Below are 57,671 nucleotides of genomic sequence, written 5' to 3'. Positions count from 1 at the left end.
GGCGGATACATTCGTCTGCCGGCAGCAACGGGTAAAGCGTCACGTTTGTTTTATAATGTCCGGACTGCGCACACCATTTGCAGTCTTCGCTGCAATTGCCGCTTTTGGCATTGATGATGGAGCAAGTGTCGAACTTGTTCCCCATGAAATGGCGGGTGATCTGATGGGCTGCTTCGTACAAGGCTTCTTTATCTGGAGCGGCAGCCAGTTCTCTTGCTTGTTCTTCGTTGATCATGCCACCGGAAAGAACGTGTTGTTTGAGTGTCTCAATCATATAATTTCGTGTTTGTATAAACGAAAATCGCGGAAGGCCTTCAGTTTATAACTGAGACCTTCCGCGATTTCGGAAATGTTATCTTTTACTATATGCGCGTACGATGCCGCAGGCCGGCTTACGGTTCGGACAGGACATACGGTCTGCAGGAACAGGAGGGACAGGAGGCTTCCCGAACTGTCCGGGCAGCATGTGTTTTCCTCTTCTTCGACGTCCCCTTCATCTGTCTTGTCGAAAGCGAGCACGGATGTATGGATGGAACCGTTTTTAGCTTGGAACCGTTCGGATACGTTTGCCGACAACTGTCCGATCGTAACGGCATATTGTACACTGATGAAAGCAGCATACCTTTTCCGGCTCCACCTTCTGAAGCGGAGAGCGACAGGTTTATATGTGTACTGCTTCCTCATGAGCCAAACTTCGGTATCTTGTTATTTCGCTACTTTTTCCAGTTTCTTCATGATGGAGAACATGAACAGGGCGGCAACAAGGCAACATACGATCAGTACGCCCCATACCATCCATAATTGCATGCTTCCCCAGATATTACCGATAACACCTACCAGCTTGTTTCCTAAGGCAGTGGCAACAAACCATCCACCCATCATCAGACCTTTGTATTTAGGAGGTGCGACCTTCGATACGAATGAAATACCCATCGGAGAAAGCAGCAATTCAGCAAATGTCAATACCAGATAAGTAGAGATCAACCAGTTCGGTGAAACAAGCTGGCTGCTTTCGATACCGTTTGCCGCAACTTCGTCCGGTGTCGGCAATCCCATCGAACCGATTGCCAGGATCGTGAAGCCGATGGCTGCGATCAACATTCCCAATCCGATCTTACGAGGGGCGGAAGGTTCTTTGCCTTTCTTTGCCAATGAGCCGAATAGCACCAATGATACCGGAGTCAATGCGACAACGAAGAACGGGTTGAACTGCTGGAAGATCTGCGGCAGGATTGTGATAGACGGGTCTAAAGTCGTATAGTTGATGCCAAGCAATGCCAAAGCTCCGACAAATACGGCTGTTGAGATTGTCTTAGCCTTGCTTGTTACAGACTGGAAGATCGAGAATCCGGAATAAACCATGACAATCAGCAATGTCAGGTTGATGATGCTGAATCCTAAACGATCCAGTCCGGATACGGAGTTGGCTGTATAGTCGCGGGCAAAGAATGTCATTGTCAGACCGTTCTGATGGAAAGCCATCCAGAAGAAAATAACAACGGCGAATACCAGGCACAAGGCGATGATACGCTGTTTGGTTTCTGCCGGAGACAGTTCTTCGACCGGTTGCTGGGCCGTGGCTGAAGTTGCTGCGGCTGCTTGTGCTTGCTTGGTATTCACGTCTGCATGTTTGAATGTAGAACGGAAACCGTAATAAATGGCAATGGAGAGAATCAATGATATACATGCGACACCGAAGCCATAATTATAGGCTTCCGATAATTTATCGATATAAGTTGTAGAGAAAGCAGCCAGGTCACCGCTGAAGTTTTGTGCTACTTTCAGTGATTCGAGCATTTCCGTCCCTTTTTCCGTAATTGTGCCGTTTAGGAATTGGTGAGCCAATGAAGGTATTTGTCCTTCGTAAGTCAGGTTTGACTTGGCCAGCATCCAGTTTGTCATTTCCGTAGCCATTGTCGGGGCGTATAATGCACCGATATTGATGGCCATGTAGAAAATGCTGAAAGCAGAATCTCGTTTGTCTCTGTATTGAGGTGCGTCGTAAAGGTTACCGACCATTACTTGCAGATTCCCTTTAAATAGGCCTGTGCCTAAAGCAATCATGGTTAATGCCCCGAACATCATCCATTTAGCGGATTCGTTGCCTGCGGGAATCGACAACAGCAAGTATCCTAAAAACATGATAAAGATACCGCTTGTTACCATCTTTCCGTACCCGAACTTATCGGCAAGCCAACCACCGATCAGCGGAGTGAAATAGACTCCTGCCAGGAAGGTGGAGAAGATGTCCGAGGTCTCGGATGCGGTAAAACCGAATTTTGCTTGTAAAAATAGTGTAAAGATCGCGAGCATGGTATAATAACCGAAACGCTCGCCGGTATTCGCTAAGGCTAACGCGTATAAACCTTTAGGCTGTCCTTCAAACATAGAATTAAAATTGTTAGATGATTATTGAATGATTTGTTTTATTGCACCTGTTTCCGGATAGAAATAAACTTTTACCGGAGCTTTTTTGTCTTCAAACATGACAGGGGCGAGTCCTTCCCGTGTACCGAACTGGGTAATTTGCGCTTCGCCCTTATAAAGTGTTTTTTTGTTCATGCTAATTTCGATGCTGGCTTTGCCCGGTACATTATATATAATGCCCTTTAGTGATTTCTCTTTCTTTTCAGCCTCTTTCGGATCTAATACCGGAGCGCGGTCTATGGCTTTTAAGTTCATATATACAGGTGCTCCGCCTAAATCGTCGGCATCCACGATACCGAGTTGGGGTGAGAAGCGGAATAATACTTCTTTGTCGAGGTTGTCGAAAGGAATAACCGTCACTTCGTAATCGCTGGTTTCCTTTGTCCGGATGCCTGTGAACAGGTTGGTCAACGCTTTCTCCTGCTCTTCCAATTGTTGGATGACTAGCTTCATTGCTTCGCCATCGGGCGGCAGGTTATCGGCGTCACCCGTAAGGATGTTCATACGGCTTTCGCGGATACGGTAGATTTGTTTGGCTGCCACTTCTGCCTGCTTGGCTGTAGATCCTGCCATGAGCAACTCTTCTGAAAAGACAGAGGCGTCGGTTACTTTTGCCGGAGCCTGGTTTTTCTTTCTTGCCGCTTCCTGTGCGGATTCATCGGGTGTGTATTCGGCATTGATGGAACATAGCAGCCCGTCTTCTGTCAAGTAAGCATATGGAGCAACTGTGCCGGCTTTAAATTCAACGATAAATGTATTGTCCGCGTCGGGCACGCCTTTATTGATCAAGCCGATCTTTCCTAATTCGTAATAGACCTTATCTTCTGTGATAGCGTCTTTTACACCTAAATATTTTTCTGCGTATTTGTAATAGGGGCCTGCTTTGCAGGTTACTTTCGTGACCTCTGCATCTACAACCAGAGATGTTTTTGGAAGTGAATAAGTTATACCGAAATTATTTGCCTTGACGGCATTTTTCTTTACAACTTTCGTCTGAGCCATAATGGGGAAACTAAGGAGCAGACTGGCTATAATGATTAAATTCTTCATATTCTAATCTAAGTTTAATCTCTAATAAATGATTGCACAAAACTATGAAATATTTTGTTAGTAACCAACCGGAAAAGCCTCTTTTCCTCTTTTAGATTAGAGAAGATATAAAGAACGGTCCCAAAGGCGGCGGAAAAGGAGATCGAGATATTAGGCCTGGTTAAATCACCGCCCGGGACTGTTCCTATACATTACATGTAAAGGAGAATTACATGCAACTTGTTATTTTATGGCAAACTCACCAGTTAAATAGCCGAGTTCATGAGTGAATGACAATGTATAATCGCCATTTTCTGTATTCAAGATAACTGATTTGCTTTGCGGAGCAGATACAGATATACATTCTTCATAAACTACTTTTCCTGTTTTGTTGTCCGTAACTTTTACAGTCAGATCAGTAAGCGGATTCACAAAGTTAACTGTCAATACCTTTCCTTCGATGGAGGCTGTAGGGGGTGCAGGGATTATAGAACGAAAGTCTTCTATGCTCCATTCTCCCTTAGTAGGAATCGTATCACACAATGCAATTTGTGTATAGAAAATACCGCACACAATTAAAATTAAAGTCGAAATTAGATGCTTCATAATATTAAAAAGATTTGTTTTACTAATAGTCAAAATTGAGATTTTGGACAAAGGTAAATTTCTCATCATTATGAAGCACGTATTTTTGTTGACAAAAATGTGACAAGTTGTATCTGCTTATAAATCAGAGATAAATTTGTCGAACTTTTCTGTGTTTTGAGGCTCTCCTGTGAACTTTTTATATAATCTTCTGCGACATTGAGACACTCCAGAACTTGTGATATGCATAATGAAGGCTATCTTTTTTATGGATAGTTGCATCTTTACTAAATAACAAATATGTATTTCTTCTATGGATATTTGTGGGTAAAGTTTGATCAGTCGATTGGTGAAATCTGAATATGTTGCATCAATCAATTGATGTAGTTCTTCCCATTCACTTGGACCAAGTTGTATATCATCTTCCCTATGAATTCTGATATATAAAGATGAGCTATGAAAATCTTTCTCTAACAAAAGAAATGTTCCCTGTTTTTCGAAAATCTGCCTATTTTCCATCTCAAGCATTAATTTCCTTGTTTCATATAATTGTCTTTCGACTTTACTCATTTCCTTTTGTTTGGAATGAATCATTTCTGTTAATTGAGAAATTTGTTTATTATTGTCTTCAATGTATTGTTGACTGCGTTTATATTGTTCTTCTTTTAATTCAGTTAATCTTTTCTTTTTATTTCGTTCTCTTTTAATGAGTATTATACTTGTAATTAATATGATAAGCAATATAATAGAAATTTGATATATATAAATCATTCTTAGAGCAGCTTTTCTTTCATATAGATTTTTCTCTTTTGAAATTCGTTGATAATTGAACATACTTTGAGTGACTCTAATACTTTTCATATGAGAATTATTAGTTATAGAGTCACGTAGTTGTTCATATTGTTGTGTATATTTAACATAGTCATGTAGTTTTTCTTCTTTTAGTGAGATTTGAGCTAAACGTTGTAGACATCCTGCTTTTGTATATATGTAAGGACTTTGTAAACATTTGTTTAAATAGAACTTTGCAGAATCTAATTGTTCCGTAAAAAGGAAAAGTTTACCTTTAGACAGATAAATAGGAGCAATTATATTTTTCTTAGTTGCAAGATTTAAAGCTTTTTCTATATATTCTTGTGCTTCCTTGTATTCTCCTTTATCGAAGTGTAAATTGCCCAAACTGAGTGAAATAGATGATATATTGTTCGGTGTAGAATATTTCATTGCTTTTTGAAAATAAAAGATTGCACTGTCCTTTTGTTGTGTTTGAACATATGTTCGTGCAATATTTCTTAGTACGAAGGATATATTAGCAGAATCCAGTTTGGTCTCTTGTTCTAAATAATATAGAGCCTTTTTTTGTATAGGAAGTGCCATATCATATATATCTTGGTAGTTGTATAACGTGCCCAAGTTATTGCAGATTCGAGCGAGTAGATGGTAGTCTTTGGTTTTTTCTCCTACTTCTAATGCTTTTAGATAATACTCTTGTGCTTTTAATGCATCATAAAGATCGGCATTGACACGTCCCATATAATAATATGAAAGACTTGCCTTGTGCATATCTTTGCTCTTTTCAAAATACTTCGCCGCGATTTTGATTAAAGAGTCTGAAGTATGTGTGATATAATTCAGGTCTTGAGCTTGGGTGAGGAGCAGGCAGTAAGTTGCATGATCCTTTTCGGACAGCTGGTTGATGTTTTCGATTTTAGTTAGGATAGCTAAGGCACTGTCCGGCCGTTCTTCGATGATTTTCTCAGCTTCGAGTAGTGTTGGGGCTTGTGGGTGATCACTGCAAGCACACATGAACAGTAATAAGACAGTGGCTACAAGCGATGTCGTATGTATTAAATATTTATTCATTTCTATCTCCTTTAATTATGGACTCGAATATACTTGTTTTCGGGGAAAGAACAATTAATTTACAATAAAATGTTTTAATCATTCTATTAATTTGCTTCGATTTATAAGAAAAGGACCTATCTTTTTGTCGATACAGTAGCAAGTTAGTGGATCACGGACGAAGGAGCTGTCAAAACCCCTTTATCACGATCTTTTAGGCACGGATTTTACGGATAAATTTATTCTCTTTTCGTGTTTTCCGTGAATCCGTGCCTAAATTATGGCTATTAGTGACAGGATTTTGTTTTGACACCTCCTTCGTTATAATGGATGGAGTATTTTATTTTATCTGCTTGAACGCTTTTCCCAGCATATCTGTGATATCACTGGCGATCATGCTCTCTTCGGAGCGATAGACGGCAGCCAGATCACCGGCTGTTCCATGAAGGAAAACACCTGCAACGGAAGCCGTTTCAGGTTCCAATCCTTGTGCGAGCAATGCCAGGATAATACCTGTCAAAACATCGCCACTGCCCGCCGTTGCCATACCCGGGTTCCCGCAATTGTTGAAATAAACATTTCCGGTAGCCGTACAGATTGCCGTATAAGCCCCTTTCAGGACGACACACAGTTGGTGATCGATAGCGAAAGCCTGAGTCTTTTTCAACCGTTCGTATGAACTGATGCTTTCACCCGCTATCCGGTCGAATTCTTTGGGATGTGGCGTAAGGATGCTGCGCGGAGGGATGCGTTTCAATAAATCTTTGTTGGCTGCGATCAGATTCAACGCATCGGCATCGATCACAAGCGGCTTTTCCACTACTTGTAGTAACTGTTCCAATGCTTTGGCGGAATCGGGATGTTTCCCCAAACCAGGCCCGATCGCGATAGAGGAGTAGGCCTTGATACCGGAAACAGAGCTGAAATGATCTTGATGTTGGTCGGGATCAACCATCGCCTCCGGAAAAGCGGTCTGCAAGATCTGCTCGCCACGTCCGGGAATATGAACGGTCAGCAGGCCGGCCCCACTTCTAAGGCAAGCTTTGGCAGACAGGAGGGCGGCCCCCATCTTTCCACGGCTTCCGGCGATCAGAAGCGCATGACCGAATGTTCCTTTATGGGCAAAACGGTTACGGGGCTGGAAGACAGTGGCAATATCTTCTTCCGTCACCAATGTGAATTGTGTCGGAGTGCTGGATATGATTTCCGGGTGCAACAGGATATCCAGCACTTTCCACTCACCGACAAATTCCGCATTTTCAGGAAGCAGGAACGCCAGCTTCGGGAAACCGAATGTCAGCGTCAGATCGGCATGGATGATAGAGTCCGGATCGTTCTTGCGGTTGTCTTCGCCGAACAGGCCGGAAGGAATGTCGATCGCAACGACGGTCGCATCCGACTGGTTGATATATCTTACCATTGCGGCAAATCCTCCGGTTAAGGGGCGATTCAGGCCGGAACCGAACAAGCCGTCTATCACGACATCCCGTTCTTCCAGTTCGGGCGGGACAAAATCGTCCACGACTTCCGTGAATTCGATCTTTTCCATATGGAGTAACCGTTGTTTGTTCTGTTCGCAATCTTCGGAAAGCCGCATGGTCGGGTTGAACAGATACGTTTCGACCCGGTAACCGGCATCCGTCAGCATACGGGCGATTGCCAGTGCGTCGGCTCCGTTGTTGCCTTGTCCGGCAAACACGATAATGCGGGTTTGTTTGGAATAGCGGCGGCAAAATTCACTTGTAAATACGGTTGCCGCGCGTTCTACCAAGTCGATAGAGCTGATCGGTTCGTTTTGAATGGTATATTTATCGAGCTCTCTGACTTTGTCTGTTGAGAATATCTTTATCATAACTATCGGTTGTCTTTGTTTCTTTGTGCATACAAATGTAGGAATATTACTTTTCTCTTGAAAGAAAAGTTTTGCTTACTTTTGAATCGAGCCGAAAGTAACGAAGAACCGGCTGCCTTGTCCGTCTTCGGATAAAACGGACAAGTCTCCTTTGTGCATGTGCATGATCTGTCTGGAAATACTCAGCCCGATGCCGGAACCGGAAGGTTTGGTCGTGAAGAATGGGATAAAGATACGTTCCTGGACTTCAACCGGTATGCCTGTACCGTTGTCGCTCACCCGGATAAAGGTTTTGCCTTCTTCGTTGATGCCGGCAGACAATTCGATCCATGGCCTTGGGCAATGACGGGTTGCATCCAAAGCATTCTTGATCAGGTTGATCAGTACTTGCTCGATCAGTCCTTTGTCGGCAATGACTTGTAGGTGTGCTGCCGCAGGAACGATTTCGATCTTTTCTTCCTGCTCTTTGAACAGGATGCTGATGTCGTTCAGGAAATTGTTGACCGGAATAATCTCCGGAACAGGCATCGGGATGCCCGTAACTTTCCGGTAGCTTTCAACGAAGCGCACCAGGCCGCTGCTCCTGCGGAAAATCGTTTCGACAGCTTGGTTGACCTCTTCCCGGTCTTCCGCATCGGCTCCCGGTTCATTCATGCATTTGTTCCGTAGCAGTTCGGACAGAGAAACGATCGGCGTCATGGAGTTCATGATCTCGTGCGTCAGAACCCGTATCAATTTCTGCCAGGCTTCCGTCTCTTTGTTTTCCAGGACGGAACGGATGTTTTTCATGCTGACGACCGTAAGCGGCTTGCCCAGGACGACGAAAGATATGGCCGAAAGGATCAATTGCGAATATTCATCTTTCCGCCTGACTTGCAGGATGGACAATTCGCCGGGATGCAAAGTGCGCAAGCGGGCGGGAAGTTCCGGATGGTAGGCGGCCAGGTCGTCGATCGTGTCGGCAAAGTTCAGTCCCGTTTGGATCTTGAAAGCCTGGTTCATCCATTCCACCTGTCCGGTGTCGGAGTAGACGAACACGGAAAGGTCGATATGGTTTGCCAAAGCCTGGAAATATTGCAACTGGCTTTCCTTCTCCTGCAAATGTTTTTTGTAATGTTGCAAAGCCTCTTCCATGACCTTCATCAGGTCTTGCGGAATCTTGTCGTTTTGTTCCTGCAAAGGAGTTCCGGAGGCGAGAAAGTCGGAATAGCGCATCGACCAGATAAACTGCTTGAACAAGCGGTCGCTGCGTTCCATCAGACGGAACAGGTAATATCCTTCGAACAGAATCAAGGCCAACGTGACGGTGGCGGAGATATAAAACCGGAAAGCGACAAGTAGCCCGAACACCACACTGGTCGCCAACAGGAGGAAGATCAATCCGGCCGCTTTTTTCGTATAAGGTTTCATAAGCCGTATTTCTCCAATCTCCGATATAAGGATGTACGCGTGATGCCAAGCAGGCCGGCTGCCTGTGTCATGTTCCCGGCGCAATGGCGAAGCACTTCCTGTATCGTGTTTTTCTCCAGTTCTTCCAGATTGAACTTGCCTTCTTTGTCTTGGGAGTTGGAAACAGGGAGGCGGAGCATGAAATCGTCATATTGCAATTGCCGGGTTTCGGAAAGGATTACGGCGCGTTCGATCACATGTTGCAGTTCGCGCACGTTCCCCGGCCAGTTATATTGTTTCAGCAGTTGATGCGCCTCGTTGGAGAAACCGTCTATCTCTTTCTTATACTTCTGGCAATAGCGTTGCAGGAAATGCCGGGCGAGGAGCGTCACATCGTTTTCCCGTTCCCGTAAAGGGGGAAGGGTGATTTCGATTGTATTGATCCGGTATAACAGGTCTTGCCGGAAATGTCCTTCCTGCACGGCTGCGTGCAAATCTGTATTGGTAGCTGAGATCAGGCGGATGTCGATCGGTATCTCCAGTGTGGAGCCTATCCGGTTTATTTTATGTTGCTCGATGACTGTCAGTAGTTTGGACTGGGCCATCAACGGCAGATTCCCGATCTCGTTCAGGAAAAGCGTGCCGCCGGATGCGATCTCGATGCGCCCGGATTTACTCTTGTCCGCATCCGTGAACGCTCCTTTCTCGTGACCGAACAGTTCGCTTTCGAACAGTTCATGTGGGATGCTTCCGAGGTCTATCGGGATGAACGGCTCTTTCCCGCGTCCGGATTGCTTGTGAAGCGTGTAGGCGATCAAATCCTTGCCTGTCCCGTTTTCTCCCTGCAACAGGATATTGGCGTCCGTATCTTTCAGCTTTTCAAGCGTCCGAAACACGTTTTGCATGGCTGCCGATTCGCCGATCACCTCCGTTTCCGGCTCTGTCGTAGCTGTGAGTGTTGACTTTTGCGCCTTGAGCGTCCGCACTTCCGAACGGCTGAAACTAAGTTCGAGGGCGGACGATACGGTCGCCAGCATCTTTTCGTTCTGCCAGGGTTTAGGGATGAAGTCGGTAGCGCCGGCTTTGATGGCACGTACGGCCTTCTCTGTGTCCGAGTAGGCGGTGATCAGGATAACGACTGTCTCAGGCGAGATTTCCAGTATCCGTTCCAGCCAGTAGAATCCTTCTTTGCCGCTGACGGCATCCGCCGTGAAATTCATGTCCAGCAGAATGACGTCGTACCGGTTTCTGGACACCAACCGGTTGATTTCTTTCGGATCGGCACAAGTAGTGATGCTTTCAACGCGTGGGCGTAGTAACATCTTTAGTGTGAATAGGATATCTTCATTGTCGTCTACTATCAGAATTTTTCCCTGCCGTATTGCCATTGTCTGTCTATTGCTTTTAGCCTTCAAACATACGGATAATTTGCGAATCCCCGCTATCTGATCTTGTTTTTCCTGGCGGATAATTGTAAATATCTGGCGAGTAGCCGGCATTTTCTGCCGGAATGGTTGTCTGTCGACAATTGTCGGCAAGCCTGCTCACAACTGTCGGCAAGTCTGCTCACAATTGTCGGCAGGCCTGTTGATGATTGTCGGCAGGCAGATATTTGAAGGGGAATTGTACGCCTTCCTGCAAGTTGTGTTGTTCCCATTCGTCGGTTAGCTCTTTGCGTATTACGATGCTTTTGAGACGCTGGTATCGGACCTGACATTTCAGGCGTTTTTTATGCTTAATAATATTATTATCAAAATCCTTTGCTATTGATAATATTATTGTTATCTTTGTGATGTCTTTAAGACAAGCGTTCTATGCATAGTAACGATGGGTTAAAAGCCCGGATAGAAGAGGCTGAAAAAGACCTGTTATTCTATCTCCGCAAGTATCATGAGCTGACTTCGAGAAGTAAATTCATGAAAGCGGTGGTTGATAAGGAAATCCGACGATTGGAGCGAGAGCTAAAAGAACTCGGAAAATATTATTGACCAGAAAGGTTCTCCCCCTCATGGCCAGAGGGGGAGTTACCTTTTTCGTATAAACTTAAAATTATGGTAAGATGGACAAAGTGAATCGTTTTTTTGAATTGAAGGAACTGTGGAAACAGAGTGCTGAAGCAGATCGTTCCTCCATCGATCGGCAGATAACCGAATTGATGGATAGTATGACTGATCAGGAAGTGGAGCAGCTTGCTGTTGGTGTACAAAATGACTTTGACAATATTCATCAGGAAGTAGCTGAAATCAAAGAGCAATTGACGATCAGGGAACGACTGGACCCAGTATTGCCTTATCTGTCTGTCTCTAAGTTGTCAAAGGATTACTTCAATAAATCTTCCTCTTGGTTCTACCAGCGTTTAAACGGGAATAAAATACACGGGAAAGTTTGTCGATTTACTGATAAGGAGTTGGAAACGCTCGATATGGCTCTGAAAGATATCAGCCGGCGTATCTCATCCTTACAGCTTATATGAAAATTATAGAACAATTTGGTAGGATTTCTTCGTCGACGTGATTCAAACCCTCATGTGTAAAATGAATAGGAGTAAATGAGAATAGATGAAAATAAATTTTCTTGAGAAAGAAAAAACGCTCTCGACTATCAATTTAATTGTTTGATAATCAGAGAGCGTTTTCTTTGGAGCGGTAGGCGAGGCTCGAACTCGTGACCCTCAGCTTGGGAAGCTGATGCTCTACCAACTGAGCTACTACCGCGTTGGATGGTGCAAAAGTATATAAATCTTTTATTTTTTAGTACCTTTGGCTCAAAAATTTTAAAATAATTTATAGGAATGGAAAAGCTTACGCTGATTAAGGTGGGAGGAAAGATTGTGGAAGAAGAAGAAACGCTCCGCAATCTGCTGAATGACTTCTCGCAGGTGGAAGGATATAAAGTGCTGGTTCATGGGGGCGGACGTTCCGCTACGAAACTGGCTGCACAATTGGGTATCGAGAGTAAGATGGTGGGCGGTCGCCGGATTACGGATGTTGACATGTTGAGAGTGGTTACAATGGTTTATGGAGGACTGGTCAATAAGAATATTGTCGCCGGCCTCCAGGCTTTAGGTATAAATGCGTTGGGGTTGACCGGAGCGGATATGAATCTGATGCGGTCGGACAAACGTCCGGTAGGAGAGGTTGACTACGGTTTTGTCGGGGATGTGAAAGAAGTGAATGCGGATCTGCTGGCATCCCTGATTCATCAGGGTATTGTTCCGGTATTGGCTCCCCTTACACATGACAAACAAGGACATATGTTGAATACCAACGCCGATACGATTGCAGGAGAAGCCGCTAAAGCTTTGGCGAAACATTTTGAAGTGACTTTGATGTTCTGTTTTGAAAAGAAAGGGGTTTTGAGGGATGAGAACGATGATGAAAGTGTGATTCCCGAAATAGACCGTACGGCTTTCAAGCAGTATGTGGAAGCAGGTGTGATTCAAGGAGGAATGATCCCTAAGCTCGAAAATTCGTTTCAGGCGATCGATGCCGGGGTTAAGCAGGTGATTATAACGCAGGCTTCGGATATTCATTTGGGAAAAGGTACACGCGTCTTTTAATATGTTACCAAATTTGTTGTAAATATTATGTTTTGCAACAAATTTAAGTCTTTAAATGATAATAAGTGAAATTATTTACTATATTTGTGGAGTAAATAGTTTAAGTGTATTTCTGAAACGAACGTTGGGGTATTGTACAGGTCTGTTTTTGGTAACTAATTTGCGAAGGAATATATAACAATATACCTGTACAAAATAGAAGGGGGAGCTTGGGAGAGTTTCCCCTTTTCTGTTACCTTTGCTTCGTGTAATAAAAAGGCGATGGAAAATAGGAAAATAATGGTGAATATTCGGAACGTCGTGACCCGCTTGCCGGAACTGCGTTTTGAAGAACCTCTTAACTGGATAATAGAAGAGGGACAACAATGGGCTGTCATGGGGCCGAACGGTGCAGGCAAAACGTTGATTGCCGACGTCATGCAGCGTAAATTTGCATTGAAGGAAGGCGAAGTTGCTTTCGGATACGAGGGGAATGTCGGTACCCTGGTGAAAAGTATTGCGTTTAAAGATATTTACTCCTTGGCCGATTGCCGTAATTCTTATTATCAGCAACGTTGGCATTCGACTGAAACGGACGAAGTCCCTACAATAGAAGATATATTAAATGAAGATGCGGGGTCGGAAGATTATCATAAAGTGTTATCTTTGTTCGGCATAGAAGAGTTTTTGCCGAAGAAACTGATCTTCCTTTCCAGTGGCGAATTGAGGAAGTTCTTGATTGTCCGTACGTTGTTGAAGCGTCCCCGTGTCTTGATATTGGATAATCCGTTTATCGGGCTGGATGCTCCTTCGAGAGGGGTCCTGGTGGAGATGTTGCAGCAAATGGCAAAGTTGAAAGGCGTGCAGGTGGTCTTATTGCTTTCCAATCCGGACGATATACCTGAGATGATTACGCATGTCTTGCCGGTCAAGCAGCGCAGATGCCTTCCGGTTTGCAGCCGCAATGAATTTCTGAAGGATACGGGGTTGATAGCCGATTTGTTCCCGTCTGAGGGAAAGGATGATCCCGTTCGGAGCGGATCCTTTTCCCTTCCGGTTGAGGAGCGGAAAGAACCTTCCGCCCATCTTGTTACTTTCAGGATGGAACACGTTTCGATCAAATACGGTAGCCGTACGATCCTGAAGGAGCTGGATTGGGAGGTGAAAAACGGGGAGAAATGGGCGTTGTTCGGTCCGAACGGGGCCGGCAAATCGACTTTGTTGAGTTTGATTTATGCCGATAATCCGCAATCGTATGCCAACACGCTTTATCTTTTTGACCGGAAGCGTGGTTCGGGAGAAAGTATCTGGGATATAAAGAAACGCATCGGATATGTTTCCCCTGAGATGCATCTCTTCTATATGGAGAATGTGCCGGTATTGAATATCGTCGGTTCCGGCTTTTTTGACTCGATCGGGCTGTTTAGGAAATGTACGGAACAGCAGCAACAGGTAGCTTTGGCCTGGATGCGTGTATTCGGTATCGGAGAGTTGAAAGACCGTTCTTTCCTTACGCTTTCTTCCGGCGAACAGCGGTTGGCGCTTTTGGCGCGTGCGTTTGTCAAAGATCCGGATCTGATTATCCTGGATGAACCGTTGCACGGTCTGGATGTGAGTAATAAGAAAAAGGCGGCTGCCATTATCGAGCAGTTCTGTTCGCGTCCGGGGAAGACGCTGATCTATGTCACGCACTATCCGCATGAATTGCCGGCTTGTGTGGATAAACGTTTTGAATTGGTTAAACACGCTTAAGGATTTGTCTGATGAAATACAAACTTGTAGCCTTTTGGTTGATCGTTTTCGGAGCTTTGTTCGCTTTTTTGCAAATGAGTTTCGAGTATCACTTTTATTATATAGAACAGAGCCAGCTGTTTCTGTTCTCCGAGTCGTATATAATGGATAAACTGGTTCTTCCGGGTGGCTTTTCCATGTTGGTGGCGGAATTCCTGGTGCAGTTTTTTATCCGGCCCTATGTCGGGGCGTTGGTCACTGCGGCCTTATTGACAGGTGTCGGGATTTGTACGGCTGGCATTGTGAAACGGATCGCGCCTGCTTCGGGGCTTTTTATCCTCTATGTGCTGCCGATGTTGGCTTTATTGTTCATGCATTTTGATTTCAATTACCGGGTGCAGGGTACTGTTTGCTATCTGATGATGACGGCTTCGCTCTGCGGGTATATGCGGATACGGAATGATCTTTTCCGTTTGGTTGCAGGCTGTGTGCTGGTTCCGGTTTTGTTCTGGCTGGCAGGATCGATTGCCGTCTTGTTCGCCGGAATGGTTTGCCTGTCCGAAGGGTTGCAAAAGACTCCTAAATGGTATATCTCGTTGATCGGGATTGCGGAAGTTATCCTATTGGGTGTCGGAACGGTTTATTTCTCTTTGATGGGTGAATACCGGTGGGTTTTCGGGCCGGATCTGTATTATCATTATACGCTCCATCCTAAAGAAATCATTTATTATTCTTGGATTTGCCTGCCTCTGGTTTTTCTCGTCGCTTTCTTTTTCCGGAATAAAAATAGTTTGTCCGGGAAGAAGTGGCGGGCGGGTATCAGTTGTATCGCTCAGTTGGCAGTGATCGGTGCCGTCTTGTGGTGGGGGATTCCCAAGTATAGCGATGCTAAAACGTTGAAGTTGAAAAAACTGGATTATTTTGCCCGTACGGAACAATGGGACAAGACGATAGAAGAGTGTAAAGGGAAACTGACTAACTTCTTATATATGTGCCATCTGAATATGGCATTGGCCAATAAGGGGGAACTTTCGGATAGAATGTTCTGCTTCGACCAGCGGGGACCTCAGGGATTGCTTGTACAATGGAATAAATCGGAAAATATCTCTTGCATGCTCAGTGATATCTATTTTACGATGGGAGCAACCGCTTCATCGCAGGAAATGGCTTTTGAAGGTTATGTGAGTGCTATGGAGGATGGTAATCCGCGTATGTTGAAAAGGCTGGTGCAGACGAATCTGATTTACGGCACGTATCCCATAGCCGAAAAATATATCTCGATACTTGAGAAGACGTATGCATACCGGGATTGGGCTCAATCACAGCGCAAATTTCTTTATAACGACGATGCTGTCGAAAACGATTCCGTATTGGGAACCCGCAGGCGGATGTTGCCGGACCGGAATTCATTGGCAATGATCGATGGATTGGCGGGAGACCTGGAGCTTTTCCTGGAAAAGGGACCGGCCAATTCTGCCGCATTGCAATATTTGGGTGCTATGTATTTGTTGGCCAAAGACCTGGAAGGGCTTAAAGGCTTGATGGAGAAATATTACGGAACGGAGTTTTTGCCCGCATTGCCCGTGCATTTCCAGGAAGCCGTCATTGTGATGTCTGAGAAAGAACCGGATTATTGGAAACGTTTCAATATCTCCGAAACGACTGTAGCCCGCTTTGCCGATTATAAAAAACAGGTGCTTGCGAACCGTAATAACAGTGCCATAGCTGGATTATTGAACCGGTCGTACGGAAACACCTACTGGTTTTATTTTATGTTTAAATGATGCGTAAGAACATGGAAAGAAAGAATCTATATTTATGTATGCTGGCAGCTTTGTTGTCCTGTTCCGACTCGGTGAAAATGAGTTGGACGGCAGAACATATGCCGAATATTTTTCCGGATTATGCCGGTGTGGTCATACCGCCTAATATCGCTCCGTTGAATTTCGCTTTGAAAGACTCTGCCGATGAGACACGGGCGGTTTTTTCGTCTGGAGAACAACGCTTTGTTGTGAAAGGTGGAAAGCGAGGCTTCGTTATTCCGGATACGAAATGGAAAAAAATGTTGGATGCCGCTACCGGGAAATCTATTCAAGTGACGGTCCAGGCAAGGCGAGGAGGCGAGTGGATGGCGTATGCCCCATTTTCAATTCAGGTAGCTCCGGAAACAGTAGACTCTTATTTGGCTTATCGCCTGATCGATCCCGGATATGAGTTATGGAACAAGATGGGCATTTATCAGCGGGATTTGGAGAGCCATACGCAAACTCCCATTATTGAAAATAAGATGAGTGGAAACAATTGTGTGAATTGCCATTCGTTTTGCATGCAGAATCCGGATAAGATGCTGTTCCATATGCGTGAAACTTTTCCGGGAACGATTTTGGTCGATGGCGACAAGATTGAAAAGCTGAATACCAAAACGAAGAAAACGATTTCTTCTTTGGTCTATCCATCTTGGCATCCTTCGGGCAAATATGTGGCTTTCTCCGTGAATACGACCAAGCAGGCATTTCATCTGAATGACAAGAATAGGGTGGAGGTATATGACGAGGCTTCCGATGTTGTGGTGTACGATGTGGAAAAACACGAGATTGTAACGGCCTCGAATATTTTCTCGAAAGATGCTTTTGAAACATTTCCGACTTTCTCTCCCGACGGAAAGACACTTTATTTCTGTACTGCGGAGGCACGGCCGATTCCGCAAGAATATTCGGAAGTCAAATATAACTTATGTTCTGTCTCCTTTGATCCGAAGACACGTGCTTTCGGGACACAGGTCGATACGCTTTATAATGCGAAGAGCGGCGGAATGAGTGCTTCTTTCCCGCGCGTTTCGCCTGACGGACGTTACCTTTTATATACGCTATCCGGTTATGGAAACTTTTCAATCTGGCATAAAGATGCGGATTTATACATGGCGGACCTTCAGACAGGTACGAGCCGTCCGTTGGCGGAAGTGAATAGTGACGATGTGGAAAGCTATCATTCCTGGAGCAGCAACAGTCGTTGGTTTGTTTTTAGCAGTCGGCGGATAGACGGTTTATATACGCGTCCGTATATTGCTTATGTAGGCGAAGATGGCAAAGTCGGCAAACCGTTCCTGTTGCCTCAGAAAGATGCCGGTTTCTATCAGGCCTTTATGAAATCCTTCAATATTCCGGAATTTATAACCGGAGAGGTAAAAGTGAAAGGCCGGGTCCTGGCCATTAAGGCGAAAGAAGATAAGGGGACGGACGTCGGGTTTGCCCAATAATAAGACCGGACAAAAAAATAGAGGCTGAGTCCTATTCTTTAGAACCAGCCTCTATTGTTAATGGGCAATTTCTTCTTTATGGAAGAGTAATAAGGATGGAACCTCCTTCTCCTGTATAGTCAAAACCTCCTTGTAAGGCTTCAATATAGTAATAAGGAGCTAATTGGAATGTCTTGTCATCAAGCTGTTTATTATTTGCTAAGGTGATTCCGTCAAAATCACTTGGATGATGTGCATAGATTGCATTTGAAGCGCTCCCGTCATAGTTGATTCCGATGAAGAACTTATTATAATAAATAATGCCATCCTTAATCCAGAATTCGATATAGTCACATGAAGTTGCGGCTACAGCATTTCCCCATTGGCCGTCATCATTCTTCAAGCCTTGTTCATACGGTTTCATTACGCGATAACGGTCGAAACCGTCCGCTTTTTGAATTTCCACATTATAAGGCTTTTCAGTGAAAGCCAAAACATCTGCAAATGTACCTGTACCCAAAGATACCCAATTGTAATCTTTGTTCACTGTCACCGAGATCGTATTACTGCCACTAAGAGGTTCTTCTGTATTATCCAATGTCAGTGTGACATTCAATTCCTTGCCAATTTCCAAAGGAGAAACGTTTACAGTGATTTTAGTGATATTTTCACCCGCAGCAAAGGTATAACCGGAGACGGTACAGCCGGCCAATGGTTCTTTACCGATTGTTGCTGTCAATGTAACTGCCCCGCTTAATTCGCTATCAGCTTTTGCGCGAACGACATCTACCGTGAAAGTCGGATCAGATGGCGAAACTGTAATATTTGCTAAAGAAGCGTTTATGAAAGTAGCTCCATTTGTTGCTTCTTTATAGATAGCACATTCTTGTTCACTGTCACAAGCCGTGAAACTTAGTGTAGTCAGAAGAAGAGCTATTAATGTTGAAATTTTTGAGATATATTTCATCGCTTTAATCTTTTTATCTGTGGATAGAATTTATTTAGTATCACCTACCGGATTTTGATCTTTTTCCGGATCCATATTAACATTTCCATCAAACTCTGTCTGTGGAATTGTCAATACCCACATGTAGCTTTCCGGATCATTTGCGTTGCGATTGACAAGCAAAGCGTCGGTCGGCCAACCCATCTCTGCAGTTCGTTTGAATCCTTGTTTCAAACGGCGAATATCATAAATACGTCCGGCTTCACCCCAAAGTTCAATTCGGCGTTGTATAATGATTTCTTCCAATAATGAACCTGTATAATCAGTGGTCAATTTTCCCATGGACGTACCGGATTTTTGGGCGCAACTGTAAGACGCGTCACGTTTGCTCATCAAATCCATTAAGTATTCGCGTGCGCCGGCGTCATTTCCTAAGCGGCATTCAGCTTCTGCTGCAATCAGATACATTTCTTCTATACGCATCCATACATAGTCTCCCATCCAAGTCTGGATATCGGAAAATTTGAATTTTTCCTGTTGATAGCCACCCTCTTTATTGTTGGCATCTTTGGGATTCCACCATGCCAAACGATCGTCTTCCGTGCCTATTTTTCCATATAGGTCTTTGTTGATCTGTTTACGAGCTGTTGCTCCATATTTATCGGCTGTAGCATCCATGTGTGAGAACAAACTTGCATACATACCGCTCTGGTCGGATATGATTTCAGCTCCCCACATGACGTTAGGTGCGCTTACGTTGTTCAAGCCTTTGAATTCTGAAACTTTAGCAATCGTGCAATTACTTGCGGCAATTGCATCTTCTGACGCTTTTTTGGCAGTCGCCCAGTCTTCCATCACTAATGCGATACGTGCTTGCAAACCTAATGCCGTGGCATGGTCGATATGCGAAATATGTTTGCGCGTCGTGCCGTTTAACCGTTCGACCGCTTTGCTGATATCACTTACGATCTGGTCGTATGTCTCTTGTACCGTGGAACGCGGTTTGCCTTCCGTACCGGCGACTGTCGGCTCGGTGTATAACGGGCAACAGGGTTCGGACTCATGGCCTTTATAGGTCCGGGCGAAACTCTGTGCCAACATGAAATAGGAATAAGCGCGTATTGCGTAAGCTTGTCCCATGATGTAGTTTACTTCCGTTTCCGTACCGGCCATCGTTTCTTCAGCCGCAAGGATATAGTTTGCATTGGAGATCCAAGTGTAATAGCAATTCCATAAATCGTATGAGCGCCAAGTGGTAGTGGTATATCTACTTTTTACGTTATACAAGCAATCGTACCAGAACCAACCGCTACCTGATGCAGACATAATCATGTCTTCGCCCATTACGTCGGCCATCAGGTTGTAGGCGCTGATACCGAAGCATTGATGTGTATTGCCTGTCGGAGACCATGCCGAATACATGGAGCGATAAAGACCGTTCAGTGGTACCAAAGCTGCGTTTGCATTAGCCAGCAGTCCGCTTCCGGACATTGAATCGGTCGGATTGGTGTCAAGAGAACTCTCTAAGCAGGACGACAGAGTCGTACAAGCCACCAGACCGACAATCATATATTTGAATATCTTTTTCATCTTGTTTCTTATAAAATAATGATTCTACTTTAGAAATTAATTTCTACACCAAAAGAATATGTTTTGTTTGGTGCGTATGAATAATCGGTTTCACCCTTAAAATTATATTGAGGGTCCATACCTTTCAAATGGGAAAATAACGCCAGGTTATCAATGGAACCGAAGACGCGGACATTTCCCAGCTTTGCCTTTCTCATCCAGTCTTTAGGCAAGGAATAACCTAATGTGATATTTTTGATTGCAAAATAAGATGCATTGATCAAGAAACGATCTGTCGTTGTATAAGAACCATTGATTTCCACGCGAGGAACATCCGTTATATCACCTGGCTTCTGCCAACGGCGTAACTGATGTTTATTCCATGTGTTTGTTGCATATTGGGCATTCATGGCACCCATATACAGGCCGTCATAAATCTTACCGCCAATTGAATACGAAGTCAGGACTGACAAGTCGATGCCTTTGTAAGAAAAGTCGGTTCCGATACTTCCGTAAAGATCCGGAATACGGTTGCCCTGATAATACTTACTGGTCGATGCTTTTGAGTAGTCGTCGCTGATACGTTCGTTAATGATGTTTCCGTTTTCATCCTTGTCGTACACCCAATAGAGTTGAGCTCCTGTGGCAGGGTCTACCCCGGCTGATTTTGCCATATAGAACGTATTGATAGGCATATCCTCTTTAATACTGTAAACACCTTTAATGATTTCAGGTGCAGTGCTTGTCAGTTTCAGTACCTTATTTTTTACAGTCGATCCCATCAAGCTTATATTCCAGACGAAATCGTCCGTTTTGATAGCAGTACCTCTTACCTCAAATTCGAAACCTGAGTTTCTCATGTCTCCGACATTGGCATTGTAGCCGTTGAATCCGGTAGAAGTGGCCATCGGATAACTTAACAGCATATCGACTGTCTTGCGGTTATAATATTCAGCGTTGACAGATAAACGGCTTCCCAGTAATGTCGCTTCGATGCCGACATTCAAATTACCATTTTTTTCCCAAGACACTTTTTGGTTTTCCAATGAAGTCACCAAGCCTCCGATCTGATTTGCATTCGGCCATCCCAAATCGTACAGGCTCTGCCATAAGTAATAATTGCTTGTCTGATCCGAATTCAGGATATTGTCGTTACCTTGTTGACCATAGCTCAACTTTAAAGACAAGTTGTCGACCCAATCAACATCTTCCATAAACGCTTCCTTGGAAATACGCCAGTTACCACCTACAGACCAGAATGTTCCCCAACGATGATCTTTATGGAAACGGGAAGAACCATCCGTACGCAATGAAGCGGAGAAATAATATTTCTCATCATAGTTGTAGTTGAAACGTCCCAACCAGGATTCAATGCGATAATTATCGGTATAAGAGTCGGCTGCATACAAAGTCGTTCCCGGACGCAATTCAAGGATACCATCGACTAAGTTTGTCTTTCCGGCTTTAAGGTATTCATAGCTGTAAGCATAAAATTCGTGTCCGACCAAAACATCAAAAGAATGTAATCCGAAAGAACGATCCCATGACAGTAATTGATTGAACGTATAACTCTGCATGCGCGTGTTGTATTTTGTCAGCAAACCGCCGGCTGTAGCCTGGTTACCGTGATACATATTCATGTAGCTCATTCGTGACTGGTTACGATAGTCAAGACCGAAATTAATATTCAGTTTGATCCCCTTGAAAATACCGAAATTATCCTTGTCCGAACCAAAAGTCATACCTGTACGAAGACTTGCCACGTCATTTTTTTTGTTTGATTTGTCGTCAGTCAAACCGCCAACAGGGTTGTAATCCGTATAACTTCCCGGACGTCCGTTCTCACCATAATCCAACTGAGGCTTGCCATTTTCACCCAACACATTCTTTCCATCCAAACCCTTTACATAAACAGGGAATAACGGTGAAACGAATTGAGCCGAATACCATACATTTGATGTCGAAGAACCATCGTAGTCGCTATAATCCTGCACAGAGTTCGATAAAGAGGCGTTAACATTGGCTTTGAACCAATCCGTTACATTTGAATTAACGTTTACGCGGGCATTATAACGTTGAAAGCCCGTATTGATAAGAATACCATCTTCATTCAAATATCCGAGTGAAAACATATACTTCGTTTTGTCAGAACCTCCGTTTACGGATAACTGGTGTTCTTGTCTGAATGCATTATCACGCTGAACAGCGTCCATCCATCGTTCATCCCAAGCTGAGGCTGCATCAGCCTGTACCATTCCGGTTTCAGGATTGATCAAATTGTCCCAAGTATAGTTCTTAAACGGGTTGTATAATTCACCGCCTAAATTGGCACTTAAACCGGCTCTTGCCATCTGTTGTGCTTGTTCCCATGAATAACCGGAGTTGAATGCATAACCGTTACGAAGAGCTTCATAAGTCAATTGGACGAATTCTTTCTGATCAACCATATCATACGGTTGGATGGCACGTGAAGCCCATCCTACGGTAGAGCGCCATGTAACCTGGGCTTTCCCTTCTCTACCCTGTTTGGTCGTGATCATGACGACACCATTTGCACCACGTGCACCATACAAAGCACCGGCGGAAGCGTCTTTCAATACAGTCATGGACTCAATGTCAGACGGATTGATAGAGCTTAAAGATCCATCGAACGGAATGCCATCGACAACGTACAGTGGGTCTTGTGATGCGTTAATTGAACCGTAACCGCGGATCACAATGGAAGCATCTTCGCCAGGCTGTCCGGATCCGGAAGTTGTTAACAAACCTGTAGCCTGTCCTTCCAATCCTTTCGTTAAGTTCGTGATAGGGCGAAGTTCTAACTTTTCATTACTAATCGTAGAGGCCGATCCAGTAAAAGAACTTTTTTTCGCAGTTCCATAAGCGACAACCATTACTTCATCAAGCATCTGATTATCAGATTCCAAAGTAATTTTCAAATTCGGTTTCACTCCGATTTCCTGGGCCTTCATACCCACGAAGGAAACTACCAGAGTCTTTGCAGAACTTGGTACATCCAGAGAAAATGTACCGTTAAAATCTGTTACCGTACCTATAGTCGTACCTTTAACAACTATAGATGCACCAATGATGGGCTCGTTGTCTTCCGCCGAAATAACAGTACCTGTTACTTTCGTCGTCTGAGCGTTGGCCATCCCAATACCTAATAATAGGCAGAATAAAAGGAAAGTTAACCTTTTCATAGACACACTTTTTTTGTTTAACTTATAAATAACTAATTTGCACTATCTGTTTTTTTACACATCATGTAATGTATAAATATTCCTAAGAGAGGGCAAATGTAATAATAAATTTATTATAACAACTAAAAACTAATAGGATTTTACAAAAATGGGGATGATAATTAACAAAAGATCATGCAAAATGGATATTTTGGATTGAATTCTCATGACATTCCTCTTAATTCCGCCTCCTTTAAAATTATCTATTTTTAACCTCTCGCCCAAGCATCGTTTTTGGGCGATTCTGAGGGGTCAAAAAAGAGCTCAGGTCTACAAGGGTAGAAAATAATCAAAAACTGATAAATATTATGGTATGATATTGCAATACACTCCGATCTTGGTAGAAGTTAGACAAATCAGTTATCTTTTTCCGGCTATCAAAAAGTCAAATCAAAACAATCCTCTTCTTTAAGCCCTAAAACAAGACTACGCCTTGTGCCGCAAAAGAGAGCCTGCGGTATGAGGAAAGCCTCGCCTTAAGGCTACCCGACAGGACATAGCCCAGAGCACAGCCCTAAGGTATCGACACTATAATCACAAACATGAAACACACCGGTAAATCATCATTCACTTCCAAGAAATGAACCTGTTCTAAACGGATTTATATATGATAAAAAATACAAGAACCCCTCCCAAAAAGGCGGATATCCATATATTGTTAACATTCAGACTCTTGCCAAATATCTTGTTTCTTAAAAAATATTACCCTTGCGGGAAATTTGAAATATATGGGGTATAAAATCAAATTTCATGCGCTACTGTTTCGATCCAGACCAACGGGTATTTTGGAAAATCGTACAATAAGTAAGAAATAACAAAAAGTTTGCTTTAAGCAAAGCATGATAATATGACAGTTGTTTTCGCAATCAATAATAAGTTTCTATAATAATAGACCAATTGTACCGCTAAAGAATCAGGATAAAACTGGTAGAACAGTAGTCCTATTTACGATTATCTTTGAAGGAACCATTATTTAGAGTATATATATTAAAACTCTGAATATCAAATATATCTATATGAATCATATTCGATGCGTAATTTCTTATAAATAGATAATAGTTTAGACTACATAAATAATTAACCTATTAACAACCAAGATATTGCAGATGTACCAAGTTCTGCAAAGACTCTGATTGTTTCTTTTGTAGGTATGAAGTCCCAGGAAGTCGGGGTGAAACCGACGTTACATGTCTTGTTGGCATCAGACAATCAAATGCTTGACGAAGTTATGGTTGTCGCTTATGGTACTGCTAAAAAATCATCATTTACCGGAGCAGCCTCATCTGTTAATACAGAGAAAATATTAAAAGATGTACCTGTTACATCTTTTGAGCAAGCCTTGCAAGGCGCAACAACAGGTCTGACCGTAAATTCGAGCAGTGGACAGCCAGGTGCAGGTTTAAGTATTCGTATTCGTGGTACAGGTTCCATGAACGCCACAAATGAACCTCTCTATGTAATTGACGGAGTACCCGTTGTTTCCGGTGATATTGCCGTATCTGGAGTAAGCAATGATTCAAAAGCATTCAATATTATGTCTTCAATCAATCCGAGCGATATCGAAAACATTACGGTTTTGAAAGATGCGGCAGCTGCTTCCTTGTACGGTTCACGTGCAGCAAATGGTGTAATCCTTATTACGACGAAAAGAGGTAAGGAAGGTAAGACCCAAATCAATTTTAAAGCAAACTGGGGCTTTTCCGACTGGGCTGTTAAAAACAGAGAAACTGTTTCCGGGGAACAGCAACATGAACTTACCTATGAAGCTTATTACAATGAAGGTATCCTGTACAAGGATATGTCAGATGAGGAAGCAAGAGCTTATGCGCAGGATGGTGCAGATACTTTCGCCCCTCTGAGAGATCACTATTCAAACTGGGAAGATGCATTGTTCAAGAAAACGGCATTCAACCAGAATTATGAATTTTCGGCACAAGGAGGTAGCGAGCAGACCAGTTTCTTTGCTTCATTAAACTACAAAACAGAAGACGGTATGATCAATACGACCGGTATGGAAGGCTTTACCGGTAGAGCTAACGTTACCCACAGATCAAAAGATGGGAAGATGCAGATGGGAGCAAACATCTCATTCTCAAAACAAAAATCAGAAATGGCTTCGGAAGGTACAGCTTATGCCAATGCCTATTTCGTTAAAAACTGGTATGCCATTCCTAACATTCCTATCTATAATGAAGATGGATCGTTTTACGACGGTTTCCCATTGGCCCAGTTAAATGTGCCTAACCCATTAAAAGACCAGGGGTTGGATAAAAACACTTCGGAAGTATTGAGAAGCACCAACTCCCTGTGGGCTTCTTATAAAATAATCGAAGGTCTGACAATCAAGGAAACAATAAGTTATGACTTTATCGACAACCAGTCTACGACTTATTGGCCGATGAATTCAAATAACGGTGAGGCTTACAAAGGTTTGATGATCAAATATCCGTATCAGCATCACAATATCTATTCATCAACAGTATTGAATTATACCAATACATTTGCCGACAAACATAATTTGGATGTTTTGGTCGGTTGGGATGTCGATGATAGAAAAGAACAATATGTCCAGGCTGTCGGAGCTAACTATCCGCACGATAAACTGCCGGAGCTGGAGAACACTTCGGAACCGATGACGGCAGCGTCCGGATATAAGGAAGACCACCTGTTGTCTTTGCTCTCCCGTATCAACTATGACTACGATAACAAGTATTATATTTCAGCAAATTATCGTCGTGACGGTAGTTCGAGATTAGGAGCAAACAAACGTTGGGGTAACTTCTGGTCTGTTTCAGGGGCTTGGAGATTGAGCCAGGAAGCTTTCATGAAGGATTTGACCTATGTCGATGATTTAAAGCTGAGAGTTTCATACGGTATAAATGGTACTTTGCCTTCCAAATTTTATTCCCATTTAAGCCTATTCGGTTATGGTTATAACTATCAGGATCAACCGGGATCTGCTCCTACGACTATCCCTAACCCTGATTTGGGATGGGAAAAGAATGAAAACTTCAACATCGGTTTTGATGCCAGACTGTTCGGTCGTTTAAGCGTCGCATTCGATTTCTATAATCGTGAAACAAAAGACTTGCTGCAGGATGTTCCGGTATCTATGACCACTGGTTTCAATAACACATTGAAAAATGTGGGTGCCATGAATAACCGCGGTATAGAATTGGATGTAAACTATGACGTATTCAACGAAACTGCTTTAAAATGGTCTACCGGTATTGTTTTGTCTCACAATAAAAATAAGGTCAGCAAACTGTATGGAGGAAAAGACATCATTGACGGAACTACTATTTTAAGAGAAGGTGAATCTTATTATTCCTGGTGGAGTCGTGAATGGGCCGGCGTCGATCCGCAAACAGGTGAAGAGCAATGGGTATTGAACACAGAGAATGAAGATGGAACAATCAATCGTGAATTGACTAAAGACCCGTCACAGGCTCAACGTGTTATCGTTGGAAAACCGGACCCTAAAATAACCGGGGGATGGAGAAATACTCTTTCTTGGAAAGGATTGGATTTAAATGCTTTATTTTCATTCTCTTTAGGTGGTCATATCATGGATGATCCTGCGTTGCTGTACACTGATACGGATGGTGAAACAGCATATCAATCCATCGGTATCCAGCAGTTGGACAGATGGCAGAAGCCTGGCGATATCACAGATGTCCCGAGACGTATCAATAGCTACCAATATGCTCGTTACGGAAGTTCCCGCCATATGAAAAGCTCCAATCATCTTCGTCTGAAAACCGTGACATTATCTTATAATTTGCCTTCAAAATGGATGCAGGCTGCCGGAATGAGAAATGTCAGAATCTTTGCATCCGGTAATAACCTGTTGACATGGGCTGCTTATAAGAATATTGATCCTGAACAACCGGTTAAAGGTGTAGCTACTTGGGCATTGCCTAACTTGAAATCAGTAACATTTGGTATTGAAATCGGATTGTAATCCGGAATTCGTTTTACTATAAATAATAACAATGATGAATAGACTAAATATAAAATCTATATTTGTTGCTGCTGCAATAGCTTCAGTTACATTTACATCTTGTGATGGATATCTGGAAACTCTCCCTTCAGATTCATTGGTCAGTACAGATGCTATCACATCTTTGCAAGATGTAGAAACAGCATTGAACGGTACATACTACAGTTTAAAAGACGACAGCTATTACGGTTGTGACTTTGTTTCACGTGCCGAAGTCGGAGGTGAAGATGTGCAGACAATTTCTTCCGGCGGTTTAAGAACAGATACTTATTACCGTTTCACGCATCGTCAGAATAACTCGCCGGAAGATCTGTGGAGTTTTCCGTATAAGATCATTAATCGCGCCAATGTATTGCTAAACGCAATTGAAACAGGTGATCTTCCTGCCGGAGATGAACTCAATAATGCAAAAGGAGAAGCTTTGGCTCTTCGTGCTTTATGCCATTTTAACCTCCTGATCACATACGGAAAGCCTTATTTTGTAGAAAATGGAGCCACTCCGGGCGTCATATTGGTAAAAGAAGTTTTGGGCGCAGACGATCTTCCCGGCCGTTCAACCGTAGCAGAAGGATATGAAATGGTCATCAACGATTTGGAAGAAGCTTTGAAATATATCGGAACAGAAGTAAAAGACGGACGTTTCAATAGTTGGGCTGTAAAAGGTTTGCTGGCACGTGTCAATCTATATAAACGAGATTGGGACAAGGCTTTTTCTTATGCTGAAGATGTCATTAACAATTCTCCGTATTCTTTGCTGAAAACAGAAGATTATGTAGCGGCATGGTCAGGAAGATATTCTTCGGAATCTGTATTCGATCTGGAAATATCGGACTTGGATGCTGGTAATCGTGAAATGTTTGGATATGTGGTCGATCCTAAAGGATATGCGGCAGTCTCCAACACGAAAGAATTTGAAGATCTTATCAATGAGAATCCGGATGACATCCGTCGTAATTTGTTGGCTGCGGCATCTGTCGAAGGCCGTACTTACATGAATAAATATCCGGGCATCAATGGCAAAAGTGCTGTAAACAATATCCGTGTAATTCGTCTGTCCGATATTTATCTGATTGCTGCCGAGGCTGCATTAAAAAAATCTTCTGCAGATCAGGCAAGTGCAAATAAATATTTGAATGCGATTATCAAACGTGCTATTCCTTCCGCTTCAGATGTGACTGCCACCGAAGCATTGGTCTTGAAAGAAAGACGTAAGGAATTGGTAATGGAAGGTCATCGTTTTTATGACATCATGCGTTTGGGAATCACGGTGACTCGTAAGGGAGGATATCACTTCCTGAACAATACCGATCTTATATCTCCGAGTTATCAGGATTATCGCACGATTTTGGCAATACCACAGGCTGAAATAGATGTTAATCCTAATATCAAGCAGAACGAAGGGTACTTCTAAAAAATAGAATCTGAATGAAAAGGGTCGTGTCATAATTCACTATCCTGTAATCCCGGACTTGATCCGGGAGCGCATTCTTTTAAGCAATATACATGAAACCGATTAATTTGAAATGAGTTGATTTCAAATTAATCGGTTTCATATTTATGGCATTCAACTATTGTCACTACGTTTATTTATAATAAAAAGATTGTTTTATGGAAGCACCATTCGTTTACGGACGTATTGCCGATGATCGGGATTTTACTGATACCGGAAAGCGAATATCGGATGAATGATCCGGTAGTATGATTGCCGACAAAATGAAAAATCATCCATATTATACTCAGTAATTAAGGTAGAACCATAGTCCTATTTACGATCATCTTTGAAAAAACCATTATTTAGAGTATATATATTAATATTCTGTATATCAAATACATGTGCATAAATCATATTCGATGTATTATTTCTTATAAATAGATAATAGCTTAGACTACATAAATAATTAATCCACTAACAATCAGTATATTACAAACGTACCAAGTTCTGCAAAGACTCTGGTAGTTTCCTTCGTGGGTATGAAGGCCCAGGAAATCGGAGTGAAACCGAATCTTCGTTTGGTATTGGAACCTGATAACCAAATGATTGACGAAGTGGTCGTGGTGGCGTATGGTACTGCGAAAAAAGCCGCTTTTACTGGATCAGCCGGTGTTGTAAAGACCGAACAAATTGAAAAGCGCCAGGTTTCAGATGTTACAAATGCATTAGCCGGTGCTGTTGCCGGTGTGCAAATTCAAAGTGCGAACGGACAGCCGGGAACCTCAGCAACCGTTAAAATCCGTGGTGTAGGCTCTATAAATGCCAAATCCGATCCTCTATATGTGGTAGATGGTATTCCTTATGATGGCGATATCTCTTCTATTAACTCGCAGGATATTGAATCAATGACCGTATTGAAGGATGCAGCTTCGACCGCTTTGTACGGTGCACGTGGTGCAAATGGTGTGATTATGATCACAACCAAAAAAGGTAAAAGTGGCAAGGCATCCATTAATTTCGACGCTAAATGGGGTGTAAATTCCCGGATGATAAAAAACTATGATGTTATGACAGACGTAACGGATTATATGGACCATGCTTATCAGGCTTTATATAATGCTGGTATATATAATTTGGGGTATGATGCAGCTAAATCAAATAGCTATGCCAACACTTGGCTGCCTATTAATAGTAAAGGCGGTTTAGGCTGTCAAATCTTTACTGTTCCTGATGGAGAATCTTTATACGGATTAGATGGTAAAATGAATCCAAATGCCAAATTGGGATATACGGATGGCTCCTATTATTATACTCCGGACAATTGGGCAAATGAAATATTCAGCAATAAAGGCCGTCAGGAATATAATCTGAATGTTTCCGGTTCTTCAGAGAAAGCCAATTATTATGTGTCTTTTGGCTATTTGGATGATCAAGGTATTATCGATGGCTCTGGCTTCACAAGATATTCAACCCGTGCCAAAGGTGATTATCAGGTGAAAGAATGGTTGAAAGTTGGTGCAAACCTCAGTTATACTTATTCAAACAGCCGCTATCCGGGAGACCAGACTGCAACAGCTTCTTCAGGAAATGCTTTCTTGATGGCAAATATGATTGCTCCGGTTTATCCTTTATACGTGCGTAATGCGGACGGTTCTATTAAAATGAATGGCGGACGTAAAGTTTACGATTACGGTGACGGGGTAAGCACTAAATTCTCTCGTTCATTTATGGCTATTTCCAATCCTGCCGGTGACTTGATTTATAATAAAGACGAATATCTGCACGATATCGTGAATGCTAACTGGTATGCTGACTTTACTCCTATAGAAGGATTGACTGTTACCGCTCGTTATGGTATGAATTTGGACAGCCAGCGGTATAATTTGTTGGGTAATGCCTATTCGGGCCAGAGCGCTTCTTATGGAGGTACAGCCTATCAAGGACATTCACGTACTTGGGGATTCGACCAACAGTATATTGCAACTTATCAAAAGACGTTCAACGATGATCATAACCTCGATGTAATGATCGGATACGATGGATATAAATGGAATGAAGAGGTTGTGGAGGCTTCCGGACAGAACTTGTATAACCCTGAAAATTTCCATGTTAATAATGCGATCGATCAACTTATTGGATATGGATATGGAAACTCATACGCTACAGAAGGTTATATCGCTCGCGTAAACTATGATTATCAGAACACATATTATGTAAGTGCATCTTTCCGCCGTGACGGCTCTTCCCGATTCCATCCGGATCACCGTTGGGGTAATTTCTGGTCGGCAAGTGCTGCCTGGATATTGTCTAAAGAAAGTTTCCTCGAAGATGTGAAATGGATTGATTTATTAAAATTCAAAGCTTCTTTTGGGCAGCAGGGTAATGATATGATTGGTAATTATTATGCTTATATCGATCAGTTCAAAATGACTGGCGCCAACGGTATTTTTTCTGATGGTGCATTGGATTATAAAGGAAATCCTGATTTGACATGGGAAACATCGACCTCTTTCAACACGGGTTTTGATTTTAGCATGTTCAATAATCGTTTCAATGGTAGTATCGAATATTTCTTGCGCCAATCCAGTGATATGCTGTATTACAAACCGGTTGGACCGATTTCTGGCTATCAGGAAATTCCTATGAACGTCGGTGCTATGCGTAACTCTGGTTTGGAATTAGATTTCAGCTATGCTATTATCAAAAATAAAGATATCAGTTGGGATGTCAATTTAAATGCATCATTCATTAAAAATGAAATTATTGAATTGCATCCGGACTTGAACGGCGAATTGATCAACGATACGCGTATCTATACAGAAGGAGAATCTATGTATCGTATGTATCTGGTCAAATATGCAGGTGTCGATCCTGAAACCGGTATGGCGTTGTATTGGGCGAAAGATAAAGACGGAAATCCTATTAAGACCTCAGACTATTCAAGTGCGGTCAACTACAAAGAAGCGACTGATGATTTGTTGCCGACTGTTTATGGTGGTTTCGGGACTTCTTTGAGCTTGTATGGATTCGACGCTTCTGTTCAGCTGTCTTATCAGTTAGGCGGTAAGATTTATGATTCTGGTTACGCACGATTTATGCATGGAGGGGCCGCTACCTATGCAGGAACAAACTGGCATAAAGATATTTACAATGCATGGACCGAAACAAACAAAAATACCGATGTTCCGCGTCTGGATGCAGAAGACAAATATGCAAGTTCACAGTCAGATCGTTGGTTAACGAAATCAAACTATCTTTCTTTGAACAATATCACAATCGGTTATACTTTGCCTAAATCATTGACGACTAAATTCTTGGTGGACAGACTGCGTGTTTATTTCGCTGCTGATAATGTTGCATTGCTTTCTGCTCGCAAAGGTCTTGATCCACGTCAGAGTTATACCAGCGCCACAACTGCACTTTATACTCCGATCCGTACAGTTTCAGGAGGTATTAGCGTTACATTCTAATTAATAAACGAATAAAGTTATAAATATATGAAAGCTAAATATATATTATCTGTATGCGCTCTTTCTACATTAGCCTTGAACAGTTGTGTAGATTTGGACACATATCCTGAAGATAAAATTATTACATCCGACCAGAAAGAAGAAGTGGCAGAAAGCGATCCTTCCAAAGCTGAAGCCGGTGTCAATGCGGTGTTTACACAATTCAGTTCTTATGGCTCTATCATTACTGAAACAGAACGGCATAATGATATCGGCTATCCGGGCTTGATGCTGTTCATGGATACGAATGGTGCAGACTTTGTAAGTAAAGATAACGGTTATAACTGGATGGGCAATAGCTTGACTTATGAAGACCGTATTTTTACAGCTTATGAATGCCGGATGATGTGGGGAGTGATGTATAACCAAATTTATGCTGCTAACAATGTCGTAGCTTCGGTTGGCGAAAATCCGGATGATCCGACTTTGCAAAACTATCTTGCACAAGCATTGGCAACCCGGGCATTTAACTATTGGGTATTGGCACAAAACTACCAATTCAACTATAGAACTCACAAAACATCGCCTTGCGTCCCTATCATTACTGAACAGAATGCTGCCACTGCCTCAACGGAAGGCTGTGCCCGTTCAACGGTCGAGGAAGTTTATACTCAGATTATGAACGACATCAATAAGGCAATCGAATATTTGGAAAACTCAACCATCAAGAGGAGAGACAAACGCTACATTGACATAACTGTGGCTTATGGTTTGCGTGCTCGTATCAATTTAACAATGGGGAATTGGGCTGATGCGGCAAAAGATGCGGAAAGTGCGATCAACCTATCATCTGCAACACCCTATTCTATTGATGAGATGAAAAGACCGGCGTTCAATACTGCTGATGATAATTCTTGGATGTGGGCAATCAAGGTTGCGGAATCTGATCGTGTTGTAACGACCGGTATCTGTAATTTCCCGTCTCACATGGGATCATTAAACTATGGATATTGCTGGTATAGTGGCGGCCGTCAGATTAATAAGAATTTGTATAATTCAATTCCGGATACAGATGTTCGTAAGGGATGGTGGCTGAATGAAGATACTGTTTCTCCGATTCTGACAGAAGAAGAACAAGATCTGGTCTATTATTATTATGGTGCTTATACACAGGTAAAGTTTGCTCCATATAATGACGAATTGGAAACTTCTACGAATGCAAGCGATATACCTTTAATGCGTATAGAAGAAATGTACTTGATCAAAGCTGAAGGTGAGGCTATGAGTGGAAACGTAGCCGGGGCTAAGACGACTCTTGAGTCTTTCTTGCGTGATTATCGTGATCCGGAGTATTCATGTACTGCTTCGACACCTGAAGCTATGCAAGAAGAAATCTATCATCAACGCCGTATTGAACTTTGGGGTGAAGGTATGAGCTGGTTTGATATTATGCGTTTGAACAAAGGCGTTGATCGTCGTGGCGCTGGTTATCCAAATGCATCATCCGTCTTTAATATCCAACCCGGAGATCCGATCTTATTGTGGCGTTTGCCGGAAAAAGAAATCCAGGCAAATCCGGCTTTGTCTAACAGTGACAATAATGAAGCCGTACCTGTTCCTTCTCCTGTTCCTGATATAGAATAAAATAATTAAAACAAGAAGGAAAAAGTTTACATCCGGAAAAGGAATAAAGAGGCGTGTTTTTGTGAACACGTCTCTTTTTTTGTCTCTGTCCAGGCTTTTGCGGGATCGCTCTGAGGATAGTTCTTCTTCTATTGAAACACGAAATATAACAAACTTTTAGTTTGTCTCATACGGAACAAAGAACTTATTATTGTTCCTTCGTGTTCTCATTCAGAAAATAATGTATATCATGGAAAAAGTTATTTACAATCTGGTGTTCAATCGGAAGAAGCGGTTGAATGCAGAAGGAAAGGCTTTGATTCAGGTAGAGGCCTACCTGAATAGGCAAAAGAAGTATTTCTCAACGAAAATCTATGTTAAACCCACGCAGTGGGATAGCAAGAAGAAGGCTGTGAGGAATCATCCCAACATGGATGAACTCAATCAGTACATTGAGGATTATATTTCTTATTTGGAACGGATCGAATTGGATATGGTTCAGAGCGGACGTCCGTTCTCTTTGAGGGATTTGAGAGAGAAGGGAGATTTTGAATCCGTCTCTTCTTCTTTTGTCTCTTTTATGAAAAATGAGATCGAGCATAGTAATTTAAGACTTTCCACGTTGAAAAACCACTTATCCACTTTGCAGGTTTTGTGCCAGTATCAGCCACAAGTCTCTTTTGAAGATCTCACTTTTAATTTCCTTTGTGATTTTGAACGTTTTCTTCTTGAGCAAAAGTATCACCGGAATACGATTGCCAAGCATATGAAGCATCTGAAAAGATATGTCAACCTGGCGATTAATAAGGATTTGTTTGAATTGCAGAAATATCCTTTTCGCAAGTATAAGATTAAATATATGGAAAGCAAGCGTGGTCATCTGACGCCGGAAGAATTGGATAGGCTGGAGAAAGTCGCTCCTAAATTGCAACGGACGCTCAGACGGACACTCGATATGTTCCTCTTCAGCTGCTATACCGGGCTTCGTTTTTCCGACATTGTAAATATACGGCCGGATAATTTCCATTTGATCGATGATAAGTTATGGCTGGTCTATTCATCGGTCAAGACGGATGTCAACGTCAGGCTTCCTTTATTCCTGTTGTTCGACGGGAAAGCCCTTGCTGTCTATGAGCGTTATCGAAAGCGTTATTCAAGAACGCTGTTTGGAGTCTCTGTCTCGGCAAACTCGAACGTGAATAAACAGCTGAAAAGAATTTGCCGGCTGGCGGAAATAGATAAAAGGCTGTCTTTCCACATGGCCCGCCATACCAATGCTACCTTATTGTTATATAATGGGGCGAATATCACGACAGTCCAGAAGCTGTTAGGGCATAAAAGCGTACGGACAACGGAAATCTATAGTGATATTATGGATATGACTGTTATACGGGATCTGGAAAATATCACGTTGAAATAAAACAGAGCAATGGATGCAGGAGGACAGGCTGTATTGGACGGGGTTTGATACGGCCTGATCTTTCATGATTTTATTTAGCCGTCGAGAATTGTAAATATGACAAAATGTTATCTTTTTATGCCGCCGAAAGAGGTGTGCTGCTATGTGTGCTTACTTTTTATTATATTTTCCTGTTGTCAAACATTAAAATAGGCTCGAATTTTTACGGTGTTTATGCTTTGAAAAGTAAATAAAATATGCGACTTTTGTTGGCATGATGAGTCAACCGTTAGCAGAGAGATTACGTCCGAAAACGTTGGACGACTATATCGGGCAGAAACACCTGGTAGGTCCGGGTGCTGTCCTTAGAAAGATGATTGATGCGGGCCGAGTCCCTTCTTTTATATTGTGGGGACCTCCGGGAGTAGGAAAGACTACGCTGGCGCAGATTATTTCGAATAAACTGGAAGCTCCGTTTTATACGTTGAGCGCAATCAGTTCAGGAGTGAAAGATGTGCGGGAGGTAATAGAAAAGGCAAAAAGCAACCGCTTTTTCAATACCGTTTCACCGATCCTGTTTATTGACGAAATACATCGCTTTAGCAAGTCGCAGCAGGACTCTCTGCTCAATGCAGTAGAGACAGGTGTGGTAACCTTGATCGGTGCCACGACGGAGAATCCCTCGTTCGAGGTCATCCGTCCGTTGCTTTCCCGTTGCCAGGTATATGTCTTGAAGTCGTTGGAGAAAGCGGATCTGTTGACCTTGTTGAATAAGGCGGTTACGGAAGATATCGTATTGAAGGATATGAATATCGTGCTGACCGAGACGGACGCCATGTTGCGTTATTCCGGTGGCGATGCACGGAAACTGCTGAATATCCTGGAGCTTGTAGTAGCTGCAGAAGAAGGAAATGAAAAGATTGAAATAACAGATGAAAAGGTGGTGGAGCGCTTGCAGGAAAATCCGGCGGCGTATGATAAAGGAGGAGAGATGCATTATGACATTATATCCGCTTTCATCAAATCCATTCGCGGAAGTGATCCGGATGCCGCTATCTATTGGCTGGCGCGTATGGTTGCCGGTGGCGAAGACCCGGAATTCATAGCCCGCCGTCTGGTTATTTCAGCATCGGAAGATATCGGGTTAGCGAATCCGAATGCTCTATTGCTGGCAAATGCTTGTTTTGATGCCTTGAAGAAAATCGGCTGGCCGGAAGGACGGATCATTTTGGCGGAAACGACCGTTTATCTGGCATGCAGTCCCAAAAGTAATTCGGCTTATATGGCGATTAACGATGCGTTGGAGTTAGTGAATCGTACAGGTAACCTGCCTGTTCCCCTTCATTTGCGGAATGCACCGACAAAATTGATGGCGGAGTTGAATTACGGAAAAGATTACAAATATGCGCACGATTATGAAAATCATTTTGTCAAGCAAGAGTTCCTTCCTAAGGAAGTTTTGAATGAACGGCTGTGGAAAGGACAGGAAAATCCATCCGAACACAAACTTATTGAACAAATGAGACGTTTGTGGGGAGGACGATTTTAGGAATTGATAATTGATAATTGAAAGTGGAAAATGGAAGATAAATGTAAACGGAATGGCTGTAGCTGCGACGTTTTGCTGATATTTTTCGGCTTTTAGTTTTCATTTCTCGATTTAATTCGTACATTAGCCGCCTGTTTTTGGAAAATTAGTTACTTGAATTATATTTAACATTAAAAAGACATTGGTATGAAGAAGCACAATTTTTATGCAGGTCCCTCTATCTTGAGCGAGTATACAATTAAAAATACGGCTGCTGCGGTAGAAAGTTTTGCCGGTATGGGTTTATCTCTTCTTGAAATCTCCCACAGAAGTAAAGAATTTGTAGCTGTGAATGATGAGGCACGTGCATTGATCAAAGAGTTACTGGATGTTCCTGCCGGTTATGAAGTTGTCTTTATGGGAGGCGGTGCAAGCATGCAGTTCTGTATGGTCCCTTATAACCTGTTGAATAAGAAAGCTTCTTATCTGGATACAGGTACATGGGCATCTAATGCGATTAAGGAAGCCAAGTTGTTTGGTGAAGTAGATGTGGTTGCTTCCTCCAAAGATGCAAACTATACTTATATCCCTAAAGATTATAAGGTAGCTGAAGATTCGGATTATTTCCATTTTACCTCCAACAATACGATCTACGGAACCGAAATGCGTAAAGATCCGGATATGAATGTTCGTTTGGTTTGCGATATGTCTTCCGATATCTTCTCCCGTCCGATCGATATTTCCAAATATGACATTATTTATGCCGGTGCACAGAAGAATCTGGCTCCTGCCGGTGTGACACTCGCTATTGTGCGTCAGGATGCATTGGGGCATGTGGACCGTCCTATTCCTACTATGTTGAATTATAACACGCATATCAAGAAAGACTCTATGTTCAACACGCCTCCTGTACTGCCTATCTATGCAGCTCTGCAGACATTGAAATGGTATAAGGAACAGGGCGGTATTGCTGCTATGGAAAAGAAAGACCTGGAAAACGCAGCTATCCTGTATGATGAAATCGATCGCAACAAGTTGTTTAAAGGAACAGTTGCAACGGAAGACCGTTCTATCATGAATGTTTGTTTCGTGATGAATGACGAATATAAGGAACTGGAAGACGAATTCAGCAAATTCGCTGCGGCTGCCGGTATGGTAGGTATCAAGGGACACCGTTCTGTCGGTGGTTTCCGTGCTTCTCTGTACAACGCAATGCCTAAGAGTAGCGTTGAGGCTTTGGTTGCATGTATGAAAGAATTTGAAAAGCAGCATTGATTATGGCAAAGATATTAGTAGCAACAGATAAACCTTTCGCTGCGATAGCAGTGAAAGGTATCCGCGAAGTAGTGGAAAGTGCAGGTGATGAACTGGTCCTGTTGGAGAAATACGGTGAAAAGGCTAAACTGCTGGAAGCCGTCAAGGATGTGGATGCCATCATTATCCGTAGTGACATTATCGATGCCGAAGTGTTGGATGCCGCTAAACAGTTGAAGATCGTGGTACGTGCCGGAGCCGGTTACGATAACGTTGATCTGGCTGCTGCGACAGCGCATAATGTCTGTGTGATGAATACACCGGGGCAGAACTCCAATGCCGTTGCCGAATTGGCTTTCGGTATGATGGTAATGGCTGTCCGTAACTTCTATAACGGCACTTCCGGTACGGAACTGAAAGGAAAGAAACTGGGTATCCATGCCTATGGCAATGTAGGGCGTAATGTGGCTCGTATCGCGAAAGGTTTCGGAATGGAAATCTATGCATTCGACGCTTTCTGCCCGGCTTCGGCCATTGAGGCGGATGGTGTGAAACCGGTTGCTTCACCGGAAGAGCTTTATGCTACCTGCGATGTCGTTTCCTTGCATATCCCGGCAACTGCCGAAACAAAGAACTCCATCAATTATGCTCTGGTCGGCAAGATGCCGAAAGGCGGCTTGCTGGTCAATACGGCTCGTAAGGAAGTTATTAATGAAGCAGAACTTATCAAGTTGATGGAAGAACGTGCAGACCTGAAATATGTAACCGACATCATGCCTGCTGCCAACGAAGAGTTTGCAGCCAAGTTTGCTGGCCGCTATTTCTCCACTCCCAAAAAGATGGGGGCACAGACTGCCGAAGCCAATATCAATGCCGGTATTGCCGCTGCCAAGCAGATCGAAGGTTTCCTGAAAGAAGGATGTGAAAAATTCAGAGTAAACAAATCATAAATATCATGGCTATTATTAAACCTTTCAAAGGAATCCGTCCTCCTAAGGATTTGATCGAACAAGTGGCTTCCCGTCCATACGATGTATTAAATTCCGAGGAGGCGCGTGAAGAAGCAAAAGGCAACGATAAATCTCTTTATCACATCATTAAGCCGGAGATCGACTTCCCGGTCGGGACGGATGAACACGATCCGGCTGTTTATTTGAAGGCTGCCGCCAATTTCCGGATGTTCCAGGAAAAGGGTTGGCTGGTGCAGGATAAGGAAGAATGTTACTATGTGTATGCCCAGACTATGAACGGCAAGACGCAGTACGGCCTGGTTGTCGGTGCGTACGTGCCCGATTATATGAATGGCGTTATCAAGAAACATGAGCTGACACGCCGTGATAAGGAAGAAGATCGTATGAAACATGTCAGGGTGAACAATGCCAACATCGAACCGGTCTTCTTTGCCTATCCCGATAATGCGGAGTTGGACAAGATTGTCGCTAAATATACATCCCGCAATCCTGAGTATGACTTTGTAGCGAAGGATGATGGTTTCGGCCATACGTTCTGGATTATCGATGAGGCAGCCGATATTGCCCGTATCACGGAGTTGTTCGGCGAAATGCCTTCCTTGTATATTGCCGACGGCCATCACCGTTCTGCCGCCGCCGCCTTGGTTGGTGCGGAAAAGGCAAAACAGAACGCCGATCATAAAGGTGATGAAGAATATAACTATTTTATGGCAGTCTGTTTCCCTGCAAACCAGTTGACCATTATCGACTATAACCGGGTGGTGAAAGATCTGAACGGCCTGTCGGAAGAAGAATTTCTGGCTAAGTTAGGGAAGAATTTTATAGTAGAAGAAAAAGGTACTGATATTTATAAACCGGCAGCTTTGCATAACTTCTCCCTCTATTTAGATGGAAAATGGTATTCGTTGACTGCCAAGCCGGGGACATACGATGATAACGACCCGATCGGTGTCCTGGATGTGACGATCTCTTCCAACCTCATTTTGGATGAAGTCTTGGGTATTAAAGACCTCCGTTCGGATAAACGTATTGATTTCGTAGGCGGTATCCGTGGACTGGGAGAATTGAAACGTCGTGTGGACAGTGGCGAGATGAAGGTGGCGATGGCGCTTTATCCTGTCACCATGAAGCAACTGATGGATATTGCCGATACCGGTAATATCATGCCTCCCAAGACAACCTGGTTCGAACCGAAACTGCGTTCCGGCCTGGTTATCCACAAACTCGAATAGAATGATTTCACATTCACAAGCCTGCTTTAGGCCTGTATAATAACGATTTACTGTGAAGGCTGTATGTAGAGGTAGTTTCACCTGCCGCATACGGCCTTCACTTTTTTTATTTGGTTGTTCGGACACTTTTATGTAAGTTTGTGAGTATAACATAAAGAAGAATATGGAAAGAATCAGAAATATCGTATTTGACTTGGGAGGCGTCTTGATCGACCTGGATCATCACCAGGCTATGAGCCGTTTTGAAGAGATAGGAGTGAAGGATGCAAAACAGTTGCTCGATCCATACGAGCAGAAAGGTTTTTTTCTGGAAGTGGAAAATGGAAAGATCGATGTCGATACCTTCTGCCGGAAGTTGCGCGAGCATACCGGCAAGCAACTTTCTTATGATGAAATCAAATATGCCTGGATGGGCTTTATCGCCGGTGTCCCTCAATATAAGTTGGATTTCCTGCTGGAGCTTCGTAAGAAGTATAAGGTTTATTTGTTGAGCAATACGAACTCGATTGTCCAGTCGTGGGCGAGGAGCGAGGCGTTCACTCCCGCCGGTCGCCCGATATCCGCTTATTTCGACAAAATGTACACTTCCTATGAAGTTGGGGTGACGAAGCCGGATGCCGCTATCTTCAATCGGATGATAGAAGATGCTCCGCTTATTCCGGCAGAAACGTTGTTTGTCGACGATGCCAAATCGAATATAGAGGTCGGGCAAGAGCTCGGTTTTCATACCTATCAGCCGGAAAACGGGGAGGATTGGCGGGAAGCTGTTCTGGATATACTGGAAAAGTAATCTTCCGGCCTGCTCTTTTTAGTCGCCGAGTGCATTCTTATTTATCGGCCCACAGCTGTGAGCCGTACTTTCCACGTTTGTGAGCCGTACGTTCCACCCGTGTGAGCCGATCGGCTCACACGGGTGGAACGATTAGTTTCTCTTTGATGGATACTTACTTTGTGCTTGGTTTCGGGAAAGTTTTTGTTATTCCCTTTCCTTCTTTATTTGGTAAGGGTTATAAGAACCGTATATGCATTTGATCCCTGTTTTTGTGTAAATTGAAAATCCTTGTCATCGCAGCTGATTTTTAAGCAAGAGGCCATGTGGTCTTCTTCTTTCCAATAAGAAGTAATGATATGTTCTTCGTTATCCCCGAATATATGTGGGCATACTAATTTCCATGTGATGGCAGATGCCACATAATCGAAAGTGCTGTATGAAAAATACAAGTATTCAGCTTGGTCGTTCTCAACCTCGACATAGAGTATTTCTTTTTGGTCTGATACATCGGTTGATGAGACTTGCAGTTTATACGCATCTGTGACTTGGAACGAATAGCCGCCGCTTTCCTGTTGATACTTTAGCCCGTTTACTAAATTCTTGCCGGAGCTATCCTCGAATTGCAGTTTAAGATGATATGTATAAGGAGGTGCGTCGTTACCATGGTTACATCGACTGAATAGCATGACTAATAGTGTCAATAGGCATAATAAATTTGTTGTTTTCATGAAGATTGTTGTTTTTATTTGGGACTTACATAAATATTTTGTCTGCGATATTTATAATCTTTATCACTTGTCGGGTTAGCTCCTGTGTACCAACCGTCATGACGGCCTCCCCATCCCCAATTCATGTGGAAAGTTGTATAGGAAATTCCACCGAAACCACCAGGCAAATCAAGCAAAGTTTCTCCGAAATTATCATACGAACCATTATAAAGATATTCTACATAATATTCATATTCAGAAGAATTACTTATTAGACCATCACATATCCAAGCATGCCCTTTTGTTAAATTTCTATCTCCGCACATAAATACTGGCCTGTTGAAATTTCTTATCTCAAATGCAACCTCGCTTGGTTTATGGTCTTTTAATATGGCATTATATCCATAATTGTCAAACTGCTTAACTGCGTTTTTGGGTTTTGCCCCAGAGGAATCTTCCCCATAATCAGTATCGATTGCTTTTCCCACTTCAGCAATTAAAAATTGATTTGCATATGTTGCCCCTGTATTTGGCATATCATTCCAATTGAAATATGTTGGAAATCTATGAAATTTCATGATTTGTGCCATCGCAATTGCTACGCAGCCAGCCTGCGCTTGATTTGGACATAATGCATTGTAGGGTGAACCTTGATCCCATTGTGTTACAACTAATGGTTCTATTGAGGTGTGAATGCTTACATCTCTGATTCCTACAATTGTATATTCATAAGGAGATCCGCATTGATCGGCTGTGCTGTAAACCTTACTTGGCAGATTAACGTTTGACTGGGATGAAAGAGTGGTAAATGACCATCCCTCAGAATAATAAGTTTCATTCAATTGTTTGAGTCGGTTGCGACACATGATAGCTTCGGTGGAGTTACCTCCAGGTATGTTTGATCGTTGAAGTTCTGCCACTTGAGGGGTGTACTTAAGCCATTCAAGCGCAATTCGTGAAGTGATTTGCGGATCAAGATTTTCACTTGACTCAATAGCTTGAATTGTTTCGTCAAGCCATACTTTCAGACCGTCATTCATGTCTGTAGTATCGAGGACAAATTGGCTTTCGTTTGAGTAAGCCAGAATAGGGTAGTAGTCTTTGGTGGCACTCATAATTGCCCAACCGCCTTCTTCGTAGTTGACAACATAGGCAAGCGGGGTATTTGTATTGCTGTTGATAAGTTCAATCGAACCTATGGATTTGCTGCTCTTTGTTTGTTTACCGTTCTGAAAATCGGCAAAGAAAATATTTGCGATTTCTTGAGCTGTATTTTTGGATACAAAACTTTGTTTGGTTGGATTCCCGGATTCCCACATCTCAGGGAATGTTAGAATCTTTTCTTCATTGCTGCACGAGAGTAGACTGGAACAGATAAGCAATAAATTTGTGATTTTTTTCATAACTATATATTATTATTGATTGATAATAAAAATGTAACATGTGTCGCAATGTAGCAAGAATACCTGAAATATCCTATTAAAATCAGAAAAGTTATTTCAATCTTGGTCAAAGGATGAGGGTTCACAAGAAGATTCTGATTGATAGAGGTTTAGAAGGTGTGTGAAGGTGAAATGTAAAAAGGGAAACATCGGCTGATGCTTCCCTTTTTATCAATAATGAGGATGTTTCCGATTACATGATACCGCGTTCGCGCAGTCTCTCCTGCCATTTCCAGGCGGAAGCCAATGTATCGGCGAGCGTTTCTGTTGCTTTCCAGCCTAAGACTTTATTGGCGCGTTCGGGATTGGCCCAAACCTTTTCGATATCCCCTTCGCGGCGGCCTACGATCTTGTGCGGGACTTTAACGCCTGTTGCAGCTTCGAACGTGTTGATCAGCTCCAATACGGAAACACCGTTGCCGGTTCCGAGGTTGAAGATTTCCACATTTTCCAGAGACTTGCCGCCCAACATACGGTCCATGGCGATCACGTGAGCCTTAGCCAGATCGACGACGTTGATATAGTCGCGGATGCAAGAGCCGTCAGGCGTGTCATAATCGTCGCCGAACACGCTCAACTCCTTGCGTATGCCCATAGCCGTTTGTGTCAGATACGGGATCAGGTTCTGAGGAACGCCGTTAGGCAATTCGCCGATCTCTGCTGTCGGATGTGCTCCGATCGGGTTGAAGTAGCGCAGGATGATGCTCTTGAAAGGAGCGCCGGCGTGGATCGTGTCGCGGATGATCTCTTCGTTGATCTGCTTCGTGTTTCCGTAAGGAGAAGTGGCCGGTTTGATCGGTGCGTTCTCGGTTACAGGCAGGTTTTCAGGGTCAGGCTGTCCGTAAACGGTGCAGGAAGATGAGAACACGATACCTTCGATATCGAATTCCGGCATCAGTTCCAACAGGTTTACCAGTGTAACGACGTTGTTTCGGTAGTATTTCAACGGCTGCTGTACGGATTCGCCTACTGCTTTGCTGGCGGCGAACAGGATGATGCCTTTGATTCCCGGATGAGCTTTCAACGCTTCGCGGGTTGCTTCCTTGTCTTTCAGGTCCAGTTGGATGAATTCAGGACGGATGCCTGTGATGCGTTCGATACCGTCCAATACTTCTATATTGGAGTTAGACAGGTCGTCGATGATGACTACTTCATAACCTGCGTTTTGCAGTTCTACTGTGGTGTGTGATCCGATGTAACCAGTTCCACCTGCTACTAAAATCTTTTGTTTCATCTTAGTGTTTATTTAGATTAGTAATTACACAATCCCTGAAAAACCCATGAAAGCCATCGCTAACAGACCTGCTGTGATAAGGGCGATCGGGGTTCCTTTCATGCCATCGGGAACATTTGTCATTGCTAATTGTTCTCTGACACCTGCAAAGATAATCAAAGCTAACGCAAATCCAATAGCTGTAGAGATTGCATATACAACGGATTCCAATAAATTATATTCTTTTTGTATTACGAGGATGGCTACACCCAGGATACAACAGTTTGTCGTGATCAGAGGAAGAAACACGCCAAGCGCCTGATAAAGGGCCGGAGAGACTTTCTTCAGGATGATTTCCACCATCTGTACCAATGCGGCAATGATCAGGATGAAGCTGATGGTCTGCATAAAGCCCAATCCAAAAGCATCCAGAATATATTTTTGTACGAGGAACGTTACGACAGTAGCGATCGTCAATACGAAAGTCACGGCGGCGCCCATACCGGCTGCCGTTTCCACCTTCTTGGATACGCCCAGGAACGGGCAGATACCTAAGAACTGTGCCAGTACAACGTTGTTTACGAATACGGCGGCAATAAAGATCAATATATATTCCATATCGTTCGTTTTTAAGCTTTACGCAGTTTGTTTACAATAGCGACCAAATATCCCAGCGCGATGAAAGCACCCGGAGCCAGTACGAAAATCAGTGAACCGTATTGTTCGGGCATCAATGTCAGGTTGAACAACTTGCCGGTTCCCAGCAACTCGCGGACAGCCCCTAACAATGTCAAGGCCATCGTGAAGCCCAGTCCCATACCCAATCCGTCGAAAGCGGAGGGGATGATGCCGTTCTTGGCAGCGAATGCTTCGGCACGTCCCAGCACGATACAGTTTACAACGATCAACGGGATAAACAAGCCCAAGCTTGCATACAAAGCCGGTACGAAAGCCTCCATACACATCTGGACAACCGTCACGAAGGTTGCGATCACGACAATGAAAGCCGGAATACGCACCATGTCGGGGATCAGGTTCTTCAAGGCCGAAATCACGATGTTGGAGCAGATCAATACAAACATGGTTGCAAGTCCCATACTCATACCGTTGAGAGCGGAAGAGGTCGTACCTAATGTCGGGCACATACCTAATAGCAATACGAATGTCGGGTTCTCTTTGATGACACCATTCATCAATATTTTCAGGTTACTCATTGTCGTTTCCTCCCTCTTTAGTTGTGTTATCGGATGATGTGGTTGCCCCGGTCATTCCGTCGGCACCGGCGAATGCGCTGTAAGCGCGGTTCACCGCGTTCAGGAATGCGCGGCTGGTGATGGTTGCCGCTGTGATCGCGTCTACATCGCCACCGTCTTTGGATACTTTCAGTTCGCCGTCTGCCAGGTTACGTCCTAATACGCTCTGTTTGTTCTTGTCAGCGCGGAACCATTCCTGCATCTTGGCGCCTAAGCCCGGAGTCTCGGCATGTTGCAGCACGGAGTAGTTCAATAGTTTGCCCTCGGCATCGAAGCCTACGATCACTTTGATTTCGCCGCTGAACCCTTTCTTCGTATTACTTTCTACGGCTGCGCCAACGAATTGGCCGCCTTTGGTGGCCGGATAGATCTTCAGCGAATCGCCGTCTGCCGTAACAGCCATATAAGCCTGCTCGGTCGGCTTGTTATCGAAATCCGGCGTCACCGCTTTGATCGCCTCTTCCAGCGCAGCGGCTTTGGTGGCGGCAATCGGGCCGGTGGTGTACATGTTCACACCTGCTAATATTGCTCCTGCCACTACACAGATGATGGTGAGTGAAAGGAACATATTGGGTAATGTTGATTTTAGTTTTGCCATGCTTATTTTCCTCCGAAATGTTTAGGTTTCATATAACTGTTGATTAGCGGAGTAACTCCATTCATGATGAAGATGGCAAATGACATACCTTCGGGATAAGAACCGAACAGACGGATCACCGTTGTCAGGATACCAATGCCGACACCGTAGACAATCATGCCGCTCTTGCTCATCGGAGAAGTCACATAGTCGGTCGCCATGAAGATGGCTCCCAACATCAGACCTCCGGATAACAGATGGACGAACGGGCTTGCGTATTGGACCGGATTCACCAGGTGCATGATACCTGTAAAGACAAATACCGTGACGAAGATGGAAACCGGAACCTGCCAAGTGATAATCTTCTTCCATAACATATAGAACATACCTAACAGCAGTGCGAATGCGCTGACTTCACCAAGGCTACCGCCCATGTTACCGACCAGCATGTCGCTGAGTGTCGGCATCTTGTCGAGCGCTCCCTCGTTCATCAGGGAAAGAACGGTTGCGCCAGTCGTCGCATCTGCATAAGATGTCAATTGTCCGACAACGGGCCAGGTGGTCATCTGTGCCGGGAAGGAGATCAGCAGGAAGATACGTCCTGTCAGTGCCGGGTTGAAGATGTTGTTACCCAGACCGCCGAACGACATCTTACCGATACCGATGGCAGCCAGCGCACCGATGGCGATGATCCAGACCGGCAGGTTAGACGGCAGGTTGAACGCCAGCAAAACGCCGGTCAGGATGGCCGAACCGTCGTAAATGGTCGGTTCCTTTTTCATCAGGAACTTCTGAATCAGATATTCGAACAGGACGCAGAAGAAAACCGAAGCTACGGTTACGATCAGCGCACCCAGTCCGAAAAAGTAGAGTGATACCAGGAAAGCCGGAACAAGGGCAATCAGTACACCGTACATATTTTTGCTTATGCTGTCGCCGCCATGAATGTGGGGCGAGGGAGATACGTATAATTTGTTTTCCATATTGCTCTTGTTTTATGACTTTCTTGCACGAATAATACCCATTACTTTGCCTTTTCCCAACCGGATCTGATCCAATAGCGGGCGGTTGGCGGGACAAGTATAGCTACAGGAACCGCATTCGATGCAATCCTGAATGTAGCCTGCCTCGGCTTTTTCCCAGTCTTTATAGACGGTGAACTTCATCAGGAAGGCCGGGTTCAGCCCCATCGGGCAAACGTTCACGCATTTGGCGCAACGGATACAGTCTTGCATCGGTTTACGGACGGATTCTTCCTTAGTCAGGAGCAATACGCCGGAACTGCCTTTGGTTACCGGCACTTCGGCGCTGACCAATGCTTTACCCATCATCGGGCCTCCACCGATAATCTTACCCGTGTTCTCAGGGATGCCGCCGGCTGCTTCGATCAGCGTGTTGATAGGCGTACCCATACGGACCAGGAAGTTCGACGGAGTGGCTACAGCCTTCCCGGTTACGGTTACGACACGTTCGAACAACGGTTTGTTCTTCTGGACGGCTTCGTAGACAGCGTAGGCTGTTCCTACGTTCTGCACGACGGCTCCGGCCGAGATAGGCAGTGCGCCGCTCTTTACCTGGCGACGGATCACGGCATCGATCAACTGCTTTTCACCTCCCTGCGGATATTGCACTTTCAACGGCATGATCTCGATACCGGGATAAGCGGCCGCCAGCTTCGTCAAATGGGCGATTGCGTCGGGTTTATTGTTTTCAATGCCGATAACGGCTTTGTTTACGTTTACCGCCTTCATGAGCAATGTAACGCCCACCAGGATTTGTTCGCCTTTCTCCATCATCAGGGAATGATCGGAAGTCAGATACGGTTCACACTCTACAGCGTTGATAATGATAATCTCCGCCTTGCTTCCCGGAGGCGGCATCAACTTCACCTGTGTCGGGAAAGTTGCGCCACCCAGACCTACGATACCGGCTGCTGCAATCTTGTCGACGATCTCTTTAGAGGACAACGTACAGTCTTTTACCAAGGCGTCGCTACGGTCAATCGTTTCTTCCCATTCGTCTCCTTCCACGTCGATGTAGATGGCGGGGCGTTTGTAGCCGCTTGAGTCGAGAGCGTTATCTATTTTGTTTACTTTACCGGATACCGACGAGTGGATGTTGGCGGAGACGAAACCTCCTGCCTTGGCGACAAGTGTTCCTACTTTAACCAGATCACCCTTCTTGACCACTGCCTGGGCCGGGGCCCCGATGTGCTGACTGAGCGGTATGATTACCTGCTTAGGAGCAGCTAACGCGGTAATCTTCTTACCGGCAGACAATTTATTTTCGGGCGGATGTATACCTCCGATTCGAAATGTCCTTAGCATACTATTAGATTTTATTTTTGATTTGTTTCTTCTTTTGTTTCAACTTTGGGAGTTTCTGCTTTTGGCGTAGCGTTTGTCGCCGGTGCTTCTGCCTTTGGTCCCTCCGGTTTTGCTTCTGCTTTCGGAACTCCAGCCTTTGGCGCAGCTGGTTTCGGAGCTGTTGCCGGTTTTACTTTGTCGGCGTCCACAGCCGGAGCTGCTTCTTTACGCGGCGGGAAGTTCAATTCGTGGATGGCTCCGGTCGGACATACGGCTACACATTTGCGGCATAAACGGCATTTGGTGTAATCGATGTAGGCCACGTTGTTTTCCACTGTGATTGCTTCGAACGGGCATTCCTTTGCACATTTGCCACAACCGATACAAGCGTTGGCACATGCTTTCTTGGCTACTCCGCCTTTGTCTTTGTTTACACAGCTAACGAAGATACGGCGTGACTTGGGCCCTTTCTTACGCAGTTCGATGATGTTTTTCGGGCAAGCTTTTACGCAAGCTCCGCATGAAGTACATTTGTCTTCGTCCACTTCCGGAAGTCCTGTCTCCAGGTTGATGTGGATGGCGTCGAAGTTACATGCAGCCACACAGTCGCCATAACCCAGGCAACCGAATGAACAGCCGGTCTCTCCGCCATACAGGGTAGAAGCAATCGCACAACTCTGCACACCGTCGTATTGATTGGTGCGCGGACGGGCGGCACAGGTTCCGTTGCAACGCACAACGGCAACCATCGGCTCAGCACTGGCAGCTTCCTTTCCGAGGATCGTGGCTACTTTACCCATTACCGGCGCTCCGCCTACGGGACATAACAGGCCGTCCAATGTGTCGGCCTTTACACAAGCCGTAGCAAAACCACCGCATCCGGGGTATCCACAACCTCCGCAATTGGCTCCGGGCAATACCTCCTGGACTTGTGCGATACGAGGATCTTCGTATACTTCAAACTTCTTGGAGGCGGCGTATAGAAAAACTGCGCCGATGGCTCCAATCGCTCCTAATGAAATAACGGCAATTAAAATCATGATATGTTTGTCAATTAAGTTTTTTCAAAGTAAAAATGAATCGCCTTTTTAGTTTGTCGCGTAAAATGTATAATATGCAATAATAAGGAACTAAGAGCAGTAATCCGGTTAACCCGCTTGTGGTTTCTTCCCATTGCATACTTGTACCTGTTACAATAGTCGCAAGAACTATTATTAGCGGAAATATAAATGCAAGAAGTACGGCCTGCAGGCCCAGTGAACTTTGTCCGCATAACTGGACTTCTTCATTTACATGGAATTGTCCAGAGTTGTCCGGAACCTCGATAATCTTTACTTTACTCTCGGATGCCGCGCACATGCTTCGCGCATGGCACCCGGAGCAAGCCGATTGCTGGATGATCCTGACATAGACCGTACCGCCGTCGATCTTCTCTATAACCCCATTGTGATTGATACTTTCGCTCATATTTGTAATCTCGACATTGCAAAACCGAGGCAAAAGTACGTATTATTTGGAAATTATGTCACGATTAACAAAGTTTATTATGGAAATAATAGACTTTGTCTTACCATTTGTAATTAAACCCGAAGCTCAACAGCTCGTTGATCTGAAGATAACTGTCGAAATCTTCTTTCTTGGTGACTGCGTCATCGTAACGTAAGTTCAACGATATGGTGGTCGAGAAGAAACGGCTGATAGCCATTGTCAGGCGGTTTTCGAATTCACCCAACATGCGGTCGTAACTGGTAAAATAGTAGAAACGCGAATACCAGCTTACATTCCGGTTGAACTGGAATGTCATGGTCGCGTTTATCGTGGAACCGAATTGGCTTAATTTTCGTTCGTATTTGCCTGTGGCTTCATCCTTTTTGAAACCGTGACGTCCCAAATCGATGTCCTTGTTCGTGCTATACATAAATGTATAAGAGAGCGGAGCGAGGTTGGCAGACAATGTCAATTTCTTATGTCGGCTATTGGGAAATTTCTTGTTCAGGTCATATTTCATACCGACACCGAGGTTGATGTTGAACGGCGAAAGGAAGCCGGCCAGTTTGTTGTCGGTATTTTCGGCATAGTTGCTGAAAAGCTGTGTCTGGAAAGTGGCATCGAATGTATAGAACCACTTATTGAAGGCTTTATAACCGATGTTACTGTGGAGCCGCAACACATCGTCACCGATCTTGTAATCGCGCAACGTGTCTTTTGGAGCCGTATAGACATTCGTTTTCCATTCCAGTTCGTTTGTGAACTGCACTTTGTCCTTATTATAATTGTACACGAAATATTGGCGGTTGGTCAGGTTCAAAGTGCTCACGCCTCCCTTATGCCAGTTTGGGGAAATATAATTCTGGGCAAACTGGATGGCACTTTCGAAATGGGAAGTCCAGTAGCGACGTTCCGGAATGAATTTTACCGGAGCATCCACATCGCTGAATGCATTCGGATCACTTTCTATTTTGATCAGTTCCGGTTCGTATGTCACTTTCTTGATAACATGCGTTTTAACGACATCTGTCGGCAGGTCACGTTCCGAATAGCGAAAATATTCCGGGTAGTTTACACGTACATAATTATATGCGCTATTCTGCAACTTGTTCTTCAATGTTTCGTCTTGGAACAAAGTAGTATCCGGCTTGAACAATGGAAAGTCGGGACGTTGTTTTGCAATAAAGTCCTTGTCATACAATTGCAGGTCTTTCGGGATAAGCCCTCCCTTGAACAGAATAGGAGTGAACAGCGGATTGACGATTGTCGTATCCCGCAAGGTTGCCCACGGGCTGATGATGGTAGACGGGTCACGTACCCAATTTACCCAATATTGTGCCTCCGGCGATAACTCAATCTCGTCTTTCTTTAAAAAACGGAGTAAGTTTTCACTCGGTGTGGCGGGAGATGAGTAGCTGCTATTGAGTTTTTCGAACTGTGCCCTGAGATCAGGAATTTTATCCAGTTCCGTTTCTTCCAAGTCTAATAAAGGAAATGTATCGGGAACAGCAGTCTGGACCGTTTTGTTCAACTGATTCCCGCTGATTATATTAACATCTTGTGCCTCTACCCGATTACTGCTGAATGACAATACAATAAATAACGCTAAAACAGATCTCTTCACCATCGTCGTATCTTTTTTACATTCATTTAAAATATTGGTGCGAAATTAGTCAAAAGTTCCGAGATAGACTAATTTTATCTGAGATAACCGTATCAAAATCTGTCAAGACAAGCAGTAAGAGGGATACTTTCGTGCGTTTTTGCACGTAGTGTGTACGGAAGTGGACAGTCGGCAAAAAGATGAACCTCTGTATGTGGTTGTGAATAAGTCGGTTCTGGAAATGGCATGGCATTTGCTTTATGTTGGGTAATTTATAAAAAACAGTCCTATGTTTAAACACTATGTTAAAGTCGCGCTCCGGCTGATCAAGCGGAGTTTCCTGTTTTCTTCCATCAATATGCTGGGGTTCGTGTTAGGTATGACGGCTGCTTTCCTGATCTATCTCTGGATTGTGGATGAGTCGGCCTTTGAGGATTTTCAAATTAACCGGGATTCGATCTACCGGATAATTGCGGTAGAACAGGAGGCAAGCGGACAAGTGAAGAAGTCTGCCTATACGGTGGCGCCGTTGAGCAAGGCATTCCGGGAAGAATTCCCACAGGTGGAGAATGCTACTTTTATGTTGAATTTCGGAACTTTGAGCCTGCATTCGGGCACCGATCTGATCGAAGCTGCCTATAAGTATGTCGATACGACTTTTTTCGATGTATTCAGTTTTCCTGTTATCGCCGGCGATCCCGGTCTGATAAAGAAAGATCCGCAACAAATCGTGCTGGCGGAGTCGGCAGCAAAGAAATTGTTTGGCGGGGCTTCGGTTGTCGGGAGAGAAGTTACCTGCCAGTTTTTCGGGCAGACTTTTCGTTATAAAGTGGCGGCAGTCCTGAAAGTCCCGCGTAAAAGCCATATCAAGTTTGAGGTCCTGTTGAGCGAACAGGCCTATTACGAACAGATGAATTGGGATTTTGTCGAGGGGACAAACGTTTATATCCAGTTAAGAAAAGGTGCGGTTTTATCAGAAGCGGATTGGCGGAAGATGAGTCGTTTCTGGTTAAACCATAAAGAGAGAGGAATGCTTTTGGATTTCCAACCGCTGAAAGATATCCATCTGCATACTTCATTTAAAGATCCGGAAGTCGGCAATCACGGGAATATGTCGCAGATTTATCTGTTTACGGCTTTGGCTGTCCTGATCGTTTTTATGGGAGCATTCAATTTCACAACTTTGTCTACGGCACGCGCCTCCCAACGTTTTAAGGAAATCGGCGTCCGGAAAGTGACAGGAGCCAAGCGGAAGGCCCTGGTGATGCAATTTCTGTCGGAGAGTCTGGTACAGGCGTTCCTGTCGTTGATACTGGCATTGGCGTTGACGGAATTGCTGTTGCCGCTTTTCAACCGGTTTGTGGAAAAGGATATTGTGCTGACAGCCAGTTGGCAGACCCTATTGTTTGTCCTGTTTGGGATTATCGGAGTCGGCTGCTTGGCGGGAGCGTTTCCCGCTTTTTATATGTCGCGGTTTAATCCGCTGCAATCTTTTAGGGGAGGAAATCCCGCCGGGAAAAAAGGCGCGTTGGTCAAAGGTCTGGTGTGTGTACAGTTTGTTATCGCCATAGTAATGATCTTTTGTACTTCTGTCGTATTCAAACAACTTCATTATCTGCAAAATGCGGATTTGGGACTGGACAAGGAAGACATGGTGGTTGCCGATTGCGGACTTTTCGACTTTATGTCCTACATGGGCGGTTATGGAATTGATGATTATAAGCAGGAGGTGTTGAAGAACCCGAATGTCAGGTCTGTGACCGGAGGAGTGGAGCTTTCGAATTATCTTCAGGGACATCGAACGGAGGAAAACTCGTTCAGCTGGATGAACGAGGCCGGACAGGTCGATTCGCTGAAAATGGTCGGAGTGGCCGGTGATGGTGATTTTATGGAGACATTGGGCTTGACCCTGTTGAAAGGAATGCCGTTTGGAGCGGATAAAAAGGCCTATATGGACGGTGCCTATGAAAAAGAGTTGCCGATTGTCATTAATGAAACGGCCTGGAAAATGATGAATGTGGAAGATCCGGTCGGTATGCTTTTACAGAATAAAGGGTGGTACGGAGAGACATCGCGGATCGTCGGTATCGTGAAGGATTTTAACTTCCAGCCGTTGCGTGAGAAAGTGAAACCGGCTTATCTGTATTATTCCCGCCGGCTGTTGAATACATTATATATAAAGATCTCTCCTGAGAATAGAGCCGAGACATTGAAGTTCCTGAAAGACGAGTATGAGAAGATGCGTCCGGATAACGTCTTTACCTATCGTTTTTTCTCGGACGCTTTGAATCTGAATTATGCTCATGAGCGGCAGCTCGGCCGGATGTTCTTGGTTTTTACGGTGCTGGCTATCATTGTCGCCATGATGGGGGTGTTCGGCTTGGTTGCTTTGTCGACGGTGCAACGTACGAAAGAGATCGGCGTCAGGAAGGTGAACGGAGCACATTCCCGCCGGATCGTGTGGATGTTCTGCCGGGAATATATGGTTGGGGTCGGGATTGCGTTTCTAATCGCCTGCCCGTTGAGCTATCTGTTGATGCTTCGCTGGATAAGCAACTTTGCTTATCAGACGGCAATCAGTTGGTGGCTGTTTCCGCTGGCCGGTTGCATCATCTTGCTGATAACGATGTTGACGGTTGTTGTCCAGACTTGGCGTGCCGCCTCCCGTAATCCGGTGACATCACTACGTTATGAATAAAATAATAGAGAAAAGATATGCTGAAACATTATGTAAAAGTCGCACTCCGGCTGATTAAGCGGAGTTTCCTGTTTTCGTCCATCAATATGCTGGGCTTTGTGGTCGGGATGACGGCCGCATTCTTGATTTATCTTTGGATTGTAGATGAGTTGACGTTTGAGGATTTTAATAAGAACCGGAATGAGATTTACCGGGTGATCCGGGAAATCGAGCATGCTGATGGGCAAGTCCCGTCTACGGTTACACCGTTAAGCGGGATATTCAGAAAAGATTTTCCGAAAGTAGAGAATGCTACATTTGTTAAATATAGTAGTACCGCTGATTTTCATTATGGGGATGATTTTATTGTAGCGAAACTGGCGTATGTGGACACGACGTTCTTTGATGTATTCGATTTCCCGGTCATAGCCGGTGATCCCAAGTTGATGAAGAAAGACCCGCAACAGATTGTAATTTCGGAGGAGACGGCAAAGAGAATGTTTGGTGATGCTTCGGCTGTAGGAAAAGAAATTATTCATAATTTCTGGAGAGAACAACGGCCTTATAAAATTGCCGCCGTATTGAAAGTCCCTCGTAAAAGTCATATTCAGTTTGACGTATTGATCGGTTGGAACTCTTTTCTATCCTATAATAAAGAGGATGAGAATAATTGGGGGTGGTCGGAGCGGATGCACGTTTATGTCCAGCTGAAGAAAGGTCTGAAGTTGACCGATACGGATAGGCAGATGATGCGTAATCTGTGGGTCGACCGCTCGCAATGGGGAAAGCCGTTGGATCTTCAACCTTTGACAGACATTCATTTGCATACGACTTTTAAAGAGCCGGATGATGTCTGCAATCATGGCAATATGCAGCAAGTTTATTTATTTGCAGTATTGGCTTCTTTGATAATCTTTATGGGAGCATTTAATTTTACTACATTGTCGACAGCGCGTGCTTCCCAACGATTCAAGGAGATCGGCATACGGAAGGTGACGGGTGCAAAGCGGAAGATGCTGATTAGTCAATTCCTCTCGGAAAGTCTCGTGCAGGCTTTCCTGGCATTGTTGTTGGCACTTGCCTTGACGGAATTGCTGTTGCCTCTTTTCAATCGGTTTGTCGGGAAGGATATCGGGTTGATGTTCAGTTGGGAAACTTTGTTGTTTGTCCTGTTCGGCATTTTGGGTGTCGGTTGTTTGGCGGGAGCTTTTCCGGCCTTTTATATGTCCTCGGTTAATCCACTATTGGCATTTAAAGGGGGGAAAGTGACAGGAAAGAAAGGAGCGTTGATCAAAGGGTTGGTCTGTGTTCAATTTGTGATTGCGATCACGATGATTATCGGTACGATGATAACATTCAAACAATTACATTATTTACAAAATGCAGATGTAGGGGTGAACATTGAAAATCTGGTTGTCGTGGACGTTGATGACTGGCGTGAAGAATCAATTCCGTATAAACAGGAAGTGTTGAAAAATCCGTATGTGGAAAGTATAGCTATAGGAGTCGACCTTTCTGATTTTGTACAGGGATATCGTTGGGAAACTTCAAAATTCAGTTGGCAGGATGGAGCCGGGAAGGTCGATTCGTTGGAGATGGTCGGATTGGTGGGAGATAAGGATTTCTTCCAAACATTGGGACTGGAGTTGTTGAAAGGGGAAGTGCTTGAAGCTGATCCTGATAAATTCTGGAGCGGAGCGTATGGTGTGACGCCGATTGTCATTAATGAAACAGCCTGGAGAATGTTGAAGGTGGAAAATCCTGTAGGCATGATCTTGAATGGAGGTCCTTTTTTATCCGGTCGCGGAACCTCACGTATCATCGGTATCGTAAAAGATTTTAATTACCAACCGTTACGGGAAAAGATCCGGCCTGTATTCATGTACTATACCAATCAGTTGCTTGATAAGATGTACGTCAAAATCTCTCCGGGAAAACAGGCGGAAACGCTGAAGTTCTTGAAAGAAAAATATGAAGAGATGCGTCCTAATCATCTCTTTGTTCCTCAATTTTTCAAGAATGTCCTTAAAAACAATTATGCCCGTGAACGGCAACTGAGCCAAATGTTTCTGATATTTACCGTTTTGGCTATTATTGTCGCCATGATGGGCGTTTTTGGGCTGGTAGCCCTTTCGACGGCACAGCGGACGAAGGAAATCGGAATTCGTAAGGTGAATGGTGCGCATTCGGACCGGATTGTCAGGATGTTCTGCTTCGAATATATGCGTTGGGTCGGGATTGCGTTTGTGATCGCCTGTCCGGTCGGATATCTTTTTATGGATCGCTGGTTGAGCAACTTCGCTTATCGGGTGGCAATCGGCTGGTGGCTGTTCCCGTTGGCAGGGCTGATTATATTGTCGGTTACGATCCTGACGGTTGTTGTCCAGACTTGGCGTGCCGCCTCCCGTAATCCGGTGACATCACTACGTTATGAGTAAATGAAATGATAAGTATGAAATAAAAAACAGATAAGTATGATACGAGCAATTAACCTGACGAAAGTATTCTGCACGGAAAGTGTGGAGACGACAGCCTTGAATGGCATTAATCTGGAAATAAACGAAGGAGAATTCCTGGCAATCATGGGACCTTCCGGTTGTGGCAAATCGACATTGCTGAATCTCTTGGGGCTGTTGGATAACCCGACGGACGGCGAACTGTGGTTTCTCGGGCAGGAAGTTTCCCGATATACGGAAAATAGCCGTACGGACCTGCGGAACGGAAATATCGGTTTTGTCTTTCAGAGTTTTAACCTGATAGACGAATTGACGGTCTTTGAGAATGTGGAACTTCCCTTGCTCTATGCCGGTGTTTCTATGAAGGAACGGGTTGAAAGGGTGAATGCTGCCCTCGACCGGATGCAGATCGCCCACCGTTCGGAACATTTCCCGCAACAATTGTCCGGTGGTCAGCAACAACGTGTGGCGATTGCCCGCGCCATCGTCACGAATCCGCATATCGTCTTGGCGGATGAGCCGACCGGAAACCTGGATTCCGTCAACGGCAATGAAGTGATGAACCTCCTGACTGAACTGAATCGTGAAGGAACGACCGTCGTGATGGTTACCCACTCCGAGGAAAATGCCCGGATGGCAGGTCGGCTGATCCGTATGATGGATGGTAATATTTTGACAGAGAGTAGAAAATAAAATAAGGGAAAAAACGGATTTGCGTGGTATCAAAATGTCACTACCACCCTGTCAAAATAGAATTTCTACCCCATATATTTGGAATGGGTCTTGTTCACTTTTGCTGTATGGTTACTTTTTGTGTATTTAATTAATAAAAGAGCACAGCTTAAAAAATAAAAGTCTATATTATAAGTGCAAACAAAAATATGGACAAAATCATTAAGCT

Annotated in this window: 42 protein-coding genes and 1 tRNA gene (1 of these 43 running past the window's edge); 19 read left to right on the top strand and 24 right to left on the bottom strand. The window is 44.0% G+C overall.

Annotated elements, in window-relative coordinates:
• The 9 genes from bioB to ACW6QF_RS01170 all read right to left on the bottom strand — a co-directional run.
• Window positions 1-274: the 5' end (the start) of a biotin synthase BioB gene (gene bioB / locus ACW6QF_RS01210; protein WP_456086517.1), read on the bottom strand. The gene continues 707 nt to the left of window position 1, outside the view; only the first 274 of its 981 coding nucleotides appear in the window; its start codon is at window positions 272-274; its stop codon lies beyond the left edge, outside the window.
• Window positions 271-684 carry a hypothetical protein gene (locus tag ACW6QF_RS01205; RefSeq protein WP_456086516.1) on the bottom strand — a complete coding sequence of 138 codons (414 nt, stop codon included), beginning with the start codon at window positions 682-684 and terminating at the stop codon, window positions 271-273. The genes bioB and ACW6QF_RS01205 overlap by 4 nt, the downstream gene beginning before the upstream one ends.
• Window positions 685-705: 21 nt before the next feature.
• Window positions 706-2,388, bottom strand: coding sequence for a peptide MFS transporter (locus tag ACW6QF_RS01200; RefSeq protein WP_456086515.1), 1,683 nt, complete (start codon window positions 2,386-2,388; stop codon window positions 706-708).
• A 21-nt stretch (window positions 2,389-2,409) separates the two neighbouring features.
• Window positions 2,410-3,477, bottom strand: coding sequence for a DUF4831 family protein (locus ACW6QF_RS01195; RefSeq protein WP_456086514.1), 1,068 nt, complete (start codon window positions 3,475-3,477; stop codon window positions 2,410-2,412).
• A gap of 222 nt (window positions 3,478-3,699) precedes the next feature.
• Window positions 3,700-4,131 carry a DUF3244 domain-containing protein gene (locus ACW6QF_RS01190; protein ID WP_456086513.1) on the bottom strand — a complete coding sequence of 144 codons (432 nt, stop codon included), beginning with the start codon at window positions 4,129-4,131 and terminating at the stop codon, window positions 3,700-3,702.
• A gap of 48 nt (window positions 4,132-4,179) precedes the next feature.
• Window positions 4,180-5,904 carry a tetratricopeptide repeat protein gene (locus ACW6QF_RS01185; protein ID WP_456086512.1) on the bottom strand — a complete coding sequence of 575 codons (1,725 nt, stop codon included), beginning with the start codon at window positions 5,902-5,904 and terminating at the stop codon, window positions 4,180-4,182.
• A gap of 319 nt (window positions 5,905-6,223) precedes the next feature.
• Window positions 6,224-7,735 (bottom strand): NAD(P)H-hydrate dehydratase, encoded by a 1,512-nt coding sequence (locus ACW6QF_RS01180; protein ID WP_456086511.1) that lies wholly within the window; start codon window positions 7,733-7,735, stop codon window positions 6,224-6,226.
• 75 nt (window positions 7,736-7,810) lie between these two features.
• A complete protein-coding gene (locus ACW6QF_RS01175; protein WP_456086510.1) occupies window positions 7,811-9,145 on the bottom strand; it encodes a sensor histidine kinase in 1,335 nt (444 codons plus the stop codon).
• Entirely contained in the window at window positions 9,142-10,512 is a 1,371-nt protein-coding gene (locus ACW6QF_RS01170; protein ID WP_456086509.1) for a sigma-54-dependent transcriptional regulator, read from the bottom strand. Before ACW6QF_RS01170 ends, ACW6QF_RS01175 begins: the two co-directional genes overlap by 4 nt.
• A gap of 426 nt (window positions 10,513-10,938) precedes the next feature.
• Here ACW6QF_RS01170 and ACW6QF_RS01165 point away from each other — a divergent pair, with 426 nt between their 5' ends.
• Window positions 10,939-11,112, top strand: a complete 174-nt coding sequence (locus tag ACW6QF_RS01165) for a hypothetical protein (RefSeq protein WP_456086508.1) — start codon at window positions 10,939-10,941, stop codon at window positions 11,110-11,112.
• A gap of 71 nt (window positions 11,113-11,183) precedes the next feature.
• On the top strand, window positions 11,184-11,597 hold the full coding sequence (locus ACW6QF_RS01160; protein WP_456086507.1) for a DUF5053 domain-containing protein: 414 nt from the start codon (window positions 11,184-11,186) through the stop codon (window positions 11,595-11,597).
• Between the two features lie 165 nt (window positions 11,598-11,762).
• On the opposite strand, the gene ACW6QF_RS01155 is transcribed toward ACW6QF_RS01160, so the two are convergent.
• Window positions 11,763-11,838: transfer RNA gene (locus ACW6QF_RS01155), tRNA-Gly, on the bottom strand.
• 77 nt (window positions 11,839-11,915) lie between these two features.
• Between ACW6QF_RS01155 and argB the strand changes: the two genes are divergently transcribed.
• The 4 genes from argB to ACW6QF_RS01135 all read left to right on the top strand — a co-directional run bounded on the left by argB (window position 11,916) and on the right by ACW6QF_RS01135 (window position 17,649).
• Window positions 11,916-12,683, top strand: coding sequence for an acetylglutamate kinase (gene argB, locus ACW6QF_RS01150; protein ID WP_456086506.1), 768 nt, complete (start codon window positions 11,916-11,918; stop codon window positions 12,681-12,683).
• Window positions 12,684-12,944: 261 nt separating this feature from the next.
• Window positions 12,945-14,414: an ATP-binding cassette domain-containing protein gene (locus ACW6QF_RS01145; protein WP_456086505.1), complete on the top strand. Its 1,470-nt coding sequence runs from the start codon at window positions 12,945-12,947 to the stop codon at window positions 14,412-14,414.
• A gap of 11 nt (window positions 14,415-14,425) precedes the next feature.
• Window positions 14,426-16,177: a DUF6057 family protein gene (locus ACW6QF_RS01140; RefSeq protein WP_456086504.1), complete on the top strand. Its 1,752-nt coding sequence runs from the start codon at window positions 14,426-14,428 to the stop codon at window positions 16,175-16,177.
• 11 nt (window positions 16,178-16,188) lie between these two features.
• A complete protein-coding gene (locus ACW6QF_RS01135; protein ID WP_456086503.1) occupies window positions 16,189-17,649 on the top strand; it encodes a TolB family protein in 1,461 nt (486 codons plus the stop codon).
• Between the two features lie 76 nt (window positions 17,650-17,725).
• On the opposite strand, the gene ACW6QF_RS01130 is transcribed toward ACW6QF_RS01135, so the two are convergent.
• Genes ACW6QF_RS01130 through ACW6QF_RS01120 form a run of 3 tightly spaced genes read right to left on the bottom strand, consistent with a single transcriptional unit; the run spans window position 17,726 to window position 23,346 of the window.
• A complete protein-coding gene (locus tag ACW6QF_RS01130) occupies window positions 17,726-18,595 on the bottom strand; it encodes a hypothetical protein (RefSeq protein ID WP_456086502.1) in 870 nt (289 codons plus the stop codon).
• A gap of 30 nt (window positions 18,596-18,625) precedes the next feature.
• Window positions 18,626-20,164 carry a RagB/SusD family nutrient uptake outer membrane protein gene (locus tag ACW6QF_RS01125; RefSeq protein WP_456086501.1) on the bottom strand — a complete coding sequence of 513 codons (1,539 nt, stop codon included), beginning with the start codon at window positions 20,162-20,164 and terminating at the stop codon, window positions 18,626-18,628.
• Window positions 20,165-20,193: 29 nt separating this feature from the next.
• Window positions 20,194-23,346, bottom strand: coding sequence for a SusC/RagA family TonB-linked outer membrane protein (locus ACW6QF_RS01120; RefSeq protein WP_456086500.1), 3,153 nt, complete (start codon window positions 23,344-23,346; stop codon window positions 20,194-20,196).
• Between the two features lie 1,123 nt (window positions 23,347-24,469).
• On the opposite strand from ACW6QF_RS01120, the gene ACW6QF_RS01115 reads away from it, so the two are divergent.
• From ACW6QF_RS01115 to ACW6QF_RS01070, 10 genes are all read left to right on the top strand, one after another.
• Entirely contained in the window at window positions 24,470-27,349 is a 2,880-nt protein-coding gene (locus tag ACW6QF_RS01115; RefSeq protein ID WP_456086598.1) for a SusC/RagA family TonB-linked outer membrane protein, read from the top strand.
• 31 nt (window positions 27,350-27,380) lie between these two features.
• Entirely contained in the window at window positions 27,381-28,799 is a 1,419-nt protein-coding gene (locus tag ACW6QF_RS01110; protein ID WP_456086499.1) for a RagB/SusD family nutrient uptake outer membrane protein, read from the top strand.
• A 509-nt stretch (window positions 28,800-29,308) separates the two neighbouring features.
• The gene (locus tag ACW6QF_RS01105; protein WP_456086597.1) at window positions 29,309-32,290 is read left to right on the top strand and encodes a SusC/RagA family TonB-linked outer membrane protein; all 2,982 of its coding nucleotides are present in this window, start codon (window positions 29,309-29,311) and stop codon (window positions 32,288-32,290) included.
• A 27-nt stretch (window positions 32,291-32,317) separates the two neighbouring features.
• A complete protein-coding gene (locus tag ACW6QF_RS01100) occupies window positions 32,318-33,913 on the top strand; it encodes a RagB/SusD family nutrient uptake outer membrane protein (protein ID WP_298555139.1) in 1,596 nt (531 codons plus the stop codon).
• 229 nt (window positions 33,914-34,142) lie between these two features.
• Window positions 34,143-35,312, top strand: coding sequence for a site-specific integrase (locus tag ACW6QF_RS01095; protein ID WP_298555137.1), 1,170 nt, complete (start codon window positions 34,143-34,145; stop codon window positions 35,310-35,312).
• Window positions 35,313-35,568: 256 nt separating this feature from the next.
• Window positions 35,569-36,840 carry a replication-associated recombination protein A gene (locus ACW6QF_RS01090; protein WP_298555204.1) on the top strand — a complete coding sequence of 424 codons (1,272 nt, stop codon included), beginning with the start codon at window positions 35,569-35,571 and terminating at the stop codon, window positions 36,838-36,840.
• 186 nt (window positions 36,841-37,026) lie between these two features.
• Window positions 37,027-38,094 carry a 3-phosphoserine/phosphohydroxythreonine transaminase gene (serC, locus tag ACW6QF_RS01085; protein WP_298555135.1) on the top strand — a complete coding sequence of 356 codons (1,068 nt, stop codon included), beginning with the start codon at window positions 37,027-37,029 and terminating at the stop codon, window positions 38,092-38,094.
• Window positions 38,095-38,096: 2 nt separating this feature from the next.
• Window positions 38,097-39,023, top strand: a complete 927-nt coding sequence (locus ACW6QF_RS01080; protein WP_456086498.1) for an NAD(P)-dependent oxidoreductase — start codon at window positions 38,097-38,099, stop codon at window positions 39,021-39,023.
• Between the two features lie 5 nt (window positions 39,024-39,028).
• On the top strand, window positions 39,029-40,276 hold the full coding sequence (locus ACW6QF_RS01075) for a DUF1015 domain-containing protein (RefSeq protein ID WP_456086497.1): 1,248 nt from the start codon (window positions 39,029-39,031) through the stop codon (window positions 40,274-40,276).
• A gap of 163 nt (window positions 40,277-40,439) precedes the next feature.
• Window positions 40,440-41,066, top strand: coding sequence for an HAD family hydrolase (locus ACW6QF_RS01070; protein ID WP_456086496.1), 627 nt, complete (start codon window positions 40,440-40,442; stop codon window positions 41,064-41,066).
• A gap of 203 nt (window positions 41,067-41,269) precedes the next feature.
• Here ACW6QF_RS01070 and ACW6QF_RS01065 read toward each other — a convergent pair whose 3' ends face one another.
• The 11 genes from ACW6QF_RS01065 to ACW6QF_RS01015 form a co-directional block, all read right to left on the bottom strand.
• Entirely contained in the window at window positions 41,270-41,776 is a 507-nt protein-coding gene (locus ACW6QF_RS01065; RefSeq protein WP_298555123.1) for a hypothetical protein, read from the bottom strand.
• Between the two features lie 14 nt (window positions 41,777-41,790).
• Window positions 41,791-43,158: a C10 family peptidase gene (locus ACW6QF_RS01060; RefSeq protein WP_456086495.1), complete on the bottom strand. Its 1,368-nt coding sequence runs from the start codon at window positions 43,156-43,158 to the stop codon at window positions 41,791-41,793.
• A 232-nt stretch (window positions 43,159-43,390) separates the two neighbouring features.
• On the bottom strand, window positions 43,391-44,431 hold the full coding sequence (gene galE, locus ACW6QF_RS01055; protein ID WP_298555119.1) for a UDP-glucose 4-epimerase GalE: 1,041 nt from the start codon (window positions 44,429-44,431) through the stop codon (window positions 43,391-43,393).
• A gap of 24 nt (window positions 44,432-44,455) precedes the next feature.
• Complete coding sequence (rsxA, locus tag ACW6QF_RS01050) at window positions 44,456-45,028, bottom strand: electron transport complex subunit RsxA (protein WP_293733327.1); 573 nt, start codon at window positions 45,026-45,028, stop codon at window positions 44,456-44,458.
• A gap of 11 nt (window positions 45,029-45,039) precedes the next feature.
• Window positions 45,040-45,624, bottom strand: a complete 585-nt coding sequence (locus tag ACW6QF_RS01045; RefSeq protein ID WP_298555115.1) for an RnfABCDGE type electron transport complex subunit E — start codon at window positions 45,622-45,624, stop codon at window positions 45,040-45,042.
• A complete protein-coding gene (locus ACW6QF_RS01040; protein ID WP_298555112.1) occupies window positions 45,617-46,261 on the bottom strand; it encodes an RnfABCDGE type electron transport complex subunit G in 645 nt (214 codons plus the stop codon). The genes ACW6QF_RS01045 and ACW6QF_RS01040 overlap by 8 nt, the downstream gene beginning before the upstream one ends.
• 2 nt (window positions 46,262-46,263) lie before the next feature.
• Complete coding sequence (locus tag ACW6QF_RS01035) at window positions 46,264-47,223, bottom strand: RnfABCDGE type electron transport complex subunit D (protein WP_456086494.1); 960 nt, start codon at window positions 47,221-47,223, stop codon at window positions 46,264-46,266.
• 12 nt (window positions 47,224-47,235) lie between these two features.
• Window positions 47,236-48,567 (bottom strand): electron transport complex subunit RsxC, encoded by a 1,332-nt coding sequence (rsxC, locus tag ACW6QF_RS01030; protein ID WP_456086493.1) that lies wholly within the window; start codon window positions 48,565-48,567, stop codon window positions 47,236-47,238.
• Between the two features lie 11 nt (window positions 48,568-48,578).
• Window positions 48,579-49,586: a Fe-S cluster domain-containing protein gene (locus tag ACW6QF_RS01025; RefSeq protein ID WP_456086492.1), complete on the bottom strand. Its 1,008-nt coding sequence runs from the start codon at window positions 49,584-49,586 to the stop codon at window positions 48,579-48,581.
• Between the two features lie 10 nt (window positions 49,587-49,596).
• Entirely contained in the window at window positions 49,597-50,013 is a 417-nt protein-coding gene (locus ACW6QF_RS01020) for a SoxR reducing system RseC family protein (RefSeq protein WP_456086491.1), read from the bottom strand.
• 100 nt (window positions 50,014-50,113) lie between these two features.
• Window positions 50,114-51,661, bottom strand: coding sequence for a DUF3078 domain-containing protein (locus tag ACW6QF_RS01015; protein WP_456086490.1), 1,548 nt, complete (start codon window positions 51,659-51,661; stop codon window positions 50,114-50,116).
• A 265-nt stretch (window positions 51,662-51,926) separates the two neighbouring features.
• Between ACW6QF_RS01015 and ACW6QF_RS01010 the strand changes: the two genes are divergently transcribed.
• The 3 genes from ACW6QF_RS01010 to ACW6QF_RS01000 are packed head-to-tail and all read left to right on the top strand — an operon-like array spanning window position 51,927 to window position 57,463.
• A complete protein-coding gene (locus tag ACW6QF_RS01010) occupies window positions 51,927-54,335 on the top strand; it encodes an ABC transporter permease (protein ID WP_456086489.1) in 2,409 nt (802 codons plus the stop codon).
• A 17-nt stretch (window positions 54,336-54,352) separates the two neighbouring features.
• A complete protein-coding gene (locus ACW6QF_RS01005) occupies window positions 54,353-56,752 on the top strand; it encodes an ABC transporter permease (RefSeq protein ID WP_456086488.1) in 2,400 nt (799 codons plus the stop codon).
• A 36-nt stretch (window positions 56,753-56,788) separates the two neighbouring features.
• Window positions 56,789-57,463 carry an ABC transporter ATP-binding protein gene (locus ACW6QF_RS01000; protein ID WP_456086487.1) on the top strand — a complete coding sequence of 225 codons (675 nt, stop codon included), beginning with the start codon at window positions 56,789-56,791 and terminating at the stop codon, window positions 57,461-57,463.
• Window positions 57,464-57,671: the final 208 nt, after the last annotated feature.

Source organism: Parabacteroides sp. (assembly GCF_977054455.1).
This window is presented reverse-complemented; position numbering and strand designations above follow the sequence as displayed.

Bases quoted from the DNA above. Each gene is read 5' to 3' on its own strand.
- ACW6QF_RS01205 (WP_456086516.1), bottom strand. From the start codon at position 684: ATGAGGAAGCAGTACACATATAAACCTGTCGCTCTCCGCTTCAGAAGG.
- ACW6QF_RS01200 (WP_456086515.1), bottom strand. From the start codon at position 2,388: ATGTTTGAAGGACAGCCTAAAGGTTTATACGCGTTAGCCTTAGCGAAT.
- ACW6QF_RS01195 (WP_456086514.1), bottom strand. From the start codon at position 3,477: ATGAAGAATTTAATCATTATAGCCAGTCTGCTCCTTAGTTTCCCCATT.
- ACW6QF_RS01190 (WP_456086513.1), bottom strand. From the start codon at position 4,131: ATGATGAGAAATTTACCTTTGTCCAAAATCTCAATTTTGACTATTAGT.
- ACW6QF_RS01185 (WP_456086512.1), bottom strand. From the start codon at position 5,904: ATGAATAAATATTTAATACATACGACATCGCTTGTAGCCACTGTCTTA.
- ACW6QF_RS01180 (WP_456086511.1), bottom strand. From the start codon at position 7,735: ATGATAAAGATATTCTCAACAGACAAAGTCAGAGAGCTCGATAAATAT.
- ACW6QF_RS01175 (WP_456086510.1), bottom strand. From the start codon at position 9,145: ATGAAACCTTATACGAAAAAAGCGGCCGGATTGATCTTCCTCCTGTTG.
- ACW6QF_RS01170 (WP_456086509.1), bottom strand. From the start codon at position 10,512: ATGGCAATACGGCAGGGAAAAATTCTGATAGTAGACGACAATGAAGAT.
- ACW6QF_RS01165 (WP_456086508.1), top strand. From the start codon at position 10,939: ATGCATAGTAACGATGGGTTAAAAGCCCGGATAGAAGAGGCTGAAAAA.
- ACW6QF_RS01160 (WP_456086507.1), top strand. From the start codon at position 11,184: ATGGACAAAGTGAATCGTTTTTTTGAATTGAAGGAACTGTGGAAACAG.
- argB (WP_456086506.1), top strand. From the start codon at position 11,916: ATGGAAAAGCTTACGCTGATTAAGGTGGGAGGAAAGATTGTGGAAGAA.
- ACW6QF_RS01145 (WP_456086505.1), top strand. From the start codon at position 12,945: ATGGAAAATAGGAAAATAATGGTGAATATTCGGAACGTCGTGACCCGC.
- ACW6QF_RS01140 (WP_456086504.1), top strand. From the start codon at position 14,426: ATGAAATACAAACTTGTAGCCTTTTGGTTGATCGTTTTCGGAGCTTTG.
- ACW6QF_RS01135 (WP_456086503.1), top strand. From the start codon at position 16,189: ATGGAAAGAAAGAATCTATATTTATGTATGCTGGCAGCTTTGTTGTCC.
- ACW6QF_RS01130 (WP_456086502.1), bottom strand. From the start codon at position 18,595: ATGAAATATATCTCAAAAATTTCAACATTAATAGCTCTTCTTCTGACT.
- ACW6QF_RS01125 (WP_456086501.1), bottom strand. From the start codon at position 20,164: ATGAAAAAGATATTCAAATATATGATTGTCGGTCTGGTGGCTTGTACG.
- ACW6QF_RS01120 (WP_456086500.1), bottom strand. From the start codon at position 23,346: ATGAAAAGGTTAACTTTCCTTTTATTCTGCCTATTATTAGGTATTGGG.
- ACW6QF_RS01110 (WP_456086499.1), top strand. From the start codon at position 27,381: ATGATGAATAGACTAAATATAAAATCTATATTTGTTGCTGCTGCAATA.
- ACW6QF_RS01100 (WP_298555139.1), top strand. From the start codon at position 32,318: ATGAAAGCTAAATATATATTATCTGTATGCGCTCTTTCTACATTAGCC.
- ACW6QF_RS01095 (WP_298555137.1), top strand. From the start codon at position 34,143: ATGGAAAAAGTTATTTACAATCTGGTGTTCAATCGGAAGAAGCGGTTG.
- ACW6QF_RS01090 (WP_298555204.1), top strand. From the start codon at position 35,569: ATGAGTCAACCGTTAGCAGAGAGATTACGTCCGAAAACGTTGGACGAC.
- serC (WP_298555135.1), top strand. From the start codon at position 37,027: ATGAAGAAGCACAATTTTTATGCAGGTCCCTCTATCTTGAGCGAGTAT.
- ACW6QF_RS01080 (WP_456086498.1), top strand. From the start codon at position 38,097: ATGGCAAAGATATTAGTAGCAACAGATAAACCTTTCGCTGCGATAGCA.
- ACW6QF_RS01075 (WP_456086497.1), top strand. From the start codon at position 39,029: ATGGCTATTATTAAACCTTTCAAAGGAATCCGTCCTCCTAAGGATTTG.
- ACW6QF_RS01070 (WP_456086496.1), top strand. From the start codon at position 40,440: ATGGAAAGAATCAGAAATATCGTATTTGACTTGGGAGGCGTCTTGATC.
- ACW6QF_RS01065 (WP_298555123.1), bottom strand. From the start codon at position 41,776: ATGAAAACAACAAATTTATTATGCCTATTGACACTATTAGTCATGCTA.
- ACW6QF_RS01060 (WP_456086495.1), bottom strand. From the start codon at position 43,158: ATGAAAAAAATCACAAATTTATTGCTTATCTGTTCCAGTCTACTCTCG.
- galE (WP_298555119.1), bottom strand. From the start codon at position 44,431: ATGAAACAAAAGATTTTAGTAGCAGGTGGAACTGGTTACATCGGATCA.
- rsxA (WP_293733327.1), bottom strand. From the start codon at position 45,028: ATGGAATATATATTGATCTTTATTGCCGCCGTATTCGTAAACAACGTT.
- ACW6QF_RS01045 (WP_298555115.1), bottom strand. From the start codon at position 45,624: ATGAGTAACCTGAAAATATTGATGAATGGTGTCATCAAAGAGAACCCG.
- ACW6QF_RS01040 (WP_298555112.1), bottom strand. From the start codon at position 46,261: ATGGCAAAACTAAAATCAACATTACCCAATATGTTCCTTTCACTCACC.
- ACW6QF_RS01035 (WP_456086494.1), bottom strand. From the start codon at position 47,223: ATGGAAAACAAATTATACGTATCTCCCTCGCCCCACATTCATGGCGGC.
- rsxC (WP_456086493.1), bottom strand. From the start codon at position 48,567: ATGCTAAGGACATTTCGAATCGGAGGTATACATCCGCCCGAAAATAAA.
- ACW6QF_RS01025 (WP_456086492.1), bottom strand. From the start codon at position 49,586: ATGATTTTAATTGCCGTTATTTCATTAGGAGCGATTGGAGCCATCGGC.
- ACW6QF_RS01020 (WP_456086491.1), bottom strand. From the start codon at position 50,013: ATGAGCGAAAGTATCAATCACAATGGGGTTATAGAGAAGATCGACGGC.
- ACW6QF_RS01015 (WP_456086490.1), bottom strand. From the start codon at position 51,661: ATGGTGAAGAGATCTGTTTTAGCGTTATTTATTGTATTGTCATTCAGC.
- ACW6QF_RS01010 (WP_456086489.1), top strand. From the start codon at position 51,927: ATGTTTAAACACTATGTTAAAGTCGCGCTCCGGCTGATCAAGCGGAGT.
- ACW6QF_RS01005 (WP_456086488.1), top strand. From the start codon at position 54,353: ATGCTGAAACATTATGTAAAAGTCGCACTCCGGCTGATTAAGCGGAGT.
- ACW6QF_RS01000 (WP_456086487.1), top strand. From the start codon at position 56,789: ATGATACGAGCAATTAACCTGACGAAAGTATTCTGCACGGAAAGTGTG.